The organism is Novosphingobium sp. FG137 (assembly GCF_057809735.1).
Map to the genome: position 1 here is coordinate 171,805 of NZ_JBMDKN010000003.1, position 55,669 is coordinate 227,473.

The 55,669-nt window shown below is 65.7% G+C and carries 55 protein-coding genes and 1 pseudogene (2 of these 56 running past the window's edge); 28 read left to right on the top strand and 28 right to left on the bottom strand.

The features are described from left to right. Positions 1-1,334, top strand: partial view of a TonB-dependent receptor gene (locus ACODS2_RS10360; protein WP_488998737.1) — the 3' portion only. Its footprint begins 1,069 nt before the window's first position; the window shows 1,334 of its 2,403 coding nt (coding positions 1,070-2,403); its start codon lies beyond the left edge, outside the window; it ends in the stop codon at positions 1,332-1,334. Here ACODS2_RS10360 and ACODS2_RS10365 read toward each other — a convergent pair. Then, positions 1,318-1,746 (bottom strand): winged helix-turn-helix domain-containing protein, encoded by a 429-nt coding sequence (locus ACODS2_RS10365; protein ID WP_488998738.1) that lies wholly within the window; start codon positions 1,744-1,746, stop codon positions 1,318-1,320. The genes ACODS2_RS10360 and ACODS2_RS10365 overlap by 17 nt on opposite strands. 181 nt (positions 1,747-1,927) lie before the next feature. Here ACODS2_RS10365 and ACODS2_RS10370 point away from each other — a divergent pair, with 181 nt between their 5' ends. Then, on the top strand, positions 1,928-2,758 hold the full coding sequence (locus ACODS2_RS10370; protein ID WP_488998739.1) for a 23S rRNA (adenine(2030)-N(6))-methyltransferase RlmJ: 831 nt from the start codon (positions 1,928-1,930) through the stop codon (positions 2,756-2,758). Between the two features lie 266 nt (positions 2,759-3,024). Here ACODS2_RS10370 and ACODS2_RS10375 read toward each other — a convergent pair whose 3' ends face one another. The 7 genes and pseudogenes from ACODS2_RS10375 to ACODS2_RS10405 form a co-directional block, all read right to left on the bottom strand. Next, complete coding sequence (locus ACODS2_RS10375) at positions 3,025-4,119, bottom strand: sensor histidine kinase (protein ID WP_488998740.1); 1,095 nt, start codon at positions 4,117-4,119, stop codon at positions 3,025-3,027. After that, entirely contained in the window at positions 4,116-4,550 is a 435-nt protein-coding gene (locus ACODS2_RS10380; protein ID WP_488998741.1) for a response regulator, read from the bottom strand. Before ACODS2_RS10380 ends, ACODS2_RS10375 begins: the two co-directional genes overlap by 4 nt. 17 nt (positions 4,551-4,567) lie before the next feature. After that, positions 4,568-5,590, bottom strand: coding sequence for a sensor histidine kinase (locus ACODS2_RS10385; protein ID WP_488998742.1), 1,023 nt, complete (start codon positions 5,588-5,590; stop codon positions 4,568-4,570). Between the two features lie 306 nt (positions 5,591-5,896). Beyond that, positions 5,897-6,025: pseudogene (locus ACODS2_RS10390) on the bottom strand (NAD(P)/FAD-dependent oxidoreductase); the annotation flags it as partial. A gap of 268 nt (positions 6,026-6,293) precedes the next feature. Then, positions 6,294-6,866, bottom strand: a complete 573-nt coding sequence (locus ACODS2_RS10395) for a hemerythrin domain-containing protein (RefSeq protein WP_488998743.1) — start codon at positions 6,864-6,866, stop codon at positions 6,294-6,296. 155 nt (positions 6,867-7,021) lie between these two features. Beyond that, positions 7,022-7,156 (bottom strand): hypothetical protein, encoded by a 135-nt coding sequence (locus ACODS2_RS10400; RefSeq protein ID WP_488998744.1) that lies wholly within the window; start codon positions 7,154-7,156, stop codon positions 7,022-7,024. Positions 7,157-7,210: 54 nt separating this feature from the next. Next, positions 7,211-7,522, bottom strand: coding sequence for a sugar nucleotide-binding protein (locus ACODS2_RS10405; RefSeq protein WP_488998745.1), 312 nt, complete (start codon positions 7,520-7,522; stop codon positions 7,211-7,213). A gap of 750 nt (positions 7,523-8,272) precedes the next feature. Between ACODS2_RS10405 and ACODS2_RS10410 the strand changes: the two genes are divergently transcribed. Further along, positions 8,273-8,677 carry a hypothetical protein gene (locus tag ACODS2_RS10410; protein ID WP_488998746.1) on the top strand — a complete coding sequence of 135 codons (405 nt, stop codon included), beginning with the start codon at positions 8,273-8,275 and terminating at the stop codon, positions 8,675-8,677. Between the two features lie 26 nt (positions 8,678-8,703). Here ACODS2_RS10410 and ACODS2_RS10415 read toward each other — a convergent pair whose 3' ends face one another. The 3 genes from ACODS2_RS10415 to ACODS2_RS10425 all read right to left on the bottom strand — a co-directional run bounded on the left by ACODS2_RS10415 (position 8,704) and on the right by ACODS2_RS10425 (position 11,714). After that, positions 8,704-9,918 carry an argininosuccinate synthase gene (locus ACODS2_RS10415; protein WP_488998747.1) on the bottom strand — a complete coding sequence of 405 codons (1,215 nt, stop codon included), beginning with the start codon at positions 9,916-9,918 and terminating at the stop codon, positions 8,704-8,706. Positions 9,919-10,006: 88 nt separating this feature from the next. Next, positions 10,007-11,245 carry a class I SAM-dependent methyltransferase gene (locus ACODS2_RS10420; protein ID WP_488999030.1) on the bottom strand — a complete coding sequence of 413 codons (1,239 nt, stop codon included), beginning with the start codon at positions 11,243-11,245 and terminating at the stop codon, positions 10,007-10,009. A gap of 97 nt (positions 11,246-11,342) precedes the next feature. Beyond that, positions 11,343-11,714, bottom strand: a complete 372-nt coding sequence (locus tag ACODS2_RS10425; RefSeq protein WP_488998748.1) for a glycine zipper 2TM domain-containing protein — start codon at positions 11,712-11,714, stop codon at positions 11,343-11,345. 210 nt (positions 11,715-11,924) lie between these two features. Between ACODS2_RS10425 and ACODS2_RS10430 the strand changes: the two genes are divergently transcribed. Beyond that, positions 11,925-13,250: a hypothetical protein gene (locus ACODS2_RS10430; protein WP_488998749.1), complete on the top strand. Its 1,326-nt coding sequence runs from the start codon at positions 11,925-11,927 to the stop codon at positions 13,248-13,250. A 140-nt stretch (positions 13,251-13,390) separates the two neighbouring features. On the opposite strand, the gene rlmN is transcribed toward ACODS2_RS10430, so the two are convergent. The 5 genes from rlmN to ACODS2_RS10455 are packed head-to-tail and all read right to left on the bottom strand — an operon-like array spanning position 13,391 to position 16,198. Next, positions 13,391-14,668 carry a dual-specificity RNA methyltransferase RlmN gene (gene rlmN, locus ACODS2_RS10435; RefSeq protein ID WP_488998750.1) on the bottom strand — a complete coding sequence of 426 codons (1,278 nt, stop codon included), beginning with the start codon at positions 14,666-14,668 and terminating at the stop codon, positions 13,391-13,393. A gap of 33 nt (positions 14,669-14,701) precedes the next feature. Further along, entirely contained in the window at positions 14,702-15,187 is a 486-nt protein-coding gene (locus tag ACODS2_RS10440) for an invasion associated locus B family protein (protein WP_488998751.1), read from the bottom strand. Beyond that, complete coding sequence (locus tag ACODS2_RS10445; RefSeq protein ID WP_488998752.1) at positions 15,184-15,387, bottom strand: hypothetical protein; 204 nt, start codon at positions 15,385-15,387, stop codon at positions 15,184-15,186. The genes ACODS2_RS10440 and ACODS2_RS10445 overlap by 4 nt, the downstream gene beginning before the upstream one ends. After that, entirely contained in the window at positions 15,387-15,569 is a 183-nt protein-coding gene (locus ACODS2_RS10450; RefSeq protein ID WP_298167976.1) for a DUF4169 family protein, read from the bottom strand. Before ACODS2_RS10450 ends, ACODS2_RS10445 begins: the two co-directional genes overlap by 1 nt. Beyond that, on the bottom strand, positions 15,569-16,198 hold the full coding sequence (locus ACODS2_RS10455) for a histidine phosphatase family protein (RefSeq protein ID WP_488998753.1): 630 nt from the start codon (positions 16,196-16,198) through the stop codon (positions 15,569-15,571). The genes ACODS2_RS10450 and ACODS2_RS10455 overlap by 1 nt, the downstream gene beginning before the upstream one ends. A 232-nt stretch (positions 16,199-16,430) precedes the next feature. Between ACODS2_RS10455 and ACODS2_RS10460 the strand changes: the two genes are divergently transcribed. Beyond that, a complete protein-coding gene (locus tag ACODS2_RS10460) occupies positions 16,431-16,904 on the top strand; it encodes a TspO/MBR family protein (RefSeq protein WP_298167982.1) in 474 nt (157 codons plus the stop codon). A 33-nt stretch (positions 16,905-16,937) separates the two neighbouring features. Here ACODS2_RS10460 and ACODS2_RS10465 read toward each other — a convergent pair whose 3' ends face one another. Next, positions 16,938-17,423 (bottom strand): GreA/GreB family elongation factor, encoded by a 486-nt coding sequence (locus ACODS2_RS10465; protein WP_488998754.1) that lies wholly within the window; start codon positions 17,421-17,423, stop codon positions 16,938-16,940. A gap of 95 nt (positions 17,424-17,518) precedes the next feature. Here ACODS2_RS10465 and ACODS2_RS10470 point away from each other — a divergent pair, with 95 nt between their 5' ends. Continuing rightward, on the top strand, positions 17,519-17,722 hold the full coding sequence (locus ACODS2_RS10470) for a hypothetical protein (protein ID WP_298167988.1): 204 nt from the start codon (positions 17,519-17,521) through the stop codon (positions 17,720-17,722). Between the two features lie 52 nt (positions 17,723-17,774). Here the strand turns inward: ACODS2_RS10470 and ACODS2_RS10475 are convergent, their stop codons facing one another. Then, positions 17,775-19,793 carry a lytic transglycosylase domain-containing protein gene (locus tag ACODS2_RS10475; protein ID WP_488998755.1) on the bottom strand — a complete coding sequence of 673 codons (2,019 nt, stop codon included), beginning with the start codon at positions 19,791-19,793 and terminating at the stop codon, positions 17,775-17,777. Positions 19,794-19,894: 101 nt separating this feature from the next. On the opposite strand from ACODS2_RS10475, the gene dapA reads away from it, so the two are divergent. Beyond that, positions 19,895-20,776, top strand: coding sequence for a 4-hydroxy-tetrahydrodipicolinate synthase (dapA, locus tag ACODS2_RS10480; protein ID WP_488998756.1), 882 nt, complete (start codon positions 19,895-19,897; stop codon positions 20,774-20,776). A gap of 149 nt (positions 20,777-20,925) precedes the next feature. Here dapA and ACODS2_RS10485 read toward each other — a convergent pair whose 3' ends face one another. Then, a complete protein-coding gene (locus ACODS2_RS10485; RefSeq protein ID WP_488998757.1) occupies positions 20,926-22,257 on the bottom strand; it encodes an aldehyde dehydrogenase family protein in 1,332 nt (443 codons plus the stop codon). 205 nt (positions 22,258-22,462) lie between these two features. Next, on the bottom strand, positions 22,463-22,591 hold the full coding sequence (locus ACODS2_RS10490) for a hypothetical protein (protein WP_488998758.1): 129 nt from the start codon (positions 22,589-22,591) through the stop codon (positions 22,463-22,465). On the opposite strand from ACODS2_RS10490, the gene ACODS2_RS10495 reads away from it, so the two are divergent. Then, a complete protein-coding gene (locus tag ACODS2_RS10495) occupies positions 22,590-22,859 on the top strand; it encodes a glycine zipper 2TM domain-containing protein (protein ID WP_488998759.1) in 270 nt (89 codons plus the stop codon). The genes ACODS2_RS10490 and ACODS2_RS10495 overlap by 2 nt on opposite strands. 95 nt (positions 22,860-22,954) lie before the next feature. Here ACODS2_RS10495 and ACODS2_RS10500 read toward each other — a convergent pair whose 3' ends face one another. Next, complete coding sequence (locus tag ACODS2_RS10500) at positions 22,955-23,737, bottom strand: 3-hydroxybutyrate dehydrogenase (RefSeq protein ID WP_298168006.1); 783 nt, start codon at positions 23,735-23,737, stop codon at positions 22,955-22,957. Between the two features lie 25 nt (positions 23,738-23,762). Continuing rightward, a complete protein-coding gene (locus ACODS2_RS10505) occupies positions 23,763-24,890 on the bottom strand; it encodes a patatin-like phospholipase family protein (RefSeq protein ID WP_488998760.1) in 1,128 nt (375 codons plus the stop codon). Between the two features lie 150 nt (positions 24,891-25,040). Between ACODS2_RS10505 and smpB the strand changes: the two genes are divergently transcribed. Genes smpB through ACODS2_RS10520 form a run of 3 tightly spaced genes read left to right on the top strand, consistent with a single transcriptional unit; the run spans position 25,041 to position 28,593 of the window. Further along, entirely contained in the window at positions 25,041-25,523 is a 483-nt protein-coding gene (gene smpB / locus ACODS2_RS10510; RefSeq protein ID WP_067909775.1) for an SsrA-binding protein SmpB, read from the top strand. A 32-nt stretch (positions 25,524-25,555) separates the two neighbouring features. Then, positions 25,556-26,113, top strand: a complete 558-nt coding sequence (locus ACODS2_RS10515; RefSeq protein ID WP_298168027.1) for a DUF2062 domain-containing protein — start codon at positions 25,556-25,558, stop codon at positions 26,111-26,113. Next, positions 26,110-28,593, top strand: coding sequence for a hybrid sensor histidine kinase/response regulator (locus ACODS2_RS10520; RefSeq protein ID WP_488998761.1), 2,484 nt, complete (start codon positions 26,110-26,112; stop codon positions 28,591-28,593). Before ACODS2_RS10515 ends, ACODS2_RS10520 begins: the two co-directional genes overlap by 4 nt. Positions 28,594-28,599: 6 nt before the next feature. Here the strand turns inward: ACODS2_RS10520 and ACODS2_RS10525 are convergent, their stop codons facing one another. Further along, positions 28,600-29,598 (bottom strand): MBL fold metallo-hydrolase, encoded by a 999-nt coding sequence (locus tag ACODS2_RS10525; protein WP_488998762.1) that lies wholly within the window; start codon positions 29,596-29,598, stop codon positions 28,600-28,602. Between the two features lie 393 nt (positions 29,599-29,991). On the opposite strand from ACODS2_RS10525, the gene recA reads away from it, so the two are divergent. The 4 genes from recA to alaS all read left to right on the top strand — a co-directional run bounded on the left by recA (position 29,992) and on the right by alaS (position 35,596). Further along, on the top strand, positions 29,992-31,062 hold the full coding sequence (gene recA, locus ACODS2_RS10530; RefSeq protein ID WP_421838957.1) for a recombinase RecA: 1,071 nt from the start codon (positions 29,992-29,994) through the stop codon (positions 31,060-31,062). Positions 31,063-31,353: 291 nt separating this feature from the next. Then, positions 31,354-31,980 carry a glutathione S-transferase family protein gene (locus tag ACODS2_RS10535; RefSeq protein ID WP_488998763.1) on the top strand — a complete coding sequence of 209 codons (627 nt, stop codon included), beginning with the start codon at positions 31,354-31,356 and terminating at the stop codon, positions 31,978-31,980. A 57-nt stretch (positions 31,981-32,037) separates the two neighbouring features. Continuing rightward, the gene (locus ACODS2_RS10540) at positions 32,038-32,862 is read left to right on the top strand and encodes a class I SAM-dependent methyltransferase (protein ID WP_488998764.1); all 825 of its coding nucleotides are present in this window, start codon (positions 32,038-32,040) and stop codon (positions 32,860-32,862) included. An 82-nt stretch (positions 32,863-32,944) separates the two neighbouring features. Continuing rightward, positions 32,945-35,596, top strand: coding sequence for an alanine--tRNA ligase (gene alaS, locus ACODS2_RS10545; RefSeq protein ID WP_488998765.1), 2,652 nt, complete (start codon positions 32,945-32,947; stop codon positions 35,594-35,596). Here alaS and ACODS2_RS10550 read toward each other — a convergent pair. Then, a complete protein-coding gene (locus ACODS2_RS10550) occupies positions 35,593-37,359 on the bottom strand; it encodes a cation:proton antiporter domain-containing protein (protein ID WP_488998766.1) in 1,767 nt (588 codons plus the stop codon). The two genes, alaS and ACODS2_RS10550, sit on opposite strands and share 4 nt — an antisense overlap. 112 nt (positions 37,360-37,471) lie before the next feature. Here ACODS2_RS10550 and ACODS2_RS10555 point away from each other — a divergent pair, with 112 nt between their 5' ends. From ACODS2_RS10555 to trxB, 3 genes are all read left to right on the top strand, one after another. Beyond that, positions 37,472-39,505 (top strand): S9 family peptidase, encoded by a 2,034-nt coding sequence (locus ACODS2_RS10555; protein ID WP_488998767.1) that lies wholly within the window; start codon positions 37,472-37,474, stop codon positions 39,503-39,505. 10 nt (positions 39,506-39,515) lie between these two features. Further along, positions 39,516-40,457 (top strand): glutaminase, encoded by a 942-nt coding sequence (locus tag ACODS2_RS10560; RefSeq protein WP_488999031.1) that lies wholly within the window; start codon positions 39,516-39,518, stop codon positions 40,455-40,457. A gap of 76 nt (positions 40,458-40,533) precedes the next feature. Beyond that, a complete protein-coding gene (gene trxB, locus ACODS2_RS10565; RefSeq protein WP_488998768.1) occupies positions 40,534-41,505 on the top strand; it encodes a thioredoxin-disulfide reductase in 972 nt (323 codons plus the stop codon). 29 nt (positions 41,506-41,534) lie between these two features. Here trxB and ACODS2_RS10570 read toward each other — a convergent pair whose 3' ends face one another. The 4 genes from ACODS2_RS10570 to ACODS2_RS10585 form a co-directional block, all read right to left on the bottom strand. After that, entirely contained in the window at positions 41,535-42,311 is a 777-nt protein-coding gene (locus ACODS2_RS10570; RefSeq protein ID WP_488998769.1) for a hydrolase 1, exosortase A system-associated, read from the bottom strand. Further along, positions 42,311-42,928, bottom strand: a complete 618-nt coding sequence (locus ACODS2_RS10575; RefSeq protein ID WP_488998770.1) for an alpha/beta hydrolase family protein — start codon at positions 42,926-42,928, stop codon at positions 42,311-42,313. Before ACODS2_RS10575 ends, ACODS2_RS10570 begins: the two co-directional genes overlap by 1 nt. Before the next feature lie 64 nt (positions 42,929-42,992). Then, the gene (locus tag ACODS2_RS10580) at positions 42,993-43,256 is read right to left on the bottom strand and encodes a phosphopantetheine-binding protein (protein ID WP_488999032.1); all 264 of its coding nucleotides are present in this window, start codon (positions 43,254-43,256) and stop codon (positions 42,993-42,995) included. 42 nt (positions 43,257-43,298) lie between these two features. After that, positions 43,299-44,354 carry a GNAT family N-acetyltransferase gene (locus ACODS2_RS10585; protein ID WP_488998771.1) on the bottom strand — a complete coding sequence of 352 codons (1,056 nt, stop codon included), beginning with the start codon at positions 44,352-44,354 and terminating at the stop codon, positions 43,299-43,301. Positions 44,355-44,401: 47 nt separating this feature from the next. Between ACODS2_RS10585 and ACODS2_RS10590 the strand changes: the two genes are divergently transcribed. The 10 genes from ACODS2_RS10590 to ACODS2_RS10635 form a co-directional block, all read left to right on the top strand. Continuing rightward, positions 44,402-45,937 (top strand): acyl-CoA ligase (AMP-forming), exosortase A system-associated, encoded by a 1,536-nt coding sequence (locus tag ACODS2_RS10590; RefSeq protein ID WP_488998772.1) that lies wholly within the window; start codon positions 44,402-44,404, stop codon positions 45,935-45,937. A 3-nt stretch (positions 45,938-45,940) separates the two neighbouring features. Continuing rightward, positions 45,941-47,176 (top strand): pyridoxal-dependent decarboxylase, exosortase A system-associated, encoded by a 1,236-nt coding sequence (locus ACODS2_RS10595; protein ID WP_488998773.1) that lies wholly within the window; start codon positions 45,941-45,943, stop codon positions 47,174-47,176. 244 nt (positions 47,177-47,420) lie between these two features. After that, complete coding sequence (locus ACODS2_RS10600) at positions 47,421-48,038, top strand: XrtA/PEP-CTERM system exopolysaccharide export protein (protein WP_488998774.1); 618 nt, start codon at positions 47,421-47,423, stop codon at positions 48,036-48,038. Positions 48,039-48,051: 13 nt separating this feature from the next. Further along, positions 48,052-49,569: an XrtA system polysaccharide chain length determinant gene (locus ACODS2_RS10605; RefSeq protein WP_298165525.1), complete on the top strand. Its 1,518-nt coding sequence runs from the start codon at positions 48,052-48,054 to the stop codon at positions 49,567-49,569. A 17-nt stretch (positions 49,570-49,586) separates the two neighbouring features. Next, positions 49,587-50,579, top strand: coding sequence for a P-loop NTPase family protein (locus ACODS2_RS10610; RefSeq protein ID WP_488998775.1), 993 nt, complete (start codon positions 49,587-49,589; stop codon positions 50,577-50,579). A gap of 2 nt (positions 50,580-50,581) precedes the next feature. Further along, complete coding sequence (locus ACODS2_RS10615) at positions 50,582-52,336, top strand: preprotein translocase subunit YajC (protein ID WP_488998776.1); 1,755 nt, start codon at positions 50,582-50,584, stop codon at positions 52,334-52,336. Between the two features lie 18 nt (positions 52,337-52,354). Beyond that, a complete protein-coding gene (locus tag ACODS2_RS10620) occupies positions 52,355-53,545 on the top strand; it encodes an AAA family ATPase (RefSeq protein WP_488998777.1) in 1,191 nt (396 codons plus the stop codon). A 15-nt stretch (positions 53,546-53,560) separates the two neighbouring features. After that, positions 53,561-54,466 carry an XrtA system polysaccharide deacetylase gene (locus tag ACODS2_RS10625; protein WP_488998778.1) on the top strand — a complete coding sequence of 302 codons (906 nt, stop codon included), beginning with the start codon at positions 53,561-53,563 and terminating at the stop codon, positions 54,464-54,466. Further along, entirely contained in the window at positions 54,463-55,524 is a 1,062-nt protein-coding gene (locus ACODS2_RS10630) for a FemAB family XrtA/PEP-CTERM system-associated protein (RefSeq protein ID WP_488998779.1), read from the top strand. The genes ACODS2_RS10625 and ACODS2_RS10630 overlap by 4 nt, the downstream gene beginning before the upstream one ends. Next, positions 55,521-55,669 carry the beginning of a TIGR03087 family PEP-CTERM/XrtA system glycosyltransferase gene (locus ACODS2_RS10635; protein WP_488998780.1) on the top strand. Its footprint extends 1,078 nt past the window's final position, so 149 of the gene's 1,227 nt are visible here — the first part of the coding sequence; its start codon is at positions 55,521-55,523; its stop codon lies off the right edge, out of view. Before ACODS2_RS10630 ends, ACODS2_RS10635 begins: the two co-directional genes overlap by 4 nt.

Sequence of the window (55,669 nt, forward strand, 5' to 3'; positions counted from 1 at the left end):
ATCGCGACTACACCGGCCTGCCCATCCAGCTCATCCAGCGCATCCCCTCGCGGCAGGATCAGCTGAGCCAGGAACTGCGCCTCGCCTCCAACGGCGACCATGCCCTCAGCTATGTCGCGGGGCTCTACTATTTCCGCCAGGTGCTGAGCGGCCATCCCGACAGCGTCTATGGCCCCTATGCCGCGCCGTGGCTGATCGGCCGGACGACCGGCGCAAATGCCACGCCCGTCCCCGCCAACCTCCTCGATGGCTACGGCCAGTCCGGCGACACGCGCTTCGCCGTCGATAGCTACGCCGCCTTTGCCGAGGTGAACTGGCGCATCCTCCCCCGTCTCACCCTCACCGGCGGCCTGCGCTACACGCAGGAGAACAAGCAGGGCGACTACAGCACCACCGTCTTCGGCGGCCTCGCCACGGCCAGCGCCGCGCTCACCAACGCCAAGCTCGGCGTCCTCAGGCCCCAGAGCTATTCCGCCAGCGATTCCGACGGCAGCCTCTCCGGCCGTGCCAACATCGCGTGGAAGCCGCTCGAAGCCGTGCTGCTTTACGCCAGCTTCGCGCGCGGCTTCAAATCGGGCGGCATCAACATGTCGGGCCTCCCGCTCGACGCCGCCAACCAGCCCGCGCTTGCCACCGCCGTCGTCCGGCCCGAGCGCAACACGACCTGGGAAGCCGGCATCAAGGCCGAGATCTGGAACCGCCGCCTCACCCTCAACCTTGCCGCCTACCACACCACGGTCCGCGATTTTCAGGCAACCATCGTCGATTCCAGCCAGACCGTCGCCCTGCGCGGCTACCTTTCCAATATCCCCGAAGTGCGCGTGAAAGGGGTCGAGGCCGATGCCGCGCTGAGGATCGGCGCGCTCACCCTCACCGGCGCGCTGGCCTATGGCGAGGGGACCTACACCAGCTATCCCGCCGGCCCGTGCCCGCTCGAAGTGCAGACAGCTGCCACCGCCGCCTGCAATCTCACCGGCCAGCGGCTCGCGGGCCTGCCGCGCTGGTCCGAAACCCTCAGCGCAGACTATGCCGTGCCCGCAGGCACCGGCGCGCTCGTGCTCCATGCCGATAGCAACTGGCGCACCGGCTATTTCGGCGATCCCACCCTCTCACGCTACACCTGGATCGAAGGCTACAACCTCACCAACGCGAGCATCGGCTACCGGCGCGAGGATGCGGACGGCAAGGGCTGGGAAATCGCCGTGTTCGCGCGCAATCTGCTGGGGGCGAACTATATCCAGAACCTCACCATTCAGGCCGGCAACTCCGGGCTGATCCTCGGCACGCCGAGCGATCCGCGCACCGTCGGCGTCACGCTCAGGCTGCGGCGCTAGGTCCGTCCGCCGGGGCCTCGTCCCCCTCCCGCTTGTCACGATGCCGCTGCGGGCGGGGGGAGGGCAGCAGCAACTGGTCGACCAGCGCGGCCAACCGCTGCGTGCTCACCTGCTCCACCTCGTTCTGCAACGCGCGATACTGCGCAAGGATCGCCTCGCCCAGCGGCGTAAGCTGCGCCCCGGCCTTCTGGTTTCCGGGCGTCGTGGCGACCAGCGGACCCTGCCAGCACCGGTTCATCGCATCGACGAGCAGCCAGGTCCGCCGATAGCTCATCCCCATCGCCCGCCCCGCTGCCGAGATCGAATGATGCTGCGCGATCGCCTCCAGCAGATCGGCCTTGCCCGGCCCCATGGCAACTTCATCGCCGCACAGGATCTGGAGCTTGAGCTTGAGGGGAAGCGGCGATGCCATCCCGCCATACTAGCCCGTGCCGCCTGCCAGTCCACAAGGAATGAACCCCCGCGCAGAAGGGCTTTGAAGGTTTCCGCCCGGTTCGATACGAGCACCTCTTTGGTTGCTTCCATCGCCGCGCACCCGGCCATCGCGGGCAGGCCGGCCGCATCAAGGCAGAGCGTCAGGATTTTCAGTTGCCATGAACTATCGCCATTCCTTCCATGCCGGCAACAGCGCCGATGTCGTGAAGCACAGCCTGCTGATCGCCCTCGTGCGCGCCTTGCAGCAAAAAGAGAGCGCGCTAACCCTGATCGATACCCACGCCGGCTGCGGGCTCTATGATCTGCAAGGCGAGGAAGCCGGGCGCACCGGCGAAGCCGCGCAAGGCGTGCTGCGGGCCTTCGCCGATCCCAGCCCCTTGCTCATAGACTACCGCGCCGCCGTGGAAGCCGTGAATTCCGGGGCCGAGCCGCACCTCTATCCCGGCTCGCCCCTAATTCTGGCGCAGCTGCTCCGCCCGCAGGATTCCCTGATCCTCAACGAAAAGCACCCCGAAGACGCCCACACCCTGCGCGTCGCGATGCGCGGCACCCCCGCCGCCGTGCATGAACGCGACGCCTACGAGTTCTGGCTGGCGATGCTGCCGCCCCGCACCCCGCGCGGCGTGGTCATGGTCGATCCGCCCTACGAGCAGACCGACGAACGCGCCCGCATCACCGCCACCCTCGCCGCCGCACACCGCAAATGGGCGCATGGCGTAACCGTGATCTGGTATCCCCTGAAAGACCGCGCCGCGCATCAACGCTGGAAGGAGCAGCTGCGCAGGCTCGGCATCCCGAAACTGCTGTGGGTGGAGCACTGGCTCTACGATAGCGACCAACCCGGCATCTACAACGGCGCGGGCTTGTTCATTATCAACCCGCCCTACGCCTTCACGCAAACCCTGCCGCCCCTCCTGCAAGCCCTGCGCACCGCCCTCGCGCCCGAGGGCCACAAGGGCGAGATCGCCGCCGATTGGCTAAGCGGTTGAACCAACCCCGGCGACCCGCTTAACGCTCGTCTTTGGGAGCAACGCGAAGCAATCCAAAGCGCCAAAAGAAAAAGCCTCCAGCGGGCAAGGGCCACCGCCCTTGCATCCCGGGAATATCTGCGTCCTCTGCCGCCGGCTTGCTCAAAGCCTCGGTCGGCCAAGCGATCAGCCGCTGATCGGTGGGGTAAAGCGAGCCCGCAGTTTCATGCCGCGAAGTTGAACAATCGTGCGCGGCTGGCGACTTGCGAGGCCGACAACATGCGACTCTATCTGATCGCATCAGCCCGAGCGAAGAAAATTGTCACCCGCATTCCTTGTCCTGGGGTAGACTCGACGTTCAGCGTCGCATTCGCATTCTGACGAAGTGACTGGACGATCATCGCGCTGAGCTTGCCGGGCTTTGGCCATATCATATCAGCGGGCAACCCTATGCCATCGTCAGCGACAATGACGCGACAACCCTCTTCATCAACGAGGCTATGCAGCGCGATGGTTCCTCCCGCTCGGCCAGTAAATGCGTGCTTGAGTGCATTGGTCAAAAGCTCGTTTACGACAAGCCCGGCCGGCATCGCGACGTTGATCGAAACCGGCCACGTATCCACCTGGAGATCAAGATGGGTGCCCTCTACTGCATGCGCACGCATTACAGCCGATGCAATTTCGCTCAGATAGATGCCAAGATCGATCGTGGAACGATCCCGGGTATCAGAGAGCGAGCGATAGAGCAGCCCTAGAGCTTCGATGCGACCTGCCAAACGGTCGAAGCGGGCGGTCGCTGAATCGTCCGGGATTTTACGTGATTCCAGCCGGATCAGCGCTGTGATCATCTGTAGATTGTTGGTCACGCGGTGCTGCAATTCGCGAAGCAGCGTGTCCTTTTCACGAACGGCTGCCTCGAGTTCACTTTCATCAATATCGGAGCGGCGGCCAGCCTCCGCGAGCGCGACGAGGCGGAACACCGGCTCCCCACCATCATCCTGGATAAGGTTTGACCAGGCATCCACGGCGATCGGCTCGCCTCGCATTTCCAGCGCGAATGTTCCAACGAAGTCTTCGCCAGCGGCAATGGCTTCACTGAGCCGAGCGCCGCCGTCGATGGCTATGGTGGTGGCCGGGAAGACACCCCAATCCTTGCCGAAGACCTCTGGAGCGGCTCTTCCCGTCAGCCGCTCGAACTCGATATTGGCGTAGACGATGCGTTCGTCGGGTTTCAACTCCGCCACAGCGATCGCGATCGGAATGTGGTCGAGGAACTGCTTGAACCGGTCACTTTCCAAGGCATTGGCGAGGTCAGTGGTGCCGAGCAACTGCTCAACGCCGGCGGGATGGTCGCCCGGATTTTCTGGATCGGAGATGTTCATGTGCGACCCATAGCAATCAAATGCGCCATGGCTGTAACAATCTGTTCCGGCGCAAAGGGCTTCGAGATGATCTGGCTGCCTGCAACACTCTGCGTGCTCCACTCCTGCGTGCTGGCACCGCTGACGTACAAGACGGGGATCTGCCGCATTGCAGCCCTGGCTTCGCGAGCAACTTGCCAACCATTGGGGCCAACGCCGAGATCGATATCAGTAACAAGACCGCTCAGTGACGAACCCGCTGCGGCAAGCTTCTTCACCGCATCCGCGCCGTTGCTTGCAGTCCATACCTCATAGCCCGCTTCAGACAGTGCTGTCTCGACGAGGTATTGCGTAAAGATTTCGTCCTCTACATATAGTATTAGAGGTTTAAATTCACCTACCATGAATAAATCCTTGCGGAAATCAAGAGATCGCGCATAAGCGTAAGGCATGATGAAATGGTGCTGTGCTATGAGTGAGATATCGAAACTGTTGTGCCAGGATCAGCATCTTTTATCTCCACTGTCGCTCCGAGTTGTTTGGCGAGAGCATCGACGATACCCGTCCCTAGCCCAGGTTTTACTTCTGTTTCATCGCCGGGCATACCTACGCCGTTGTCGCCGACCCTGAGGGTCCAGGCCTCGCCCTCCGCTGCATAGTCGACGGTAATGGCGCCGATTTGATCACGGTCTGGAAACGCGTGTTTCAAGGCATTGATCACGAGTTCGGTGACGATAAGACCGAGACTGATGGAAACGTCCGAACTGCTAACGCTATCGTCGACCCTTGCTGTCAGCGAGAGCCGTGCCGGATCATGGATCATCGACGCGCCAAGGCTGCGACAAAGATCGGTCAGGTACGGGCGAAGCGCGACGTCCTTGTGTTCATTTTCCGCAAGCTGACGTTGCAGCGTCGCGATCGACATTACCCGGTGATGTGCGTCCTGAAGGTGGAAGCGCGTCTCCTCCGACTGAACCGTGCGCGCGCTGTGCATCAGGACACTGGCGATTATCTGCAAGCTGTTCGCGACCCTGTGATTGAGCTCCTGCAGGAGAACCCCTTTATCGCGAACGAGATCGTCCCTCATCCGTTCGGCAAGGCGCGCACCGGTTACATCGACAACTGATACAAGGAGGCGCGTCGTGTCGTCCCCAAAATACTCAAGCTTGCTCGCACAGATCACAAGTCGGAGCGGAGGCTGGCCATCCCGGATCAAATCTACTTCGTAGCTGTCGACTGCGGCGTTGCCATTGACTGTCGCGATCAGGAGGCCGCGAAGCTGGGGAATATCCCACTCTCCACGGCCCAGCTCATTAAGCTTGGACCCCTCAAGCCCAAGAGGTCCGACATTGAATGCACTACAGAAAGAAGCGCTTACTCCGATTATAGCCAGGTCTCCGTCGAGGAGAAGAAGTGGGGCATGGGATGCCGCAACGAGGGCCATAGCCAAGCTGGCGGCGACTTGTGGGTGTACTGGTGTAATGATTTTCACGCCCGATGCCTGAGGGAACAGGAGGTTCTCGGGACGGCAACAACGCGCAGCAGCACCGTTCCCCACACCGACGATGCAGGCTTTTCAGCGCATCATTTTGATAACAAGCCAACAGCCTATCTGTTCCTGACTCGACCGACTCTCCGGGCAGATAAATCCGCTCCGAAGTTTGAATCATGCCAACGTGTACAAACGTTTATCCGGTATTGCCGCTGCCGAAGTGCCATTCCCGGCTTCGGAAAAGGGCCGGTCCATGGAGCGACGGCCGACAGGATCAGGTCAGACGGGGACTGACTGAAATGCCAGTCAATGGCGCAGCGGGGCCATGGCGGCCAGGTCGTTGCGGATCGTCGTTGCGCCGACACCGCCTTCGCCCATGACATGGCTGATCTGGTCAAGGCCCAGCACAACATCGCCCGCCGCGTAAAGCCCCGGACAGATGCTGGCGAAAACCACGTCGCCCTGCTCCAGCGTAAGCGCGATGCGGCCTGCTGAAAGCCTGATGCGCTCGTACCCCGAAGCGATGGCTATTCGGCCTCCACCGAGTTGCGCGCGCTGCCGTGCGCCAATGTTGCCTGCGTCCACCAGAATGCACCGCTAACAAAACCGTGCAAGATGGATCGCGGCGGTGAGCCCGGCCGGGCCACCGCCGACAATCAGACAATCGAAAGAGTCAGGCCGGATGCCCGCGCGTGTCGAGCTGTCACTTGCCTAAAGCGGCCATCAGTTCGGCTTTTCGCGCTTCGAGCTGCGCACCAAGCGCCTTGAGGTCGAGGTCGCTGCTGCGTGCCTCGGGAAACATTTCCGTTTCCTCCTCCTCGACGTGATGGTCGATGTATTCGCCCAGCACGGTGATCTTGGCATCGAACAGGCGATCCTCAACAGACATGCCGAGGATTTCGGCGATCAATTGCTTGGCGCTGGCGTGTTCGACTTCGGCTTCATCCAGCAGGTCGTCGTCGTCGATGGCCTCGCGCGCGGCGGGATAGAAGATTTCCTCCTCAATCTGCGCATGAACGGTAAGGGCCTCGCAGATCTGCAGGGCAAGCGCCTGCTTTTCGGCATCCTCCTCAAGCGACTCGTACTGTTTGAACCAGATCTTCACCTGCTTGTGATCGTCCTTGAGCAGCTTGATCGCATCGACGGGGCGAGCTGCCGCCCGCTGCGTCTTGCGCACCGTCTTCGATGCCGGACGCTTCTTCGTTGATGCTGATGTTGCTTGGGTGGCTGCCATGTTATGATCTCCTGATCGAGCTATGCCTTCATCGACCTGCATGAAGTTAACCCGCGGATGCCCACGCAGTTCCCGCCAGGCTGCGGAATAATGCTCCCGGCCGCCTTCGTGCAGTGCGCGCTGCTCCGCGCCGCTTCAAAGGATCAGCTGGATACCGGGGACCAGGGTCGAGCTGAGGTTCGGCGTGGAGAGCTCTATCAGCCCGCCGCCTTGAGCACGCTCGCAAACTGCTCGATGGAAGCCGCGAGGCTGGGCATGATGACGCCGCGTTCGCTGGTGAGCGGCGCATACCGGGGGCGTTTTGCCGTCCAACCCATTTCCGCCGCCGGCACGAACCGGATCCGCCTCGCGGGCAGGCCCACGGCATCCGCGAGATTGACGGCAAACTAAGCCCATGATGCCGTCCCGTGGCTGGCAAGGTGCCAAAGCCCGGTTTCGTCATCAATCACCAGATCGAGCGTCGTGCGAACCAGATCGGGGACAAAAGCGGGCGAGGTGAAGCAGTCCGATGCGGCACAGAAGGACCGGCCCTGACGCAAGCTTTGGACGAGGTGCGATGCAAAGTTCTGCTCGTCATAGGGCGAGAAGAAAGATGCTGTCCGGATGACCAGTGCCCGATCGTTTTGACTAAGCTGCGCGTCCATTCGTGCCTTGCTGTGGCCATAGACGCTGAGTGGGGCAGTGGGATCGCTTTCCACGTATGCCCCCTCCATAAATAACAGACGCGTCTGTTATTTATAAAGTGCTGTCCTACAGCCTTCGCTCTGCGGCATGTTTCCTGAATGCCTCGCGAATCCTCCACAATCCGCCACTTCGGTTCCCGCGCGGGCAGGGGTGTGCGGGCGGTGAGGGGGGTGACAGTTTTCGCTCAGGACTGTGTCAACCGTGTCAACTTCGTCCCCCTGCGGGACGCAGAGCCGGGCTTGGGACGGGAAGCAAAAACCGGATGCCCAAACCAAATGGGGGCCGGCATTGCTGCCGGCCCCCACTGTCGCCGCTGCTGGCACTCTGGCTTTCCAGCGCCTGAGCTCACCGCGTCCTTCCGCCGTTCCCTGCCCTTCGGTTCCCATCCTTTCGAACGGCCCGTTCTTTCGAACGATGCACCTCCGGTCCGCTTCGCCGTCCGGTCCCGCCTGCAAGCAGGCGCTTCCTTGTCCGCTCCGCCTTCAGTCCTGCGGCGTCCGCAGTTCCTGACCACATGGGCCTGGCAGTCGCTGGTGCCCGTACCGCATTCTGCGCGTTGCCGCGCGTCCTGCTGCTGCGAGCGTGTTTCCCTGCGCTTTCTTCGGGCGCCGCTCCCTCCGGTCCGGCCTTGCGGCCTCGCCTTCGGACGGTGCCTCCCTCAGGAAGGCAAGGGCCCTTCCGCGCGTCCTGGCGTGCTGCCCCTCGCTCCGCTCCCGCCGGCGCTTGCCCCCGGTCTTGCGACCATCGGCCTTGCCGCATCAGCCTTGCTTCGGGACGCCATTCCGGCCTCCGGAGCCGGTCTTTCCGGTCTGCGCTCCGCCCTTTCCGATGCGCGCCTCAGCACGCCGAAACTGGTTTCATCACAGACTTTCCGGTCCAGCCCGATCGGAAAATTTCTGCCTTTCAATCAGTGCCTTGCGGCGCTTTTTTCAGGCTTCGTTTCCCTCTCGACAAGGCAGATGCTGCGCCTGAGAGATGAGTCGCACAAGCAGCAAAATGCAAAGTTATCCACAGGCAGCCCAATGGCTGGTGGACAACTTCGCAAGCTGCGGAAACCGCTTTGTTTTCGTTTTGTGACGATTCGTACTGATCCCCATCCGCTCACCCTGAGCTTGTCGAAGGGTGCTGGCGCGGCGGTCGCGCCAGATGCTTCGACAAGCTCAGCATGAGCGGTAATGGGTTACGGCATTGGTGCTTATTGCCCCCGCTGCGCCAGCAATCTCAGCCGGAGCGCATTGAGCTTGATAAAGCCCGCGGCGTCCTTCTGGTCGTAGGCACCGGCATCGTCCTCGAACGTCACGTGGCGTTCGGAATAGAGGCTGTCCGCCGACTTGCGGCCGACGACGGAGGCGTTGCCCTTGTAGAGCTTGAGGCGGACGGTGCCGTTCACCCGTGCCTGGCTGTGGTCGATCGCGGCCTGCAGCATCTCGCGCTCCGGGCTGAACCAGAAGCCGTTGTAGATGAGCTCGGCGTACTTCGGCATCAGCTCATCCTTGAGGTGCGCGGCACCCCGGTCGAGCGTGATGCTTTCGATGCCGCGATGCGCGCGGGCATAGATTTCGCCGCCCGGCGTCTCGTACATCCCGCGGCTCTTCATGCCGACGAAGCGGTTCTCGACCAGATCGAGCCGGCCGATGCCGTGCTTGCGGCCCAGATCATTGAGCGCGGCAAGCAGCGTGGCGGGCGACATCGCCTCACCGTTCAGCGCGGTGCCGTCGCCGCGTTCGAAGTCGATGGTGATGTATTCCGGCACGTCCGGAGCGTCTTCGGGATTGACGGTGCGGCTGTAGACGTAGTCCGGCGTCTCCTGCCACGGATCTTCCAGCACTTTGCCTTCGGACGAAGTGTGAAGGAGGTTCGCATCGGTCGAGAACGGGCTTTCGCCGCGCTTGTCCTTCGGCACGGGGATCTGGTGTTCCTCGGCCCAGGCGATCAGCGCGGTGCGGCTGGTGAGATCCCACTCGCGCCACGGGGCGATGACCTTGATCCCCGGTTCCAGCGCATAGGCGGACAGCTCGAAGCGCACCTGATCGTTGCCCTTGCCGGTGGCGCCATGCGCTACGGCGTCCGCACCGGTTTCGCGCGCGATTTCGATCAGCCGCTTGGAAATGAGCGGGCGCGCGATCGAGGTGCCGAGGAGGTAATCGCCTTCGTAGCGGGCATTGGCGCGCATCATCGGGAAGACGAAATCGCGCACGAATTCCTCGCGCAGGTCGTCGATGTAGATGTGTTCGGGCTTCACGCCCATCAGCTCGGCCTTGGCGCGGGCGGGGGCGAGTTCTTCCCCCTGGCCCAGATCGGCGGTGAAGGTCACCACCTCGCAGCCATAGGTCACCTGCAGCCACTTGAGAATGACGCTGGTATCGAGACCGCCGGAGTAGGCAAGGACGACGCGCTTGATATCGGACATGGCAGCGAGGTTCCCATAGGACTGGTGCAAGGAATGGCGCGGCGGCTAGCAGGGCCGCGCGCGCCATGCAACCTGTCGGCAGGCGGCCTCAGCCTTTGCGCGCGGCGCGGTAGCCCAGTTCGGTCTCGTGGATGTAGTCGCGCGTGAGCGGCAAGGCATCACGGTTGCGCACGATCTGGAGCTGAAAGTTGACCAGATCGGCATGTTCGAAGCCGGTTGCGGCGCCCGCGAGATAGAACTGCCACATGCGGAAGAAACGCCCGTCGTAGATGCGCGTGATCGTCTCCTCCTGCTCGGCGCAGCGCTTGTACCATTCGCGCAAGGTGAGGGCATAGTGGCGGCGCAGTATCTCGCAATCGGTGAGCATGAGCTTGCATGGCTCGATTGCCTTCACCGTCTCGCTCAGCGAGGGGATGTAGCCGCCGGGGAAGATATACTTGCGGGTGAAGTCGTCGGTGATGTTGGGCGGTCCGGCCCGGCCGATGGTGTGGAGCAGCATCACGCCGTCGACCGCGAGCAGATCGTGGCACTTGCGGAAGAAGGTCTCGTAGTTGGGCACGCCGACATGTTCGAACATGCCGACCGAGACGATCCGGTCGAACGGCCCCTGCTGGTCGCGGTAATCGGTGAGGCTGAAGGTGACCTTGTCGGCGACACCTTCGCGCTCGGCCCAGGCCTTGGCGTAGCCGATCTGCTCCACGCTGAGCGAGATGCCGTGGATTGATGCGCCCGAGATCTTGTGCAGGTGCAGCGCGAGGCCCCCCCAGCCGCAGCCGATATCGAGCACGCGCATGCCGGGCTTGAGGTCCAGCTTGGCCGCGATGTGGTCCATCTTGGCGATCTGGGCTTGTTCGAGCGTGGTGACGCCTTCGTCCCAATAGGCGCAGGAGTACTGGCGCGCGGGATCGAGGAACAAGTCGTAGAGCCGGTCGTCGAGATCGTAGTGATGCGCGACGTTGCGCTTCGAGGAGCGACGCTGGTTGATCTGGTCGAGCCGGCCGGTGATCGCCACGCGGGCCTTGTCGAACAGGTTCAGGTTGTCGAGATCGCCGCCCTTTTCCCAAGGATTGTTGCGGCGGATGAAGCCGACGAAATCCAGGATATCGCCATTCTCGATCGTGACCCGCCCGTCCATGAAGCATTCGGCCATGCCAAGGCTGGGATTGCGCGCGATGGCGCCGGGCACGCGCGCGTCATGGAGCTTCAGGCCGAGATCGGGCCAGCCCTGGGCCGCCGTGCCATAGTGGCGCTGGCGGCCCGAGGCCTCGGTCAAGGTCAGCGTTCCGTGCTTCACCAGACGGCGCAGCGCGGCATCAAGCAAAATCATGGACATCGGGCGACCTCATAGAGCGGTTAACCAGTAACTCGGCCTATGGCCCGCCGTGGCTCCATGGGCAAGCCATGCAGCGCATAAGAGCGATGCATTAGCGGCAGCGCGAACCGCTCCGTTCGATCTCGCGGCCGAGCAGGGCACCGCCCGCAGCGCCCAGCAGCGTGCCGAGGGTGCGATCGCCGCGCGTATCGATCGTGCGACCGACGAGAGCACCGCCGACAGCGCCGATGACGAGGCCGGTCGTGCCATTGCTGCGCTTGCAATAGTAGCGTCCGTCGCGGCCGCGCCAGACGCGGTCGCGGCTGGTGAGGGGGCGCGGCTCGGCGTAGCGGCCATACCGATCGTACTCGGCGCTGTGAGCGCGGCGGCCATGGGCCGGTGCCCACGACGGCGGATCAGCCAGCGCGGGGGCTGCGCCCAGGGTCGTTGCGGCGAGGGCTGCGGCGATGATGAACCTGTTCATGAATGAGCATCCTTCTGATGTTTCGTGGCGTGACGGATCATGTGTCTGAAGCTTGTGCGCATCATGCCCAACCGAAGATGAACGCCGCTCCAAAGGCGATGAGGTGAGGGCAGGGCGCGACGAGGCGCTGGTCTGGATCAAACAACTTTCCTACACGAACCATATGGGTTATTTTCTAGTCGTCTTCCCTGCCTGTCTGGAGAAAGAACCATGCCCAATCCGCCCGTGACCTTTCCTGCGATGTTCACCCCCGCCAATGCCGTCGCCTTCGCCAATGCCGATGGGACGGCACAGACCGTCAGCGCCGATGCGCCGCTGCCAGTCGCACTTTCTGGCAGTGTGGGGACCCAAGCCGTTAGCGCGGTCAGTCTCCCGCTGCCGACCGGCGCTGCGACGGCTGCAAACCAGTCTGCAACGAACGCTGCGCTCGGCACGCTTTCTGCGCAGCTGCCGGCCACGCTGGGTCAGAAGACCATGACGCAAAGCCTGCCGGTGACTCTGGCCAGCGATATGTCCGCTCTAGGCGTGACGGTGGGGAACTTTCCCGCGACCCAGACGGTGACGGCAACCAGCCTGCCACTGCCGGCCGGTGCAGCGACGGCTGCCAACCAGACTTCGGGCAACACTTCGCTCGCTGCGATCTCCGGGCAGCTTCCCGCAAGCCTTTCCGTGGGGCTGGCCAGCGATCTTGCCAATATCGAGCCCGGCGCGGCAGCGATCACCGGCACCACGATGCCTGCTGGCGGCACGGGCATTACCGGCTGGCTTTCGGCAATCTACCGTTCGTGCAGCGAGGGTGCGACGTTGGCAGGTAGCGTGACGTCAGCCGCTGTGGTGGTCTCGACCAGCAACAACCTTTATATGGGCGGCTCTTTCCAGGTGACCAACGCCGGCACGACTTGCACGATCACATACGAGCAATCGAATGATGGCACCAACTGGGTCACGCTGCCGGTCGTCTCTGCGGCGGCTGCCAACGCGGCACCTGCTACTACATCGACAACTGCCGGGGTCTATGTCTACGTCTCCTCGGCTGCTTTCGTCCGCGCGCGCGTATCCACCTACACGAGCGGGACTGTTGCGGTCGTGCTTAGCCAGAAGCAGCAGGTCGCCCCGTCGAGCGGCGTTTCACTCGCGGCTGGCACTTCGGGCATTGGCAGCGTTTCGGTGACCGGCACGACGACGATCACCGGCAGCGTCAATCTCGGGAACGGGTTTACCGACAGTACCGCCGCGCTGGCCGCTTCGGCCACGTTCACTGGGACGGGCCGTGCCAACAGTGCGGGCCAGTTCGCCTTCTTCAATGCGACCGCGTTTGCCGATCAGGCCGGTACGCTGTTCATCGACCAGTCGCTCGATACCGGTACGAGCTATCAGGCGATCGCGAGCCAGGCCGTGGCAGCAGGCAGCGGCGCAAACATCTCGGTGCGGATGTGCGGCGCGGTTGGCACAGCGACGATGTACCGCGTCCGCTATGTCAACGGTGCGGGCGCGCAGACGACCTTCCGGCTTTCGAGCAGCTTCTCGGCAAGCTGAGGAGTCTCTGTCTGTTTCAGCCTGGTTGAAACAGAGGCGGCACCGGCCCGCTTCGCCGCCCGGCCACCCACGAGAGTACCCTGAATGGGTGGCCGGGTGGGGGAGTGGGCCGGTGCCGCCTTCCGCGTCAGCGGAACAGATCAGCCGAGCGCGGCCTGCTTTTCTTCGAGAAGCCGGTCGACCTCGGCGCGGGACTTGCGTTCGGCCGCGGTCTTGAGCTGCCCGCAAGCAGCATCGATATCGCGGCCGCGCGGGGTGCGCACGGGGGCGGAAATACCGGCGTTGAAGACGATCTCGGCAAAGCGCTTGATGCGCTCCGGCGTCGAACATTCATATGGCGCGCCGGGCCAGGGATTGAACGGGATTAGGTTGACCTTGGCGGGCAGGCCATACTGACGCAGCAGACGGACAAGCTCGTGCGCGTCGCTGTCGCGGTCGTTCTTGTCCTTCAGCATTACATATTCGAAGGTGATCCGCCGGGCATTGGATGCGCCGGGATAGTCGGCGCAGGCCTGCAGCAGTTCCTCGATCCCGTACTTGCGGTTGATCGGCACGATCTCGTCGCGCACGTCCTTCGTCACCGCATGGAGCGAGACCGCGAGGTTTACGCCGATTTCCTCACCCGCGCGGGCCATCATCGGTACGACACCGCTGGTCGAAAGCGTGATGCGGCGCTTGGAAAGGGCAAGGCCGTCGCCGTCCATCACCACCTTGAGTGCATCGCGGACGTGGTCGAAGTTGTAGAGCGGTTCGCCCATGCCCATCATGACGATGTTGGTGAGCAGGCGGCCGTCCGGCGTATAGTCGGTGCCCTCATCATCCTCGGCATCATCGAAATCGGGCGCGGCCATCGAACCGCGCGGCCATTCGCCCAGCACATCGCGCGCGAGCATGACCTGGCCGACGATCTCCCCCGGCGTGAGATTGCGCACGAGCCGCATGGTGCCGGTGTGGCAGAAGCGGCAGTTGAGCGTGCAGCCGACCTGGCTCGAGACGCAGAGCGTGCCGCGCGTGGCATCGGGGATGAACACCATCTCGAAATCGTGATTGTCTGCCGTGCGCAGCAGCCACTTGCGCGTGCCGTCGTTCGAGACTTGCGCCTCAACCACTTCGGGCCGGCCGATCACGAAGCGTTCGGCGAGCCACGGGCGCATGGTCTTGGCGATATCGGTCATCGCGTCGAAGCCGGTCACGCCGCGGTGATAGAGCCAGTGGAACACCTGCTTGGCGCGCAGCTTGGCGGCCTTGGCATCGAGCCCGGCATCGAGGAACAGCGCGGCGATCTGCGTGCGGCTCAGGCCGATCAGGTCCACGCGCCCGTCGGCGCGGGGCGTAACCTCGCGGGGGACAGGTACGGGATCGAAATGTCCCGGGATCGGCATGGGCGAGATTTGGGGCTCAATCTGCATCGCGCGCATATAGGGGCAAGCGCGCGCCCGTGCAAATTGGGGTTAGTTCTGGGCGCAGCCGAGCAAGGCGGCGTCCATGGCGGAGGCCGCACCGGCCAGGGTGAAGGTGTCCGTAAACGTGCGGCCGGTGTCGCTGCGCGCTGTCACGCTCATGCTTGAGGCGGAGCGCATGGCAGCAACGATGGCGGCATCCATGCGCTGGTCGGCGGCCCATGCATCCGCCGCGCCCGCGACGAGCGCGAAGCGCTGGCCGCCGACCGAGAGCGTGACCGTGGCGCCGGGGCCGATCTTGCGCGAGAGACGAACGTGAACTTCGCCGCGCGCGCCGCGACGGGGCCAATTGCCGACCGTGAAATAGGGCTGCATCTCGTTCACGCGGCCCTCGACCTTGTCGGCCATGGCGATCGCATAGCAGCGCGGCACGCCGGCATCGGAGAAGGCGCCCCAGCTGTTCCAGATGCCGAGGCTGTCGCGCGCCATGGCGGGGGCCGCGACGAGCAGCGCGGTGGCAACAAGGGCGCGCTTCATGGATCGACCAGATCGAGATAGGCGACGACATCGTTGTCGGTCGCGATGAAGAGATCGGCCTGGATCTCGTCCGGTTGCTGCGCGGCGAGGGCGAGGGCTTCGGCCAGCGTGCCATAGAGCAGCGTCTGCGCCGCGCCGCCTTCGGGGCCGTCGCTCAGGTGGTAGAGCCGGACGCTGGTGCTTTCGCTGGTCGAGCGCATCAATCGTGGCCTTCGCGCTTGGCGCCGTCCAGCAGGCGGGCGGCGCGTGTCGCTTCGGCGCGGGTCGCCTCACGCTCGGCGCGGGTGCGGCCGTGGGCGGCGCGGTTGGTGGCGGCTTCGGCCTCCTTGCTGCGGCGCGCGGCGGCCTTGCGGGCGAGGCGGAGGTTCACGATCTCGCCCATCAGGCGTGCTCGCTGCCCCGCTCGGAGCCGAACAGCACGGTTTCGCACCCGTTTTGGAGCAGCGCGATCGAGCCTTGCACGAGCGAGGGGGCGATGGGCGCGCCAAGATCGGGGTGGACCGGATAGCCCGCCATCATCCCGCGCAGCACGCGGCTGGATATGCCGTGCATGACGACGATGTGATCGCCCGGCTCATCGCCCACTTCCGCAAGCCAGTTGGCGAGGCGGGCGGCGATCATCGGATAATCCTCGCCATCGGGGGCGGGGCGCAGCAGGTGATCGGCGATGACGATGGGGCCGATCTCGGCCTCGACGTCATCATAGAGCCGGCCGCACCACGAACCCATGTCGATCTCCTTGAGATCGTCGGTGCGGCGGGCGGCGAACCAATCGAGGCCCAGCACATCGGCGATCATCGCCATGGTCTGCAGGGCGCGGCCGGTTTCCGAGACGTGGAGCGTGACTTTGGGCGAGGTGCCGAGCACGCCGCGCAGCGCGACGCCCATGGCCAGCGCCTGTTCGACACCGAGCCGGGAGAGCGGGGTGTGGATGTGGTTCGCCTGAAGGCGGCGCGCGGCGTTGTAGACCGTCTCGCCGTGGCGCATGATGAAGAAACGGGGGCTGGACATGGCGGCGGTGATAGCGGCTGATGCGGAGGATGGCGAGGGGGGGCGGCGGGCGAAGGCATCGCCAACGGTGCCCCGATCACGCTGCGCCTGTGCGTGCGTGCCCGCTCGCGCCGCAGAAGCGCGGGCCGAAGGGGAAAGCGCGTCCGGATCAGGATGCTGGCGGGAAAGGCCTGTCCCATTGCGGGCAAACCTGCCATGTTGAGGCATCCTCTGACAAGATCGGCGCACTCCCTTGATATCGACACCCGTTCTCGTGGCCGCTGGCGGCGCGATTGCTCTTGGCGCCGTGGGCGGGCTGATGACGCCGATCGGCCCCTGGTATGCAAACCTCAGGAAGCCGCGGTTGCAGCCGCCGAACTGGCTGTTCGGCCCGGCGTGGACGGTGATCCTGGGGCTCGCGGCGTGGTCTGCGGCAACCGCCTGGAGCGCTGCGGCTGATGATGCGGCGCGCACCAGCGTGGTGATCCTGTTTGGCGTGAATGCGCTGTGCCACCTCTTGTGGAGCCCGCTGTTCTTCAAGCTGCGGCGGCCGGACTGGGCGCTGATCGAGGTCGTGTTCCTGTGGGCCTCGCTGGTGGCGCTGGTTGTGGGGCTCTGGCCGATCTCGCCCTTCGCGGCGAAGCTGATCCTGCCCTATCTGGCGTGGGTGAGCTTTGCGGCTTGGCTGAACTGGGCAATTGTGCGGCTGAACGCGCCGTTTCGTTAAGGGTTGCCCCTCCGTCAGCCCTGCGGGAGGAATTTAGGCGGCGGGATAGCTGATCGCGATCACTTCCCATTCCTTCTCGCCGCCGGGGAGCATGACCTTGCGCAGGTCTCCCACCTTGGCGCCGCGCAAGGCGCGGGCGATGGGGGCGCTCCAGCCGATGCGGCGGGCGGTGGCGTCCTGCTCGTCATCGCCGACAAGCGTAAGGGTCATGCGGATGTCGTCCTCATCCGCGAGTTCGACGGTCGCGCCGAACAGGACGCGGGTCTGGTCTGGCTGGCGGGCGGGATCGATCACGCGTGCGGCCTTCATCCGCTTGGCGAGGAAGTTCAATTCGCGGTCGATCTCGCGCATGCGCTTGCGGCCATAGAGGTAATCGCCGTTTTCCGAGCGATCGCCGTTGCCCGCAGCCCAGCTGACAACCTCGACGATGGCGGGTCGCTCGGTGCCGAGCAAATGGTCGTAGCGCGCGCGCAGCGCGGCCATGCCGGCGGGGGTGATCGGATTGCCATCTACTTGCATTGATTGCGCTCTAGCCGGGGATGGCCCTGCATGGAAGGTTGCCCCCTCGCGGGCGCGCGCCTAGGGCGGGGCAGACTGCTTCTGACGAGGATATCATGGCAAAGACGATCGCGCTGACACTGACCGAAGACGAACTCGAGATCCTCGTGGATGCTCTCGAGGCGGACCTTGAAGGCTACGGCGAGGCTGTTGAAGAAGCCCGCGCCGACAACAACAAGGAAGACGTGGAGACGTTCAAGCTGGCGGCGCTGAACATCCAGAAGCTGTTGGCGCGGCTGCAGGACATGCTGCCGGAGTGACGGGCTAGACCGGAAAGCCCACCCCCGACCCCTCCCGCATGCGGGAGGGGAATCAACCCGGCGTCGGCTTGCCGAGGAAGTGGCTGAGCGGATTGGCGCCGGTGTAGCTGGCCTTGTCCGGGTACATCGCTTCGTAGACCACGGCGTTTTCCATCACGCGCTGGACGTAGTTGCGCGTTTCGGAAAGCGGGATGCGCTCGATCCAGTCGATCCAGCCGATACCCCCAGCACTCTGCCCGATTCTGGGATCACCATTGGCGCGCAGCCACTTGTTCACATTGCCCGCGCCCGCGTTGTAGGCCGCGACGGCGAGTGGATAGCTGCCGTTGTAGTAATCCAGCAGGCGCTGGAAATAGGCGCCGCCGACTTGCAGGTTGAAACCCGCATCATCGATCAGCGCTGAACTGGAATAGGACAGGCCCAGCTTCCCGGCCTGTTCGTTGGCCGTGGCGGGCATGAGCTGCATGAGGCCGCGCGCGCCGGCGTGGCTGACGGCGTTCTGTGCAAACTGGCTTTCCTGCCGGGCGATGGCGTGGATCATCGTCCAGGCGTGTTCGTAGCCCTGCGGGACGGGGATCACCGGAAAGGCGACGTGCTGGAAATCGAGGTAGCCGCGCGCCGCTGCGGCCTGCCCGACGATCACGCCAAGATCGCGGCGGCCCAGCTCGCGTGCGAGATCGGCGACGAGAACGTGCTGGCCCTTGCTCTGCTGCTGGTTGCTGATCTCGCGGAAGAAGCGGACGGTGGTGCGCCAATCCGCATCGCGCGCGGCTTCGCGCACCGCCTGCGTGAGCAGCGCCGCGTTGAAGCGGGCGCGCTCATCCGGCGTGGGCTGGACATCGGCTTCGGCGGCAAAGCGCGGAACCGGGCGGCCGAGCCGTTCGAGCGCGAGGAGGCCGTAGAACTGGTCCCCATAGGCGGCGGCCATTTCAAAGTAGCGCTGCGCCTCGCTCGCCTGCCCGGCCTGCGCGGCGGCAAGGCCGGCCCAGTAGAAGCCCTTGGAGCGCGTGCCCGGCGTGCGCGCCGCCGAACCGTAGCGCCAGAACAGCGGCGCGGCATCCTTGCCATTGCTGAGCTGGCGCAGCGCCTGCTGGCCGCCGAGCCACATCAGCGAGGTATAGTCGTCGCGCAGATCGTAGGGCATCTGGCTGACGTCTTCGCCTTGCGCAAAAGCATCGTCGATCCCGGCGGCGATGCGCCAGGCCGTCCGCGCATCGCCCACCGCAGCTGCGCCGCGTGCATTGGCGAGGAGTTCGTCCACCCACTTGTCGCGGCTGAGCGGCGGGCGGGCGAGCAGGGGCCGATTGGCGATCAGCGCCTGCGCGGCGGCGCCATTGCCCTGCCGTCGCAGCTGGCGGGCGCGGGAATAGAGGAAGCCGGGGTCCGAATTGAGCACATCCGTGCCCGTGCCATCGGCGGCGGCATAAGGATCAAGCCCGATGAGCGTGGCGAGGCGAGCGGCAAAAAGCCCGCGCCGGGCGGGGCTGACCCGCGCGGTCTGGCGCGCGGCGGGCGAGGGGTTTCCCGCCCAGAGCAGCGCGTCCATCCGCGCGTCCTCGTCCTCTGGCAAAAAGGTTCCGCCCCAACCAGCGAGGATGGCCACTTCCGCTGCGTCGCTCATCGCGCCGCCGCGCCAGGCTGCGCGGGCCATGGCATCGGCTTCGGGGCGGCCGAGCGCCTTCAGGGCAAGGGCATATTGCGCGCGGGCTGGATTGGTGAGGGGGGGCACGCGATCAAAGAAGGCGACCACGGTGCTGGCATCGGCCGATTGGCGATCGAGTGCGGCTTCGGCGGCGCGGCGCAGCTTCTCTTCCTCGGGAAAGCCGCGATAGCTGAGGATGAAGCCCGAATAGTCACTGAACGCGAAGCGATCGGAGCTGGTCAGCATCTGCCAGCGGCTGATCGCCTGCGCCATCGGGCCTTGCCCTTGGGCGATGAGCTTGGCGCGCGCGGCGTCCCACGCGGTGGCGCCGGTATCCACATCGCTGGCATGGCAGGCTGCCGAAGCGGCAAGCGCGGGGAGCAATGCACCGCCCAGCAGCAGCTTTCGCAGCGTGACACTCATCTCCATGCTGGACATTCCGGCTTTCGTCTTCCTATCAGGCGCGTGCAACGGTGGTGAATTGACGCGCCGCGCAGACGCCTTGTGGCGCAGATCGAAGGGTAAAGTCCATGTTTTCCGGCTCCATTCCGGCTTTGGTGACACCTTTTCGCGGCGGGGTGTTCGACGAGAAAGCGTTTCGCCAGCTGGTCGATTGGCAGATCGAGAACGGCTCTTCCGCGCTGGTTCCCTGCGGCACGACGGGCGAAGCCTCGACGCTTTCGAATGCCGAGCACCACCGTGTGATCGAGGTCTGCGTGGAGCAGGCGGCGGGCCGGGTTCCTATCATTGCCGGGTGCGGTAGCAACGACACGATGAACGCACACTTGCACATGACGTTCTCGCGCAAGAGCGGTGCCAAGGCCGCGCTTTGCGTCGCGCCCTACTACAACCGGCCGAGCCAGGCGGGGCTGCTGGCGCATTTCGGCTATCTGGCCGAGCACAGCGATCTCCCGATCATCCTCTACAACGTGCCGGGCCGAACGGTGACCGATATCCTGCCCGAAACGGTGTGCGAATTGGCGCGCCGCTATCCGGACAAGATCGTGGGGATCAAGGACGCGAGCGGCGACCTTTCGCGCGTGACCGATCACCGCATGGGCATAGGCAAGCATTTCTGCCAGCTTTCCGGTGATGACGAACTGGCGCTGCCCGCCAATGCGGCGGGTGCGGTGGGCTGCATTTCAGTGACGGCGAACGTTGCCCCGCGCCTCTGCGCCGATTTCCAGGCGGCCTGCGCGGCGGGCGATTTCGAGAAGGCGCGCGAGATCAATGACTTGCTCTATCCGCTGCACTACGCGATGTTCGAAGATGCCTCGCCGGGGCCGGTGAAGTATGCGCTGAGCCGGGTGCATGATTACATGACCGAGGATCTGCGTTTGCCGCTGGTGCCATGCAGCGACAAGGCCCGCGCCGAGGTGGACGCGGCCTTGAAGCATGCGGGGTTGATCTGACCAGCGCTGGCGCGCGCGGAAGTACAGTCTACCCAAACCACCCCGCTCATGCTGAGCCTGTCGAAGCATCATGCGCGACCGTGGTGCGAGCATCCTTCGACAAGCTCAGGGTGAGCGAGGATTGGTAAGGGAGGTGTCGTTCTACCCAATCACATATGCCGGTAGATCGCGCGTTCGTGTGAGAAGGCCTTGAAGCCGAAGTAGCCGTGATAGCTGCCGGTGCCGCTGGCGTTGACGCCGCCGAAGGGCAGGTGGTTTTCAAGGTAGTGCGAGAACACGCCGTTGATCGTCATGCCGCCCGATGAGGTGCGACTGATGACCTTCTCGATGTTCGCCTCGTCGTCCGAGTAGACATAGAGCGCAAGCGGCTTGTCGCGCGCGGCGATATAATCGATGGCCTGATCGATCGTCTCGTAATTCATCACCGGCAGGACGGGCGCGAAGATTTCTTCCTGCAGGATCTTCATCTGCGGGGTGACGCCGGTCAGCAGGGTGGGGTGAATGGTGAGGTCGCTCTCGTCCATCGTGCCGCCGACGGCGACAGTCGCGCCCTGCGCCACCGCATCATCGAACAGCGCTTTCACGCGGTTGAAGTTCGCCTGATTGACGATCTGGGCGATGCTTGCCTTCTTGATCGCGCCGGTTTCGTCATAGAGGTTCTTGGCGACATTGGTCTTGAAGCCTTCGACCAGCTGGGCCTGCTGCTCTTCCCGCACGAAGACGTAGTCCGGGCTGATGCAGGCCTGTCCGCCGTTGAACTGCTTGGCATTGGCGAGTTGCGCCGCGACCTTGTCGATATCCGCGCCGGTATCGAGGATCACGGGCGACTTGCCGCCGAGTTCGAGCGTGACGCTGGCGAGGTGCCTGGCGGCGGCGGCCATGACGATCTTGCCGACGCGGGTGCTGCCGGTGAAGAAGATATGGTTGAACGGCAGTTCGAGCAGCGCGGTGGCGATGCTGACATCGCCTTCGACGAGCGCGACTTCGCTTTCATCGAACGCCTCGGCGATGATCTTGGCGGCTACTTTTGCGGTGGCGGGGCAGAGGTCGGTGAGCTTGACCACGGCGGAGTTGCCCGCGGCAATCGCAGCAGCAAGTGGCCCGAGCGCGAGGCCGAGCGGGAAGTTCCACGGGCCGAGGATCAGGCAGACCCCGCGTGCTTCATAGCGGATCTGCGCGCGGTCAGCGGGATTGAGCGAGGGGGTGACTTCAGTGGGGGCCATCCACGCATCGAGATTGTCGATGTTGCGCTGGATATTGGCGGTGACGTTGAGCACTTCCGTCACGCGGATCTCGCCCTCAGGCTTGCGCGTATCTTCGAGCACGGCGGCGACGATGGCATCGGCATTGGCCTCTACCGCGGCCTTGAGGCCAGCGAGCTTGGCCTTGCGCACGTCGGCGCTGGAGGCCTTCACGTTCCACTGGTTCGCCTGCTGGAGTTCGAAGATGCGGTGGAGATCGGCTGCGGTCGGGTTGGTCATGGGTTGGTTTTGCCTGCGCTTGCTGTGGCCTTAGCGGCCGGGTTTAAGGTCCCGGATGCTGTAACCCGGCCGCGCGGTCAATGTAAGGTGACCTAACGGATCGCTCTGTGCAACTTTGTGGGGAGACGGGGTGACGAGGTGGCAGGGCGCCGATCCTGGGCTCTGCCCATGGATGTCGCCGTAAAGGTTTGAAACAACCTTAGGTTCATCTGGCCGGGTGCATCTGGGGATCGTCGCGGTCCACCCTGTAGCGCTGCTGCGGATTTCCAAGGTGCCGCATCACCACAAAGGGTATCACCATGAAAAGATCTATCTTGTCGGCAGCCATCTGCATGACTGTTCTGGGCGCCGGCCTATCGACCGAAGCGCAAGCGCGCCACCATCGTAATCATCATCGCCAGTATTCACAGAATCGCGATCCGCGTACCGACCACGGCAACTGCCTGCGTTTCAACAAGACCACCGGCACGGTCGCCGGCGCGGTTGGCGGCGGCTTGCTGGGCAAAGTCATCTTTGGCGGTACCGCTGGTACGCTGGGCGGCGCGGCAGTCGGCGGCTTGGCCGGGCACGAACTAGCCAACAATCGCCGCAAACGCTGCTGATCGGGCTTGATCCCAAAACAGGTCGACTGCGCCGGTTTGTCCTCGGACAGACCGGCGCAGTCGTGACTATAGCAGGTAACCGCCCGCTCCATCGCCTAGCTCATCGACCACCCATGGCTCGCCACCAGCGACTGGCCCGTCAGCGCGTTGCTCGGGAACGCCGCGAAGAACAGCGCGAGTTCGGCGATGTCTTCCACGGTGGTGAACTCGCCGTCGACGGTCTGGCCGAGCATGACTTTCTTGACGACTTCGTCCTCGCTGATGCCCAGTTCCTTGGCCTGTTCGGGGATCTGCTTGTCCACCAAGGGCGTCCGCACGAAGCCGGGGCAGATCACGTTGGTGCGCACGCCTTTGGGGCCGCCTTCCTTGGCGATGGTGCGGCACAGGCCGAGGAGGCCGTGCTTGGCGGTGACGTAGGCGCTCTTGAGCGGGCTCGCTTCCTTCGAATGGACCGAGCCCATGAACAGGATCGCGCCCGAACCCTGCTTGTACATATGCGGGATCACCGCCTTGCTGGTGAGGAACGCGCCGTCGAGGTGGATGGCGAGCATCTTCTTCCAATCGGCAAAGGCGAAGGATTCGATGGGGTTGACGATCTGGATGCCCGCGTTGGAGACGAGAACATCGACCGTGCCCCATGCGGCGACCACAGCGGCGACGCCGGCGTTGACCTGTTCCTCGCTGGTCACGTCCATCGCGACGGCCATGGCGGCGCCAGCATGTTCGGCATTGATCGCATCGGCGGCGGCCTGCGCGGCCTCCAGCTTCAGATCGGCGATGGCGACTTTGGCCCCGGCGGCGGCGTAGCGCTTGGCGATGGCGAGGCCAATGCCGCTGGCGGCGCCCGTCACGATGGCGATCTTGTTTTCAAGGTTCATGAAGGTTGGCTCCGGTTTGGCAGGTTCAAGTGAGATCGAGGGTAACGATCCCGCGTTCGGGTAAGTTCCGGTTCTTCCAGCGCGGACTGGCGAACGAGCGGCTGGCATCGCGGCGGCCGGCATTCCAGTGGTCGGTCACCGTCGCGCGTGAGAATTCATAGTCCTTGCCCTGCGATTCGTAGTCCTCGGTGCGGTTGATGAGGTGCAGGATCGTCACCGGATCATCGCAGGCCTGGCTGAGCAGCGCGGCCAGATCAGGGTCGCCCTGGAGTTCATCCGGTAAGCGCGCGGCGAGGCGCGAGGCTGCGGCGGCCATCGCCTCAAGCCGGACCTGCAGATCGGTGCCGAGCCGGGTGCGGCTGGAAAAGCGGATGTCCTTCTCGCGCTGGACTGCCTCTCCCAGCGAGCGCGGCATCATGCCCCGCGCGCTGAACAGATCGACCTGGAAGACGAGCAGCGGTGCGCCGCTGCCGCGGGTATCGAGCACATATTGCAGCGGGGTGTTGGAAACGATGCCGCCGTCCCAATAAGGCTCGCCATCGATCATCACGGCGGGAAAGCCCGGCGGCAGCGCGCCGCTCGCCATGATATGCTCCGGTCCGATCAGTCGCTCGCGGTTGTCGAAATAGGTGAAGTTGCCCGAAAGCACGTTCACCGCGCCCACGCTGAAGCGCATCGGGCCAGTGTTGAGCAGATCGAAATCAACGAGCTCGAGCAAGGTTTTGCGCAAGGGGGCGGTATCATAAAGGCTGGTGGCCTCTGGCGAGCCGGGCAGGGCGAGCCACGGCGGCGTCGTGCGCGGCTCGAAGAAGCCGGGAATGCCGGTCATCGCGATCACGCCGGCTGCGGCTTCGTTGAACAGGCGGCGGCCCCAGCCATCGGCAAAGGGCGAGGGGAAGGGCACGCGCGAGGAGGCGCGGTCCCAGAACGTGCGCAGGGCCTCCAGCCGGCGTTCGGGCGGATTACCGGCGATGAGCGCGGCATTGACCGCGCCGATGGAGATTCCCGCAACCCACGCCGGTTCGTGGCCGGCTGCTGCCAGCGCCTCGAATACGCCGGCCTGGTACGCACCTAGCGCGCCGCCGCCCTGGAGCACGAGCACGTTCGCTTCGCTTGTGGTCGCTGTTGGAGGAGGGGTCTTCTTGCCGGCCATGCCGCTTGATCCTTGCCGCGCCAAGATTGCGCGCATGTTGCGTCTTTCCTGCCCCCAAATCTGTTGTGCACCGCAGCGAGCGCTTGGCAAGGGCTGATCGGCGCACGCTCCCTTTTCTTTCAGCCATGAGGGGCCTACATGGCCATGACCATGGTCCGTCCCACTCCGCCCGCCTTCGACAAGAAGAAGATCGTCGCCGAAAACCGCCGCGCGCGCTTCGAGTACTTCATCGAGGACGTCTACGAGGCGGGCATCGCGCTGACTGGCACCGAGGTGAAATCGCTACGCTTCGGCGAAGGCTCGATCGCGGAGAGCTATGCCGAGGTGAAGGACGGCGAGGTCTGGCTGGTCAACTCCAACGTGCCCGAATTCAGCCACGGCAACCGCTACAACCACGAGCCCAAGCGGCCGCGCAAGCTGCTGCTGAAAGAGCGCGAGATCGCCCGCTTTACCGGCGCGGTGGAGCGCAAGGGCATGACGCTGGTGCCGCTTTCGGTCTATTTCAACGGGAGAGGCCGCGCCAAGGTCGAACTCGCGCTCGCCAAGGGCAAGAACAACGCGGACAAGCGCGCAACGATCAAGGACCGCGACTGGCAGCGTGACAAGGCGCGCATCATGCGCGAACATGGCTGATGGCGCCTTCGCATGGGGATGATCGCGGCAGGATGAAGGGCGGGTTTTCCGGCTTTGCGCGGCGATTGATCCCGACGCGCGAAACGCTCGTGCAAAGCCGCTTCGTCCGCCCGCTGGCGGCCCGGCCCGAACTGTGGCGCTACAACCGCCGTTCGGTGCCGCGCGGGATTGCGGTGGGGCTATTCGTCGGCATTTTCGCGATGATACCGGGCGTGCAGATTGTCGGCGCAGCGCTGATGTGCGTGCCGTTTCGTGGCAATGTACCGCTCGCGGCCGGGGCGACGTTGCTCTCGAACCCGGCAACGACGCCGATGATCCTGCTTGGCGCGTTGTGGCTGGGCAGCTTTCTGGGCCTCGATGCCGATCTGGCGACCTTTCAGTCGCTGATCGATCGGGGCGCAGGCCTGGGTGAGTGGGCCGCGTGGCTGGTTTCCTCCGCCGCACCGGCGCTTTTGCTGGGGCTCCTGTCCATCGCGGTGGTTTCTGCCGTGATCGGCTACGGCGCATCGATCGTGATCTGGCGCTGGTGGACCGCGCGGCGGCGGCGCATGCGGCTGAATCGCGGGCTTGCCGGAGCCCCCCGGGCATGAGCGTGACGACCCTGACCGCAGACTCCGCCAGTTCCGGCCCATCGCGCTGGCGCGAGCGAGTGACGGTGGCGTTCGCGGTCCTGGCCAGCGCGCTTCTGCTGTGGCTGGCATCGGGGCAGGCGGTGGCGGCGCTGGCCTACGCGCTCGGTGTGGGCTGCCTTGCGATCGCGCTGAGCTTTGCGACCCGCCCGCGCGAAGCGGCGGAGGTGAGCGACTTTGCGCCGCCCGATTGGTCCGTAACCCACGCTGCGATCGAGCGCGGCGAGGAAGCGACCGCGATCATCGACCGCGCCGGACGGCTGACCTGCGCCAACGCGCGCTTTGCCGAATGCTTCGGCATCGGCGCGGCGCCGCCGCGGCTCGGGCTGGAAGGCGCGCAGAACGAAGCGCTGGAAAACGCCGCGCGTGCCGCTTGGCGCGACGGCCGGTCCATGCTGGAACCGGTCACCGCCAGCGGGCGCGAATGGCGGCTGGAGATCGAGCGGGCGGGACGCGGGCAGGACTTCCTGATCTGGCGTTTTGCTCCCGTGGTGCGCCGCGATCCGCTGCAGGATGTGATCGGCCACGTGCGCGGCAAGGTGGGCAAGGCGCTCGCGCGCGAGGGCATTCAGATCGCCGCCGTGGCGCCGGACGGGCAGATTCACGCAGCCAACGCCCTCTTCGCGCTGCGCGCGACGGGCGAGGCCGAGGCGGATGTCGCGGGCACCGATTTCGTCGGCTATTTCAGCGCTGACGAGCAGGAACGCATCTTCTATGCGCGCGAAGGCAATCGCGGCGCTTCGGTGCGCATGCTTCACGTGCCGATCGCCGACCCCGAGGCCGTGGCCGCGAGCGCGATGGCGGCCGATCCGGCGCAGACAGCTTCGCTGTTCCTCCTCATCGACAACCAGGGCGGTGTGGGCGACACTCGCACCGGCATCCCGCAGATCGAGGCACTGCTCGCGCGGCTGCCGCTTGGCCTTGCGATGACTGACCGCGACGGGCGGTTCCTGTTTGCCAACAAGGCCTTCCTGCGCGCGGCCGGGCATGACGAGAGCGGCCCGCCGCCCTATCCCTCGGACCTCGTGATCCGCGAGGACAAGGGAGCACTGGCCGATGCGGTGCGCCGCTTTGCGCAAGGGTCCGGCGGTGCGGGCGATGTTGCGGTGCGGCTGCGCAGTGCGCCGGAGGATCCGGTATCGCTCAGCCTTGCCGGGGTGCGCGGGCTGGGTGAGGGCGCGGTGATCCTCAGCCTCAAGGATTCATCCGAAGAGACCCGCCTCAAACGCGAGATCGCGCAGGCGACCAAGATGCAGGCGGTGGGCCAGCTGGCGGGCGGCGTCGCGCATGATTTCAACAACGTGCTGACCGCGATCATCGGCTACTGCGATCTCATGCTGATGCGCCATACGCCGGGCGACAGCGACTATGACGATATCCAGCAGATCCGCGCCAATTCCAACCGCGCGGCAAGCCTCACGCGCCAATTGCTAGCCTTCTCGCGCCAGCAGACGCTGCGCCCCGAGGTGCTGCAACTGCCGGATGTGGTCGCGGAAGTCTCCACGCTGCTCAAGCGTCTGTTGGGCGAAAAGATACTTCTCGAGGTCACGCACGATCGGGGCCTCGGCCTCGTCCGCGCGGACCCGGTGCAGCTTGAGCAGGTGCTCCTCAACCTCGCGGTCAATGCGCGAGATGCCATGACCGGCAACGGCGCGCCAGGCGGCATTCCGGCAACCAAGGGCGGCGGTGTGCTGCGGCTCAAGACGAAGAAGGTGACCGCCGCCGACGTGCGCGCGATGAAGAGCGAAATCCTCCCCATCGGCGACTATACCGCGCTGATCGTGGAGGACACCGGTCACGGTATTCCTCCCGCGCAGATCGGCAAGATCTTCGAGCCGTTCTTCACCACCAAGGAGAAGGGCAAGGGCACCGGGCTCGGCCTTTCGACAGTCTACGGTATCGTCAAGCAATCGGGCGGCTTCATCTTTGCCGATAGCGAAGTGGGCAGGGGGACGCGCTTCTCGATCTATCTGCCTGTCCACGTGCCCGATGCGGCAGATGTGGCCGAAGCGGCGGCAGCCGCCACGGCGGCCAGGCTGCCGGCACCGCGCAAGCAATGGTCGGGCGGCGGGCGCGTGCTGCTGGTCGAGGACGAGGACACCGTGCGCGCCGTGGCCGAACGCGCGCTGGTGCGGCAGGGTTATGAAGTGACGACAGCCAGCGACGGCGAGGACGGCCTCGAAGCGCTGGGCCGCATGATCGCGGCGGGCGAGGAATTCGATCTCGTTCTCTCGGACGTGGTGATGCCGAGCATGGACGGCCCCGCCATGGCGCGCGAAATTCGGGCGTTGCGGCCCGAACTGCCGGTGTTGTTCATGTCGGGCTATGCCGAGGAGCAACTGCGGCGCGAGATCGACATTCCCAACATGTATTTCCTCGCTAAGCCGTTCAGCGTGGCGCAGATCTGCACGGCGGTGGAAGATGTGTTGAAGGCGCGCTGAGGCGGATCAGGGCGCCGCGTCGAACGTCGGGATCGGCTGGTCCTTCCACGCTTTCGCCACCACCGCGAGATTGTTGGCGTGGGCATCGCGATAGGGCCACCACAGGCTGACATCGCCGCGCTTGATTGCATCGCCGACGAAGCTGACGAGCGGCTGCTTCTGGAAATCGGCGTCATGCGAATGCTCGACCAGTGTGCGGATATAGGCGCGCGTCGCATCGATCAGGCCGAGGCCATAGCCGCCCGCGGCGATCACCGCCGGATTGCCGTGGTTGGGCAGGATCTTCGTGAAGCCCCAGCCGCGCATTGCGCCCAGCGCCTTGTATTGCTGCGGGATCGATTGTGGTTCGGCGATGAAGGTGGCGGTGTCTTCCAGCGTATCACCGGCAAGGAGCAGCTTATCGTCCGGCAGTTCGATCACGAGACCATCGGCGGAGTGGATCGCGACGGGGTGGAGTTCGGCCCGCACACTGCCGATCACCAGCGTCACCACGCTGCCTGGCGCGATCCCGATGTTGGGCAGGATCAGCGGGCGGATCGCCGGGGGGCCTTCCTCGGTGCCGGACTCGATCGCGGCGCGCTTTTCGGTCAGTTTCACCCGGGTCGCTTCGGTCGCGAAGCGCATGCTGTCGGCATAGACTGTGTTGCCGCCGATGTGATCGAGGTGCCAGTGGCTGGTGGCGAGGATAAAGCGGCGCACCCCGGCCTTGGTCAGCCAATCGCGCACCCACCTCGCTGAAGCGGGATCGGTGAAGGTATCGTAGACCAGCGCGGTGTCGCCATCATGGACCGCGTAAGTCGCGACACCGACGAAGATCGCGCCGAGATCGGGCCACTGGCGTGGGCCGGGCGGGACCGAGGCTTCGTCCGGCCGCCCCTGGTAGAACGCGGTCAGGTGATCGTTGATCGGAATGGCGCGGACGGCATGGGCGGCGTCCTCAGCAGCAGCTGGAGCGGCGAGCGCATGGCTGGATGCGGCAAGTGCGAAGGATAGCAAGCACTTCATTGAATCTTCCCCCGCCAGGCGGCTCCACCGCCAGTTGTGCAATGCAGCAGAACTTAATGCCGGTCTGCGGCCTGTCAATCGGGTGGCCGGCCTGGCAAGTAGGAGCCGCCTGCACGCGCCAGCTAATGCTTTCGCGCGGTACCGAACGGGATCGGGTCCGTCCGAATCGGCGATCCCCAATAAATTTTTGCACCGTTTCTGCAGGATCTGCCCTAGAGTCGGGTTGGAACTGCGCTCAAAAGTGGAAATTCCTTAGGAATATCCGCAATGTGCGGGCAGTTACCGCCAATCTTGCGCGGAATTTCGTTCCCCCCTTGTTCCATTAGAACAAACTGGGTACAAGGCTGGTGTTGACGGTTCATGTCAGCCATCTCTAGCAAGGGGAAGCAAGCCATGGCGGCGCAGTTGAAGCTTATCCAGGAAGGCAAAGACAAGGACATGGATCGTCAGAAAGCGCTCGATGCAGCGCTCGCACAGATCGACAAGGCATTCGGCAAGGGCTCGGCCATGCGGCTGGGCTCGAAACAGACCATGCAGGTCGAGGCGATCTCGACCGGTTCGCTCGGGCTCGACATCGCACTCGGCGTTGGCGGGCTGCCGCGTGGCCGCGTGATCGAGGTCTATGGGCCGGAAAGCTCGGGCAAGACGACGCTGGCGCTCCACGTGATCGCTGAGGCACAGAAGGGCGGCGGCACTGCGGCTTTCGTCGATGCCGAGCACGCGCTTGATCCGGTCTACGCCAGGAAGCTGGGCGTCAACATCGACGAACTGATCGTCTCGCAGCCCGATACGGGCGAACAGGCGCTGGAGATCGTCGATACGCTGGTGCGTTCGAACGCGATCGATGTGCTGGTGGTCGATTCGGTCGCCGCGCTGGTGCCCCGCGCCGAAATCGAAGGCGAGATGGGTGACAGCCACGTCGGCCTCCAGGCGCGCCTCATGTCGCAGAGCCTGCGCAAGTTGACCGGCTCGATCAGCCGCTCGCGCTGCATGGTGATCTTCATCAACCAGCTGCGCATGAAGATCGGCGTGATGTACGGCAATCCGGAGACGACGACGGGCGGCAACGCGCTCAAGTTCTACGCCTCGGTCCGCCTCGACATCCGCCGCACCGGCCAGATCAAGGACCGCGACGATATCGTCGGCAATGCCACTCGCGTGAAGGTCGTCAAGAACAAGGTCGCCCCGCCGTTCAAGCAGGTCGAGTTCGACATCATGTACGGCGAGGGCATTTCGAAGATTGGCGAGATTCTCGATCTCGGCGTCAAGGCCGGGATCGTCGAGAAGTCGGGCGCATGGTTCAGCTACGATTCGATCCGCATCGGGCAGGGCCGCGAGAACGCCAAGACGTATCTGCGCGAACACAAGGAGCTTTGCGACAAGTTGGAAGCCGCGATCCGCGGCCAGACCGACAAGGTCGCCGAAGGGCTGATGGTGGGTCCGGACGCGGACGACGACATCTGATCCTTCAGGCGGCGGGGGGCACCCCCATTCCCCCGCACCCCGCCGCCAGTCCAAAGACCGGCGCGTTCCCGGGAAGGAACGCGCCGGTTTTTGTTTGGGTGAGGGAAGGCCTTGCCACGGATGCCAAGCGCGGCGTCCTTCCAGCCCAAGCGCGGCTTCCTTCCAGCCCAAGCGCGCCTTGCTTCAAGCCAGGTCAGCCTTACGCTCACCAGACACTTTCGCGCCTCGGCGAAAACACCTAGCGTCGGCGCAACCACCGGCACCGGCCGGAACCCTCGGAAAGGAAGCCTTATGTCGATCATCCTCCACCACCTCAACAACAGCCGTTCGCAGCGCATTCTCTGGATGCTGGAGGAACTGGGTGTTCCCTATGAACTCAAGGTCTATCAGCGTGATGCGGAGACCAATCTTGCTCCTGCGGAATTGAAGGCCGTGCACCCGCTCGGCAAGTCGCCGCTGCTTGAGGTCGATGGCCGGGTGATCGAGGAATCAGGCGCAATCGTGCAGTACCTGTGCGACACCTACGGCGAAGGCAAATGGCAGCCCACGCCCGGTACTGACGACGCGCTGCGGCATAACGAACTGATGCACTTCGCCGAGGGCTCGGCCATGACGCCGATCCTCCTCAACCTCTATGTTTCGCGGCTCGGCGAAGCAGGGGCGCCGCTGCGGCCGCGCATCGACGAGCAGCTTGCGGCACATTTCGGCTACCTTGAGCAGATCCTGCGGCCCTCCGGCCATTTCATCGGTGATGACTGGACCGGTGCGGACGTGATGCTCAGCTTCCCCGCCGAAGTCGTTGTCATGCAGGGCATGGGTGAGGCCTATCCGAAGCTTGCTGCCTTCGTCGCGGCGATCCATGCGCGCCCGGCCTGGCAGGCGGCGCGCGCCAAGGGCGGCCCCTATTTCGCGACCTGACCCGGATTGCCGCTTTAACGCTTGCCGGGTGGCGCACCGGCGCATAGCCTGCATGGCATGACGGGTGCGCAAGAGTGGCAGGGCCGGGTCGGCCAGAATTGGGCGGCGGAGTGGGAGCGGACCGACCGCAGCTTTGCCGCGCTCACGCCCTATCTTCTGGCGGCCATTGCGGCCGAACCCGGCAAGCGGGTGATCGATGTGGGCTGCGGCGCGGGCGAGCTTTCGATCGCGGTTGCAACAGCGCGCGCCGATGCGCAGGTTACCGGGGTAGACATCTCCAGTGAACTGATCGAGGCCGCGCGGCAACGCGCTGCGGGGCTGGCCAACCTCGTATTCACCGTGGCGGACGCTTCGGTCTGGCTGGCGGACGGTGCGGCACCCGAACTCTATATCTCGCGCCACGGGGTGATGTTCTTCACCGATCCGCCCGCGGCCTTCGCCCATATGTCGGCCAGGGCCGCGCCGGGTGCGCGCATGGTGTTTTCCTGCTTCCGCCCTGCCGCAGAGAACCCCTGGGCGCTGGAGATCGCGCGGTTGCTGCCGCCTGCAAAGCCTGCGCCTGCGGTCGATTTTCCGCCCGGTCCCTTTGCCTTTGCCGATCCCGATCACGCGCGGCGCTGCCTCAAGGGCTGGCGCGACATCCGGTTCGAGCCGCTTGATTTTGCTTATGTCGCGGGATCGGGCACCAACCCGGTCGCGGACGCGCTCTCGTTCTTCAGCCGGATCGGCCCCGCTGCGGCCGCGATCCGCACCTTGCCCGATCAGCAGCGCGCGGCCTTCGAACGGGCGCTGCTGGAGCTTGTCCAGTCGCGCCATGTCGGCGGGCGGGTGTGTTTTCCGGCGGCGGCCTGGCTGGTTACGGCGACAGCCGACAACCAGTGAAGGCCTGCGACATGGGGACAAGCGCACGGCATTAGCTGAAACGTGCTTGTTCCGCGCCGAGCGCTCGCCTAATCGGCTTGTCATGACTTCGACGAACGAAATCCGCCGGTCCTTCCTCGACTACTTCGGCTCCGCCGGGCACGAGATCGTGCCTTCCGCACCGCTCGTACCGTATAACGATCCGACGCTGATGTTTACCAATGCGGGCATGGTCCCGTTCAAGAACGTCTTCACCGGGCTCGAGACGCGAGCGACCAAGCGGGCGACGTCTTCGCAGAAGTGCGTGCGCGCCGGCGGCAAGCACAACGATCTCGACAATGTGGGCTACACCGCACGGCACCACACGTTCTTCGAGATGCTGGGCAATTTCTCGTTCGGCGACTACTTCAAGGATCAGGCGATCACCCACGCCTGGACCCTGCTGACGCGCGAGTGGGGCCTGCCCAAGGACAAGCTGCTCGTCACGGTCTACCACACCGATGACGAAGCGTTCGACCTGTGGAAGAAGATCGCGGGGCTTTCGGACGACCGCATCATCCGCATCCCGACGTCGGATAATTTCTGGTCGATGGGCGATACGGGGCCGTGCGGGCCGTGCTCGGAAATCTTCTACGATCACGGCGATCACATCTTCGGCGGCCCTCCGGGTTCGCCGGATGAGGACGGCGACCGCTTCATCGAGATCTGGAATCTCGTGTTCATGCAGTTCGAGCAGGCCGCCGATGGCACCCGCTCGAACCTGCCGAGCCCGAGCATCGACACCGGCATGGGCATCGAGCGCATTGCCGCGGTGATGCAGGGCGAGCACGACAACTACGACACCGACACGTTCCGCGCGCTCATCGCGGCTTCGGAAAGCCTGACGGGCACCAAGGCCGAGGGCGCCAGCCGCGCGAGCCACCGCGTGATTGCGGACCACCTCCGTTCATCGAGCTTCCTGCTGGCAGACGGGGTGCTGCCGAGCAACGAGGGCCGCGGCTATGTGCTGCGCCGGATCATGCGCCGCGCCATGCGCCATGCGCATCTGCTGGGTGCGAAGGAACCGCTCATGCACCGTCTGGTGGGTTCGCTGGTGACCGAGATGGGCCAGGCGTTCCCCGAGCTTGGCCGTGCGCAGCCGCTGGTGGAAGAGACGCTGCTGCGCGAGGAAGTGCAGTTCCGCCGCACGCTGGCGAACGGGCTCAAGCTGCTCGACGAGGAAGCAGGCGATCTGGGCGAGGGCGACAGCCTGCCCGGCGCGACCGCGTTCAAGCTCTATGACACCTTCGGCTTCCCCTATGACCTGACCGAAGACGCGCTGCGCGCGCGCGGGGTGAGCGTGGACCGCGCCGGGTTCGAGGCGGCCATGGCGCAGCAGAAGGCGGCGGCCCGCGCGGCCTGGAAGGGCAGCGGGCAGACCGCCGACAGCGAAGTGTGGTTCGACATTGCCGAGCGTGAAGGCGCGACCGAGTTCACCGGCTATACCGCCAACATCGGCGAAGGTGTGGTCGTTGCTCTGGTGAAGGACGGCAAGGAAGTTGCCGAGGCGGAGGCGGGCGAAACCATCACCGTCATCACCAACCAGACGCCGTTCTATGCCGAAAGCGGCGGCCAGATGGGTGATGCCGGCACGATCAGCACCAATGAAGGCCTGCGCATTGCAGTGAACGATACGTCCAAGCCGCTGGGGCGCCTGCATGCGCATCAGGGCATGGTCGAGGCTGGTTCGATCAAGGTGGGCGATGCGGTGCAGCTTGCCATCGACGCGATGCGGCGTGATGCGACCCGCGCAAACCATTCGGCCACGCACCTGCTTCACGAGGCGCTGCGCCGCCGGCTTGGCGCCCATGTGACACAGAAGGGCTCGATGGTTTCGGCCGAGCGGTTGCGCTTTGACTTCTCGCATCCGGCGGCGCTGACGGCGGAGGATATCGCGGCCGTCGAAGATGAAGTGAACGCGGAAATCCTTGCCAACGCGCCGGTGACGACTCGGCTGATGAGCCCGGAAGACGCGATTGCGGCGGGCGCGATGGCGCTGTTTGGCGAGAAGTATGGCGATGAAGTGCGCGTGCTCAGCATGGGCACGGGTGCGCAGCCTTATTCGGTCGAACTCTGCGGCGGCACCCATGTGCGCGCGCTGGGTGATATTGGCCTGCTGCGCGTGGTGAGCGAAAGCGCGGTTTCTTCGGGCGTGCGGCGTATCGAGGCGCTGACGGGCGCAGGCGCGCGCAGCTATCTGGTCGGCCGCGAGGAAGCACTGCGGCGCACGGCGGGCCTGCTGCGGTCCTCGCCCGATGAAGTCGAGGCGCGCGTGGCGGCGCTGGTCGATGAGCGGCGCAAGCTGGAACGCGAATTGGCCGAGGCCAGGAAGGCGCTGGCGCTGGCCGGCGCTTCGGGCGGCGGCACGGCGGCTGCCCCGGCGGACGAGCAGGTCGGCGGCGTCACGTTCTCGGGCCAGGTGCTCGAGGGCATGGAGCCCAAGGAACTGCGCGGCCTTCTCGATCAGGCGAAGACGCGCATGGGCTCGGGCGTGGCGGTGATCGTCGCGGTTAACGATGGCAAGGCCAGCATCGCTGCGGCGGTGACCGAGGACCTTGTCGGCAAGGTCAGCGCGGTGGATCTCGTGCGCGCCGGTGTCGAGGCACTCGGCGGCAAGGGCGGCGGCGGGCGGCCCGACATGGCGCAGGGCGGCGGCCCGGATGGTGCCAAGGCCGCCGAGGCGATTGCTGCGGCGAAGGCTGTCATCGCGGGCTAACGGTCCCGCAGCCCGGCTGCCTTGAGGCGCGGCTTATGGTCGAGCCCGCCATCGCGCATGATCGTTTCGCGCAGTTCGTCGCGCATCTCGTGGATCGAGGCGATCACGGGACCCATCGCAACACCCATGTCGACGAGCACGGCCTCGGAAAGCTGCAGCGAGCTTTCGAGCGTTTCGGGGACGGCATCGCTGGCACCGGCGCGATAGAGTTCGGCGGCGTGATCGGCATCGCGGGCGCGCACGATGATCGGAAGGTCGGGGTGCGCGGCGCGGAGACGGCGGACGGTGCGGCTGACGAGAACCGGCTCGTCCATGGTGACGATAACCGCGCGCGCGGACTCGAGGTGGAGCTTTTCGAGTAGCGCGGCGTTGGCGACATTGCCGTAGATCACCGGTTCGCCTGCGCCGCGGGCCTGGGTGACCAGCGCGGGATCGGCATCCAGCGCGAGCCAGGGGACATCGTGTCGGGCCAGCATCGCGCCGACGAGGCGCCCGACACGGCCATAACCGAAGACGAGCGCCTGGCCGGTCGCGTCACTGGGGGCTGCAGCGGCGGGGGCATCGCCCGGGCGGTCCACCGCGCTGGCGATGCGGCGGCCCAGCATGGCCAGCAGCGGCGTGAGGGTCAGGCCGAGTGCGGTGACGATCTGCCAGAACTGGGCATTCTCGTGACTGACCAGCCCTGCGGCTGCGGCGGCGGTCAGCACGATCAGGGTGGTTTCGGACGGGGAAGCGAGGAGCAGGGCGACTTCGGCGGCGACACCCCGGCTCGCGCCGCCAACGCGCAACAGCAGCGCGGTAACGATCGCCTTGGCCGCGAGCACCGCCGCGACGCCGAGCGCGATCTGGCCGAGTTGGCGCCAGATCTCGCCCACGTCGATGCTCATGCCCACGGTGATCAGGAACACGCCGAGCGCGAGGCCCTTGAACGGGGCGGTGAGCGCCTCGACTTCACGCGAGTAGTCGGTTTCGGCGATGAGCAGACCGGCGAGCAGCGCGCCCATGATCGGCGAAAGGCCCGCGCCGGCCGTGGCGAGCGCAGCGGCGATCACCACGAGAAGGCTGAAGGCAAGGAAGAGCTCAGGGCTTTTGGTGCGTGCGGCGCTGGCGAACAGGCGGGGCAAGAGGAAGCGGCCGAGGGTGAGCATCACCGCGATGATGATGGCCCCGCGCCAGAGCGTGGCAAAGAGTGCGGCGCCGCTCTCGCCGCCCGGCCCGAACGCGCCGAGGACGAAGATGATCGGGACGAGGGCGATATCCTCGAGCAGCAGCATGGCGAGCGCGCGGCGTCCGACCGGGCCCTGCGTGCCGGCAATGGGCAGGACGAGTGCGGTGGAGGAGAGCGCGAGCGCGATGCCGAGCCCGGCGGCGGCGGAGATATCGTGGCGCATCCCGATGAGTACCAGCGTGAGGAGCGCGGCGCAGAGCAGAAGCTTTGTTGCGCCGAGGCCGAAGACTTGCGCACGCATGGCCCATAGGCGGCCGAACGAGAGTTCGAGTCCGATTTCGAACAGCAGCAGGATCACGCCCAGTTCGGCAAAGGGGGCAATCGCTTCGGGCCGGGTGATCGTGACGTAATAGAGCGCGGGGAACTGGCCGACGAGGCGACCCAGCCCGAACGGGCCGACGAGCACGCCAACAAGGATGAAGCCGATCACCGGCGTGATGCGCGCACGAGCGAATGCGGGGATGACGATCCCTGCCGCGCCGAGCACGACGAGCACATCGCTCATCGAGGTATTGAATTCGAGATTTCCTGCCATCGCAACATCCTAGCCGGGCTGGCCGCAATGTCATCGGAATAAGGTGTTGATTGCCTGCCCCGCGATGGTGTGGTTAGTCTTGACGCTTGTCCGGTTTTTTGGGGGAAAATCAATGGCGGCGACGGCGTGGCGCAAGGGTCTTGGCTGGGGAATGGCGGCTTGTGCGCTGGCGGGGGCGTTGCCGGCGATGGCGGAGGGAGGTGCGGCTACTGCCCGCCACCCGGTTACGATTGACGATATTCTGGCGCTGCGTTCGCTCTCCGGGCTTGATTGCGCGCACGATGGCAAGCAAGCGGTCTATGTTGTGGGCGAGGCCGATCTCAAGGCCGACAAGCGCCGCAGCGCGCTGTGGCTGGCCGATCTGGCTGGCGGCGCACCGCTGCAACTGACGAGCGGCGAGGACAGCGCGAGCGCGCCTTCGTTCAGCCCGGACGGCAAGTCCATCGCGTTCCTGTCCAAGCGCGGAAAGGACAAGCTGGCGCAGATCTGGCTGCTCGACCGGCGGGGAGGCGAGGCGACCAAGCTGACCGACGTGAAGGGCGAAATCGCCGGATTCCGCTGGTCACCCGATTCGAAAACACTGCTGCTGGCGATCAGTGATCCCGCGGCCGAGCCGCCGAAGGACGATCCGGAGCGGCCGCTCCCGGTGGTGGTCGATGATGTGAAGATCAAGCAGGATGGCGTCGGCTTCATTACGGCGGAGACGCACACGCACCTTGCGCTGTTCGATGTGGCGGCGCGGACCGAGACGCGGCTGACCGCTTCGGATTCGTTCGACGCGGGGACGGCCGAGTGGTCACCCGATGGCAAGTTCATCGCCTATATCGCTGATCACACGACGGATTTGTCCGGCCTTGGGGCGCAATGGCTGACGGTAATCGAAGCGCGGGCCGGTGCAGCGCCGAAGGTGGTGGCGAAGTTGAACGGTGCGCCGGGGCAGACGCTGCTGTGGTCGGCCGATGGCACGAAGATCACCCATCTGGTGGGGCCGGGCGGCAAGGTGGACCAGTATGGCCAGCCGCATCTGGCGGAAACCGTGGTCGCCAGCGGGTCGACGCGGATTTTGCCTGCGACGGCCGGGATATTCGTGAGCGCGCCGGTAGACCTTGGTGGCGGGCAGATCGGCGCTGTGCTCGCCGAGGACCGGCATGAAGTACCTGCGGTGGTCGATGCCAAGGGAGCGCTGCGGCGGCTGAATGACGGAACGCTTTCCGTGCTGGCGCAGTGCGGTTCGGCTGTGCCCGGGGCGGCGCGGGCCGTGGTGGCGAGCGGGGACGGCAAGCCGGCCGAACTCTATGTGCTTGATGCCAAAGGCGGGCTCAAGGTGCTGACATCGCACAACAAGGCGGTGGCGGACCGGGTCGCCTGGGGCAAGGTGGAGGACTATGCGGCGACGGCCAAGGACGGCAACGAAGTCCACGGGCTGATGCTGCGCCCGGCGGGCGTGGCTTCCGGGGCCAAGGTGCCGACCCTGCTGTGGATCCATGGCGGGCCGAATGCGCAGGATATCCACGCGGTCGACGGTTACACCATGATCGCCGACCTGCTGGCCGCGCAGGGCTATGCGGTGCTGATGCCCAACTATCGCGGCTCTTCGGGCCGGGGCGATGCCTATTCGGCGGCGATTGCGGCAGATTGGGGCCAGAAGGATGTGGCCGATCTCCACGCCTCGCTCGATTGGGCAGTGGCGCAGGGCTTTGCCGATCCGGCGCGGCTGGGCGCGGGCGGCTGGAGCTACGGCGGCATCCTGACCGACTTCCTGATCGTGCGCGACAACCGGCTCAAGGCGGCGTTCAGTGGGGCGGGCGAGGGCAATATCTTCGCGCTGTTCGGGGTGGATCAGTATGTCCAGCAGTACACGCAGGAACTGGGCACGCCGTGGAAGGAGCCCGAATTGTGGACGCGCCTGTCCGAACCGCTTTTTCATGCCGACCGGATCAAGACGCCGACGCTGTTCATGGGCGGGATTGCCGATGACAACGTGCCGCTGATCGGTGGTCAGCAGCTCTATCAGGCGCTCAAGATCACTGGCGTGCCGACCCGGCTGGTAGGCTATCCGGACGAAAACCACGGGATCGCGCGGCCCAGCTTCCAGCGCGACCGGCTGGAGCGGATCGTCGACTGGTTCAAGCAGCATCTGAAGTAGGGCGGCTAAGCTGTTGACTGACATTGGTGCGATTGTCGCCGAGATCACGGCTGAGATGCGCGGCGCGACCGAGCGTGGGCGGGTGGCGGACTATATTCCGCCGCTGGCCTGCGTTTCGCGCGACCGGTTCGGAATCGCCGTGGTCATGGCCGATGGCTCGCTTCATCTGGGCGGCAACGCCGAGGAGCCGTTCTCGATCCAGTCGGTCTCCAAGGTCTTTTCGCTCACCCTGGCGCTGGGCATGATCGGCGATGCGCTATGGAGCCGCGTGGGGCGCGAGCCATCCGGCAGCGCGTTCAACTCGATCGTGCAACTGGAAACCGAGCAAGGCATTCCGCGCAACCCGTTCATCAATGCAGGCGCGATCGTGGTGGCCGATGTGCTGCTGGCTGGCGGCACGCCGGCAGAGGCGATTGCAGGCGTGCTGCGCTTTGTCCGCACGCTGGCTGGCGACGAGACGATCACCATCGACGCCAAGGTCGCCGCGGCGGAACTGGCGACGGGCTATCGCAACATGGCGCTGGCCAACTACATGCGCGTGTTCGCCAATCTGCAGCACCCGGTGGAGCAGGCGCTCGGTGTATATTTCCACCAGTGCGCGCTGGCGATGAGCTGTCGCCAACTGGCGATGGCGGGCCGCTTTCTGGCGCATGACGGGCGCGATCCGGCGACGGGGCGCTGCATCGTGACGCCCCAGCGCGCGCGGCGGATCAACGCGCTGATGATGCTGTGCGGGCATTATGACAATTCGGGCGAATTTGCCTTCCGTGTCGGCCTGCCGGGCAAATCCGGCGTGGGCGGGGGCATTCTCGCGGTGGTGCCGGGCACGGCGAGCATCGCGGTGTGGTCCCCCGGTCTCAATGCCAAGGGGAACTCGCAGCTTGGCGCACTGGCGCTCGAGCGGCTGGCGGCGAGGACGGGCTGGTCGGTGTTTGAGGCCAGCCACAGCTAATTCGGGGAATAGCCCCAAAGCGGGACTCGTATTCCGCGCGGGTGCGTCTTATTTCCCGCTCCCACTGGAGGATTTCATGGCTACCACGCACAAAACCCGCATGCTGATCATCGGTTCCGGCCCGGCCGGGCTTTCCGCCGCCATCTATGGTGCGCGCGCAGGGATGGAGCCGATCGTGGTGCAGGGCCTGCAGCCCGGCGGGCAGCTGACGATCACGACCGACGTCGAGAACTATCCCGGCTTTCGTGATGTGATCCAGGGCCCATGGCTGATGCAGGAAATGCAGGCGCAGGCCGAGCATGTCGGCACGCGGATGCTGTGGGACACGATCACCGAAGTGAGCCTCGAAGGCCCGCCGTTCCGCGCGCACGGGGACAGCGGCGATGTCTATGAAGGCGAGGTGCTGGTGATCGCGACGGGCGCGCAGGCGCGCTGGCTGGGCGTGGAAGGCGAGCAGGAGTTCGGCGGCAAGGGCGTTTCGGCCTGCGCGACGTGCGACGGGTTCTTCTATCGCGGCAAGAAGGTGGTGGTGATCGGCGGCGGCAACACCGCGGTCGAGGAAGCGCTGTACCTCACCAACCATTCGCCCGAAGTGACGCTGATCCACCGCCGTGACAGCTTGCGCGCCGAGAAGATCCTGCAGGACCGGCTGATGAGCAATCCGCGCATCAAGGTGCTGTGGAACAAGGCCGTTACGCGCTTTACCGGCGCTGCGGGCGGCGTGCTCCAAGCGGTGGAACTGGTTGATACGGTGACGGGGGAGGCCTCTTCCTTGGCGACCGATGGCGCCTTTGTGGCGATCGGCCATGCGCCGGCGACCGAGCTGTTCAAGGGCAAGCTGGAGCTCGACGAGAGCGGCTATATCGTGGTGCAGCCCGGCACGCCCAAGACGGCCATTCCGGGTGTGTTTGCCTGCGGTGACGTCATGGACCACACCTATCGGCAGGCGGTGACGGCGGCGGGCACGGGGTGCATGGCGGCGCTCGATGCCGAGCGGTTTCTGGCCGAGCATGCCTTTGCCGCAGCGCAGGCGGTGGCGGCGGAGTAGCCCTGCAATGACGATGGGTTAGACGGGTTCTAGCGCAGCGCTTCCATTAGCCTTTCAAAAAGCCATCCCTGCGCCTCCTCACCGGCGAAGCTGTGGCCGCTGCTGCTGTGGCGCTGGATGCGCGGATCGCCCGCGGGCCACTCGGCTTCGAACATCTGCGCGGTGCGGTCGCCGGTGGCGAGGAGGATCGTCACGGGTCCGCCGAATCGCGCCAGGCTCCCGGCCATGGTTTCAACCAACGAGGATTTGACCGGAGCTGAAGCTGCTTGGCGAAGGCCCCGCGCGAGCTTGGCAAGGTTTACCCCGCCGGTAAGCAGGCGCAGGACTTCGCGCGGATTGGAAAGCTTGGCGAGATAGCGCTGGCGCAAGGCTGCGGGCGGGGCAGTGTCTGCCTCATCCGTTTCCAGCGTCCACGGATTGGCGAGGACGAGGCCGTCGAGCCCGATATCAGCCGCGTGGAGCATCAGCGCGGCGGCGGCGTCGCAGTTGCCGAAGGCGATCACGCGGCGCAACGTGGGCACGGCGGCGCGGAAGGCGCCGAGGGCGGCGGCGATGTCTTCGTGGGTGTGCTGGAAGCCAGGGTCGGTGCCGCCGCTTTCGCCGACGCCGCGGCGATCGTAGCGGAAAACGGGCACGCCAGCGGCGGCGAGGCGGGCGGCGATCCGGGCCTGTCCGCCCCAGCTGCCGGAGCGGATCTCGCGCCCGCCGGTGACGAGCAGCACGCCGGTGGTGCCAGTCGCTGCCTCGATATCGAGCGTGCCGACGAGGGTGGCGGAGCCGCAGGCGAAGGTCAGGTGGCGGCGCATCAGGCACTTGCCTCGGCGGCAATCAGGCGGGCGAGGGCGGCGGACTGGGCCGGGTCTTCGCCCGGTTCGTTGCGCAGCCAGAGGGGGCTGCCGCCGAGGTCGGACTGGCGGATCACGCGCTGGCCTTCGTCTTGCGGCACGGCGGCATCGAGTCCGGCAACGAGCGCGGCAGAGAGGCGGTAACCCACGAGTTCAAGGCCGTGGTTGCGGCCTTGTTCGAGCAGGTCGGCGCTGTTTTCCTCAGCGCCCGCTTCCTTGGCGGACAGCACGCGCGCGCGCAGGAGCTGGCGCAGGATCGCGCCGCCCTTCTGCGGTTCGAGCACCCAGCCGGGGAGGCTGGTCGGAAACACCAGCGCGCCGCCGCGCAGCGCGAGGACATGGGTGGCGGCAAAGTGCCGGGCCGCAGCGGCCATCGCATCGCGCCAGCTGCCGAGGCTTTGTGCCGAGAAGGCCTGCGCGCTTTCGTTGCAGCCGGGGAGATCGGGGAGCATCGAATCGATGCCGAGGCCGTCCAACTGGCGCTGCGTTTCGATCAGCATGCGCCGGGTGCGGTTCATCTCCTCGAACAGCGGGGGCACGATCAACAGGCGGACCGGGCGCGCGCGGTCGAAGACCACCGCATATTCATCGGCAATGCCGGAGGGACCAGGGCAAGGCCAGGTTGCCGGCATGGGCTTTTGCTCAGGCCTCGCCGCGTTTGCGGGTGATGAAGGTGAGGAGATCACCGTAAGTGCCGAGCATGTCGCCATCGACCTCGTCATCGTCGATCACGATGTCGAAGCGGTCCTCGATTTCGGTGAGGAGCCCGGCGACGGCCATGGAATCGAGTTCGGGAAGCGCGCCGAAGAGGCCGCTGTCCGCCGTCATTGCCGCAGCGCGCGCGGCGCCAAGGCCGAGCACATCGTTCAGCAGGCTGCGCAAGTCGGTGTCGGTCTGATCGGTCAACGTCACGGGTAAGGCCTTGTGATGAAAGGAATGGCGCGCGCTTTAGCCAGCGGCCTGCGGCGAAACAAGCGCAGGATTTGGGGGCGGACGCAGCATCCGGCGTTTGACGGCACGGGCGGCGAGGCGAGCGAGCGCGGGCCAGTGGCCCACGGCGGCTGGGCGATAGAAGCGGAGCGCGAAGCGTGGGCGCTGCGCTTCCATCCAGTCGCGTTTGTAGGGATCATTTCCGGTGCCGAAATCGACGGTGTGGACGTGGTCTTCATCGATCACATGGCGGAACAGTGCGGCGGTGAGCAGCGTGCCGGGGGAGTGAGCGCGGTAGGCTTCATTGTGCGCTAGCTTGTGGATCCACGCTGTGCCGCCCTCGACCGTCCAGAACTGGGCGGCGACCGCTTCGCCATCTATTTCTGCAATCCCCATGCGCAGCGCGCCTGCGGCGCTTTCGGCCTGCGCGAAGGTGCGCAGGAAGGCGGGATTGCCTTCTTCGGGCTTCCAGCTCTTGGCGTAGATCGCTTCGTAGGCAGCCCAGTCGGCCGCGCTGAAGACGGTCTCGATGCGCAGCGAGACTTTGCCGCGCGCGGTCTTGCGGCGGACAGTTTCGCGCAGTTGGCCGGGGCGGGCCGCCCAGTATGCGGCAAAGCTGCGGCCCTTTAGCTCAAGGATATGATTGGTATCGCACGCTTCGGCGACGCCGATCCAGCCGGCGGCGCGGAAGGCCCTGGCAAGCGCTGTGGCTTCGGCCTCGGGCATCGGCGCGAGTTGCACCGCGCCGATGGGGGCGAGGCTGCGGGCCAGCGCTTCGAAGAGTTCGGGCGCGCGGGCGGAATCGTTGGTGAGCGGGCGGACGAAGAAGCTGTACCATGTGCCCAGTGGCGCAGCGCCGCCGGGGCTTGTCCGAAACGGGAGGACGGCCAGCGTATCGCCATCGCGGGCAATGGCGAGCTTGCAGGCGGTGCCGGGAAGGCAATGCTCGGCAAGGAGCACGAGCCAGTCCAGCCGGTCGAACGGCGCGCTTGCAGGCGTGCGGCCAAGCAGCGCGGCGAGCGCCGGGTCGGCTTGCGCTTCCCGCAAATCAGCGTGATAGACCTTAACACCCAAGTCTTCGTTCCTGCCCCAGATCCTGCCATCTTGCCCGAGAGAGCCGCTTGCCTGCAGCGCCCGATCCGACCGTATACCCGCTTGATCACCTCGCGCTGAGGGGGCAGCCTGACGCGCCCGCGCTGGTCTTCAAGACGCATACGCTTAGCTATGAGGCGTTAAATCGGCGTTTAGGACAACTCGCCGCATGGCTTGTGGCGGAAGTGCCGGAGCGGGGGGCACGCGTGGCAACCTGGCTACCCAAGAGCGAGCTTGCCTGCCTGATGCCCTTGGCTGCGGTGCGGGCGGGGCTGGTGCATGTGCCGGTGAACCCGCTGCTCAAGCGCGGGCAGGTGGCGCATATTCTGGCCGACAGCGGCGCGCGGCTGCTGATTTCGAATGCGGGGCGGCTCGCGACGCTGGAGCCAAGCGATCTTGCCGAAGCGGAGGCGCTGGAGGAAGGCGCGGCATGGGCAGCGGCAGAAGGATTCGCACCACTGGCACCATCTGAGGCCGCCCCGAATGATCTGGCCGCGATCCTCTATACCAGCGGCTCGACCGGGCGGCCCAAGGGCGTGATGCTGAGTCACGCCAACTTGTGGCTCGGTGCGGTGAGCGTGGCGCATTACCTGGGCGTGGGTGGGGACGACCGCGTGCTGGCAGTGCTCCCGCTGGCGTTCGATTACGGGCAGAACCAGCTGCTTTCGACCTGGTATGCGGGCGGCGCGGTGGTGCCGCTCGATTATCTGATGCCGCGGGATGTGATGAAGGCGGTGGAGCGCCATGACGTCACCACGATTGCCGCGGTGCCGCCCTTGTGGCTGCAATTGACGGAGCTTGATTGGCCCGAGGCGGTGGCGGCGAAGCTCAGGCGGCTGACCAACAGCGGGGGCGCGCTGACCGAGCCGTTGGTGCGGGCGCTGCGTTCGCGGTTTCCGCAAGGCCGCCTGTTTCCCATGTACGGGCTGACCGAGGCGTTTCGCTCGACCTATCTCGATCCGGCGCTGGTTGATGCGCATCCCACTTCGATCGGCGGGGCGATCCCGTTCGCCGAAGTGATGGTCTTGGCCGATGACGGGTGTGAGGCCGGGCCGGACGAGGAGGGTGAACTGGTCCATGCCGGGCCGCTGGTGGCGCAAGGCTATTGGCGCGATGCGGAGCGGACGGCGGAGCGGTTCAGGCCGGCGCCGGGGTTCTCGCGGATGGGCGGGCTGGCGGTGTGGTCCGGCGACCGGGTGCGACGCGACGCGGCGGGGTTGCTGCACTTTGCCGGGCGGCGCGATGCGATGATCAAGACCAGCGGCAATCGGGTGAGCCCGCAGGAAGTGGAAGATGCCGCGATTGCGACCGGGCTGGTGGCGGAAGCTGTGGCACTTGGGATTCCCGATCCGGCGCTTGGGCAGGCGATCCACCTTGTGGCGCGGGCCAAGGGTGATGTCGCTCAGGCTGAGGCGGCGCTGCTTGCCGCGCTCGCGCGCGAACTTCCCGGCTTCATGGTGCCGCGCGTGATCCACTGGCGCGAGGAAATGCCGCTCAGCCCAAATGGCAAGCTCGACCGGACCGGTCTTTACCAGGAATTATCGGCCGACGTGCCAAAGGCCTGAAGCATGAAGCCGCTTGGCCCCATTCCTCCCGGATTTGCCGCGATCGATGGCGAGCTTGCCATCGGCGGGCGCAAGGCGTCCGAACTGGTGGCCGAGGCGGGATCGCCGCTGTTCGTCTATGATGCGGCGCTGATCACGGCGCGGGTTGCAGCCTTGCGTGCGGCGCTTCCGGACCGGCTGGGGCTGCACTATGCGATGAAGGCCAATCCCTATGCGCCGGTGCTGCGGCATATGGCGGGACTGGTCGATGGTTTCGACATTGCTTCGGGCGGCGAACTGCTCATGGCCGAGGCGGCGGGCGTGCCGACGGAGCGGATCAGCTTTGCGGGGCCGGGCAAGCGCGATGCGGACGTCGCGGCGGCGATTGCGCGCGGGGTGACGCTTAACCTCGAATCCGCGCGCGAGGCGGAGCGGGCGCTGGCGATCGGCGAGCGGCTGGGGCGTGCGCCAAGGCTGGCGATCCGGGTCAATCCGGACTTCGATCTCAAGGGATCGGGTATGAAGATGGGCGGCGGGGCCAAGCCCTTTGGTGTCGATGCGGCCTTGGTGCCCGCGCTGGTGCGGCGGATCATGTCTTCTGGTGCCGAGTGGCGGGGCCTGCACATCTATGCCGGGAGCCAGACGCTCGATGCTGCCGCGATTGCCGAAATGCAGGCGGCAACGCTCGCACTGGCCGCGCGGCTGGCAGAGGAAAGCGGGGCGGTTCTGCCGGCGTGCAACCTTGGCGGCGGGTTTGGCATTCCCTACTTCCCGGGCGATGCCCCGCTTGATCTGAGTGCAGTCGGCGATACGCTCGGCGCGCAGTTCGCCTCCGTGCCGGACGTGTTGGCAGATACCGCGTTCTGTATCGAGCTGGGGCGCTATCTCGTTGGCGAGGCTGGCGTTTATCTGACCCGTATCATCGATCGCAAGGAAAGCCACGGCGAGGTCTTCCTCGTCACGGATGGCGGGTTGCATCACCAGTTGGCGGCGAGCGGCAATTTCGGGACAGTGGTGCGGCGCAACTACCCGAGCGCGATTGCCACCCGGTTCGGCGCGCCGGTGGAGGAAGAGGCCAGCATCGTGGGCTGCCTGTGCACTCCGCTTGACCGCTTGGCGGACAAGGGCGGCTTTCCGCGCGCCGAAGAGGGCGATCTTGTCGCGGTGTTTTGCGCCGGTGCCTATGGCGCGAGCGCAAGCCCGATGCATTTCCTCGGGCACGGCCCGGCGGCTGAACTGCTTGTTAACGCAAGGCCCTGATTCGTAGGTATTAACCTTTAGCCGGGGCGCCGTCCCGTTACGGGACTTTGGCGGAAATGCGCTTGTGCGGGTGCGGTCAGGCGCATCAGTACTAACGGTATCTTCACCCTTTTTGGCGATAGCTCGGAAGTCATGGGAGGTCCCTGTGGTCCCGCTGCGGGACGAGCAGGACAGCCAGCCCAGTGCGCGCAAAGGACGGTCAATGCCCAAGAATACGCGTATTACCTGCTTGCTGGCCCGGTCGATGACCGTTGCGGCCACGCTGAGCCTGTTGCTCGGCGGCTGTGCAGGTGGGGGCGGCGGTGCGCAATTGCCGCCCGCGTCGTTCGTGGCGTTGCAGGAAGGCCCGGGCGAGGAATACGTAATTGGCCCGCTTGATGATCTGACCATCTTCGTGTGGCGCAATCCCGAACTGGGCGCTTCGGTGCAGGTGCGGCCGGACGGGCGCATCACTACGCCGCTGATCACCGACATGCCGGCCGTGGGCAAGACCCCGTCGATGCTGGCCGAGGACATCAAGCTCCAGCTTTCGCAGTACATCCAGGAGCCGATCGTCTCGGTCATCGTCAACAAGTTCTCCGGCACGTTCAGCCAGCAGGTGCGCATCGTCGGCGCGACCAGCAAGCCGGCCTCGATCCCCTATCGCGCCAACATGACGCTGCTCGACGCGATGATCGCGGTGGGCGGCCTTTCAGAATACGCCGCGGGCAACAAGGCGCGGCTGGTGCGCTTCGACAAGCAGACCGGCACGCAGAAGGAATACGGCGTGAAGATTGGCGATCTGCTGCGCAAGGGCGATACGCGCGCCAACGTGATGCTCATGCCGGGGGATGTGATCATCATTCCCGAAAGCACGTTCTGAGGATGCTGGCCGCATGACGAGCATCTACGAAGAAGTGCGCATCGCGCTTTACGGCATCTGGCACCGGCGCTGGCTGGCGCTGGGCGTCGCGTGGCTGGTCTGCCTGCTCGGCTGGCTGGTCGTGGCGACAGTGCCCAATACCTACGAATCGAAGGCGCGCATCTTCGTCCAGATCGACGATGTGCTTTCGGACCAGATCGGCATCGGCGGCGACCGCAAGCGCGATATCGAGCGGGTGCGCCAGACGCTGACCAGCTCGGTCAATCTCTCCAAGGTCGTACGCGCCACGCGGCTGGGCGACAAGGTGACGTCCGACAAGCAGATGGAAGCCGCGGTCGCAGGGCTGGGCAAGAACATCAAGGTGGTGAGCCAGCAGGACAACCTGTTCGAGATCACCGCCTATTCGGGCAGCAAGGCCTATTCCGATGTCCAGAACGCCAAGCTGGCGCAGGACATCGTGCAGAAGATGATCGACATCTTCCGCGAGGAGAACCTTGCCGGCGGGCGCGGCGAGATGAGCGACACGCTGGCTTTCATGGACCAGCAGCTGGCCGACCGGCAGAAGGATCTTGAGGCAGCAGAACAGAAGCGCCAGGCCTTCGAGGCGAAGAACGCCGAGATGATGCCGGGCAATGGCTCGCTTTCCAGCAAGATCGAGGGCGCCCGCGCCGAGTTGCGCGGGGTCGAGTCCGATCTGCTCGCAGCGCAAAGCGCACTCGCTTCGATCCGCGGGCAGCTTTCGGGCACGCCGCCGACGATCGTGATGCCCGGCGCAAGCGGCGGCGCGCGCGGCTCGCTGGCACAGGCCCAGGCCGACCTCAGCTCCATGCGCGCGCGCGGGCTGACCGACAGCCACCCCGACGTGATCGCCCTGAAAGCGCAGGTCGCCGCGCTTCAGCGTGCGGCGGCAGGTGACAGCGGCCCCGGAGGTATGCCCAACCCGGCCTACTCCTCGCTCCAGTCGATCAAGGCGGATCGCGAGGCGAGCATCGTCGCGCTGCAATCGCGCCGTGGCTCGCTCACGCAGGAACTCGCCCAGCTGACGGGCCGCCAGTTCAGTGAACCCGGCCTTGCCGCCGAGGCCGCCCGCATCAACCGCGACTACGACGTGCTCAAGGAGCAGTACGACAAACTGCTGCGCGACCGCGAGCAGTTGCGCCTGCGCGGGCAGGTCGAGACCGAACGCAACGCGGTGAAGTTCGAAGTGATCGATCCACCAACGACGCCGCGCAAGCCTTCGGCGCCGGACCGGCCGATGCTGCTGTTCCTCGTGCTTGTCGTGGGTGTCGCAGCGGGCGGCGGCAGCGCCTTTGCCTTGGGCCAGCTGCGCTCGACCTATGCAACGACGGGGCAGCTTGAGCGCGCGACGGGCATGCAGGTGGTCGGCTCGGTCACGCTGACACTCACCCGCCGTGCGCGGGCCCAATACTGGCGTCAGCTCAAGTGGTTTGCCGGCGGCGTCGCCAGTCTCGCCTTCGTGCTGGTCGTGCTGCTGGCGGTCGAATTCATGAAACGCGGCATGGTCGCCTGAGGGAATCCGAGAAGATCATGACCGAACAGAGCAAGATCCCGCTTCCCAAGGACACCTCCGAGGCCCGCTCGCTGATCGAGCGCGCGGCGGGGACCTTCGACTTGCGCGCCTTCCAGGCACCGGTAGCGCCGAAACTGCCCGAACCGCGCGAGCGGCCCCCGATCACCGCCGAAGCGGCAGAGCCTGCGCAGCCGGTGCAACGCGGTGCCGCGCCGACGCATTCGGCTGCGCCGCCGCCTGCTTTCGATGGCATCCCGGCGCGGCAGGCCTTTCGCGGCACGTTCCATCCGGTCGACCGCAAGCATCTGCGCGAACAGTGCCTGATCGAGCCAGAGGGGCCGGTTACCGGTCTGCTTGAGGAATTCCGCATCGTGAAGCGCCAGCTCCTGATGACGGCGGCGGATTCGCGCGCCGGCAGAGGCGCGCGGCATGGCGAGCGCATCCTGGTGTGCTCGTCGCATCCGGGTGAGGGCAAGACCTTCTGCGCGGTCAATCTCGCGCTCTCGATGGCGGCGGAGAAGGACACCGAAGTGCTCCTCGTCGATGCCGATTTCGCCAAGCCCAGCGTGCTTTCCGCGCTGGGCCTGCCGGGCGGGCGCGGGCTGATGGACGCGCTGGCCGATCCCGCCATTGCGGTCGAGGACTGCATCATCGGCACCGACATTGCCGGACTCTTCGTGCTGCCCGCAGGCAATTCGACCGGGCATGACACCGAACACCTGGCCTCCGCCTATACCGCGCAGGTCCTCGACCGGCTGACCTCCCAGTCGCCCAACCGTATCGTCATCTTCGACAGCCCGCCGGTGCTTGCGGCATCGCCCGCGTCAGAGCTTGCCCACCATGTCGGCCAGGCGCTGATGGTGGTGCGCGCCGATCAGACCGGCGAGGCCGCGCTGCGCGATGCTGTGGGCATCCTTGCGGGCTGCGAGGACATCAAGCTGCTGCTCAACTGCACCCGCTTCTCACCCACCGGACGCCGCTTCGGCTCCTACTACGGGTACAAGGAATGACCATGGCGCGTACCTCGACCCATGCGTTCGTGGCCAGTGCGCTGGCAATGTTGCTGCTCTCCGGCGCGGCACATGCGCAGTCGCTGCCCTACGGCGATCCCGGCGACAGCGAGGGGATCTCGAACGGGGACGGCGCGTCCTCGGGCGGCGATTCGGCCCGCGGTGGCGATTCCCGGCGCGGCGGACGCAGCATGGGCAGCGCGGGCGGTTCCGCCCGGGTGAAATTCCAGCCTTACATCGAGCTCAGCCAGAGCGTGCTTGCCCGCCTTGAGCCGGTGCACGATGTGCTGACTTATTCGAGCGTTGCGGTGGGCGTCGACATGTCGCTCGCGGGGCGGCGGACCGAAGGCGCGGTCTCGGTGCGCTATGAGCGGCGCTTTGCCGAGAGCGGCAACATCGTCAGCAACGATACGATTTCGGGTCTTGCCCGCGTGCGCCACGATCTCATCCCGCGCGAACTGACGATCGAGGCGGGCGGCCTTGCCACGCGCACCCAGTTCGATGCGAGCGGCGCTTCGCGTCTCGGCTCGGTGGAAACGGGTGACCGGGTCGCGCAGGTCTATTCGCTCTATGCGGGCCCTGCGGTTTCGACCCATGTCGGTGAAGTCGCGCTCAAGGGTTCCTATCTCGTCGGCTATACCAAGGTGAACACGCCGCGCCTCCCGGTGACAGGGCTGCCCCCCGGCCAGCCGCAGCCGCAGGGCGACATCTTCAATCACTCGGTTGCGCAGTCGGCGCAGGTTTCCGCCGGGGTGGCGCCGGGCACGGTGCTGCCGATCGGCCTCACCGCGAGCGCCGGCTACAACCAGGAAGACATCGCCAACCTCGACCAGCGCGTGCGCGAACTGCGCGCGGGCGTCCAGGCGACGCTGCCGATCAATTCGGAACTGGCGCTGATCGGTGATGTGGGCTGGCAGGACGTGAAGGTTTCCTCGCGCGATGCGGTGCGCGGGCCGGGCGGCGTGCCGGTTGTCGGCAGCGACGGCCGCTATGTGACCGACAAGTCCAAGCCCCGCCAGATCGCCTATGACGTGACCGGGCTGACCTGGGATGTCGGCGTGATGTGGCGCCCCAGCCGTCGCACATCGCTGAGCGCTTTCGTCGGCCGCCGCTATGACAGCATGACCTATTACGGTTCGCTCTCCTACACGCCCAACGCGCGCAATGCGCTGCAGATCGACGTGTTCGATGCGGTGAGCGGTTTCGGATCGACCGTGGGCAACGCCGTGCGCGGCCTGCCGACGGACTTCACGGCGGATCGCAATCCGTTCAGCGGCGATATCTCGGGCTGCGCGGCGGGTGCGCAGAGCGGCGGCTGTGTCAACGGCGCGCTGGGTTCGATCGCATCGGCGGCGTTCCGCAACCGGGGCGTATCGGCATCCTACAGCCATCAGCTCGGCAAGCTGCGCATGGGGCTGGGCGCGGGCTATCTGCGCCGCAAGTTCATCGGCGCGAACGGCACGGTCCTCGCCTCCGCCAATGGCCGCACGGATCAGACCTTCTACGTGAACGGGCAGATTTCCGGGCCGATCGACCGACTCACCTCCTTCACCGTCGCGGTCTACGACAGCTGGTACAAGTCCGGTGTTTCGGATCTGGCCGATGTGAATTCCATCGGCGTCAACGCAGGCCTCACCCACCAGTTCACGCAGCGGCTGGTTGGCAATGCCGGGGTCGGGCTCGATGCGCTCAACCGCAAGGCTTTCCCTGACGATGTGATCGCCACCGGTCAGGTCGGCCTGCGCTACAACTTCTGATAAAGGGCGTCCCCCAAGATGTACGATACGTTCTACCAGCTGACCGGACGGCCGTTCCAGCTTACCCCCGATCCGGAGTTCTATTTCGAGAGCGGAACGCACCGCAAGGCATTGTCCTACCTTGGTTATGGCCTTGCACAAGGTGAAGGCTTCATCGTCATTACCGGTGCCGTGGGGGCGGGCAAATCGACGCTGGCCGCGCACCTCCTTGCCACGATCGACCGCCAGCGGCTGACCGCGGCGCAGATCGTGACGAGCCGGCTCGATGGCGGCGAGATGGTCCACATGGCCGCGCGCGCGTTCGGGATCGCGGTGGTTGGGCACGACAAGGCGAGCGCGCTCGGGCTGATCGAGGCGTTCCTTCACGACGAAGCGCGCGCCGGGCGCCGCTGCCTGCTGGTGGTGGACGAGACGCAGAACCTTTCGATCGAGGCGCTGGAAGAGCTGCGCATGCTCTCCAACTTCCAGCTGGGCGCGCATCCGCTGCTGCAGATCCTGCTGCTGGGCCAGCCTGAATTCCGCGATCTGCTGCAGAGCTCGCCGCGGCTGGAGCAGCTGCGCCAGCGCGTGATCGCGACGCACCACCTTGAGGCGATGGAGCCCCGCGAAGTCGGCCCCTATGTGATGCACCGCCTGGCCTGCGTGGGTTGGAGCGGCAACCCGGCGTTCGAAGAACGCGTGTTCGCCGATCTTGCCCGTACCACCGGCTGCTTGCCGCGCCGGATCAATCAGGTGGTCGGCCGCCTGCTGCTGATGGGCGCGGTCGAGCAGAAGTCGCAGATCGACAGCGCCATGCTGGCCGAAGTGATTGCCGATCTGGAGCGCGATGGCACGCTGGCCGATCCGGCAGCACCCGCGCCTGCGCCCGCTCCGCTGATCGCGCCGGAAGCGCCTGCGGCATCGGTCGCCGCCATTCCCGCTGCCGCGATTGCCGGTCTTGCAGGCCTGCAGCAAGCCATTTCGGGGCATGCCGAGCAGATCACCGAACTCCAGAAGGCCGTGCTTGAGCTGGCTGATATGCCGGCCCAGCCGATGGTGGTAACCGCCACGGACGCGCGGTTCGAGACGCTCGAAGCCATGCTCGGCGCGTTGCAGCAGCGGATCGTGGCGCTCGAAGCACGCGGCGCGGAGCAGGAACAGGCGATCCGCCATGTGCTGACAATGCTGATCGAGTGGCTCGAAAGCGAAACGCCGCGGCGCGCGGCCTGAAGGAGCGATGGCGCCATGTCCCGCCCCGATCTTGGTCATCCGCAGCCCTCGGGTGCCGTGCTCAACGGCATGTCGGTCGATGTCGAGGACTGGTTCCAGGTCGGCGCGTTCGAACATGTGATCGGTCGCGGCGAATGGGACGGGCTGGACCGGCGCGTCGAGGCGAACTGCGACCGCGTGCTCGCGCTGTTTGACGAGGCCGGGGTCAAGGCGACGTTCTTCACGCTCGGCTGGGTGGCGGAAAAGCACCCCGCGATGATGCGCCGGATCTTCGCGCAAGGCCATGAGATCGCCAGCCACGGCTGGGATCACAAGCGCGTGTTTGCCATGGGCGAGGCGGCATTTGCCGAGGATATCGCGCGGGCGCGCGCCGTGCTGGAAGACACCAGCGGCAGCGCGGTGACCGGCTACCGCGCGCCGAGCTTTTCGATCGATGCGCGCACGCCCTGGGCACATGAAGTGCTTGCGCGCCACGGCTATGCCTATTCCTCCAGCGTCGCGCCGATTGTCCACGATCACTATGGCTGGCGCGAGGCACCGCGCTTTGCGTTCCGCCCGGTGGCAGGCTCGCCGCTGGTCGAAGTGCCGGTGACGACGGTGGAACTGGCCGGGCGGCGCATGGCGGCGGGCGGCGGCGGGTTCTTCCGCTTGCTGCCCTATGCTGTCTCGCACTGGGCGGTAGACAGGGTCAATCGGCATGATGGGCGCCCGGCGGCGTTCTACTTCCATCCGTGGGAAGTCGATCCCGATCAGCCGCGCCGCACCGATGCGCCGCTGCGCTCGCGCTTTCGGCATTACACCAATCTTTCGGTCATGGCGCCCAAGCTCCGGAAGCTGCTCGGCGCGTTCCAGTGGGGGCGCATGGATGCGGTGGTTGCCGCCGAGGCCGCGCGGCTTGATGCCGAGCAGGTTGCGGCATGAACGCACCCTTCCGGCTGTCGCTGACCCGGGTCCGCCTTGCCGATCCCGGAGATCGCGGCGCCATTGCGCGCTTCGTGGCAGAGGCGGACGGCGCGACGCCGTTCCATCGGCCTGAATGGCTGGAGGCGGTGACGCGTGCCGCGGGGCATCCGGCGCACATGCTGCTCGCCGAACGCGAAGGGGCGATCGCGGCGCTGCTGCCGCTCCATGCCGTGCATTCGCCGCTGTTTGGCCGGGCACTGGTCTCGACCGGATTTGCTGTCGGCGGCGGTCTGCTGGGCGATGCGGACGCTGCGCCTGATCTCTTTGCAGCGGCCACCGAACTCGCCCGGCGGCTGACTTGCCCGACCGTCGAACTACGCGGCGGCACGATGCCGGAGGATTCCGCCTGGCACATCAAGCGCGACAGCCACGCCGGTTTCGCCGCGCCGCTTGCTGTGGATGACGAGGCGCAGCTCACATGGATCCCGCGCAAGCAGCGCGCCGAAGTGCGCAAGGGGCTGGGACACGCGATGGAGATTCGCGTCGGCCGCGATAGGCAGGACCGCGACTGGCACTACGCCGTCTATGCCGAATCCGTGCGCAATCTGGGCACGCCGGTGTTTCCGCGCGCCCTGTTCGAGGCGGTGATGGATGCGTTCGGCGAGGATGCCGACATTCTGACCGTGCTGCATGAGGGCCGCGCGGTGGCTTCGGTGCTCAGCCTCTATCATCGCGGCGCGGTGATGCCCTACTGGGGCGGCGGGGTGCATGCAGCGCGAGCGCTTCGGGCGAATGACGTCATGTATTACGCGCTGATGTGCAATGCGCGGCGGAAGGGCTGTGATCGCTTCGATTTCGGGCGCTCCAAGACCGATACCGGCGCCTATCACTTCAAGCGCAACTGGGGCTTTGCGCCGCAGCCGCTGAGCTATGCCGTGTGGAGCGCCGATGGCGCACCGCCGCGCGATGTCAATCCGCTGAGCCCGCGCTACAAGGCGAAGATCGCGCTGTGGCAGAAGCTGCCGCTGGGCATCGCCAACCGGATCGGGCCGTTCATCGCGCAGGGGCTGGCATGAGCGAGGTCCTGTTCCTCGCGCACCGCGTGCCCTTTCCGCCCGACCGGGGGGACAAGATCCGCTCCAACCACCTGCTGCGCCGGATCGCGGAGATCGCGCCGGTGCATGTGGGCGCGCTGGCCGATGATGCGGCGGACCTCGCGCA

Excerpts from the sequence above, each read along its gene's own strand:
- ACODS2_RS10425 (WP_488998748.1), bottom strand. The coding sequence starts at position 11,714 with ATGAACAGGTTCATCATCGCCGCAGCCCTCGCCGCAACGACCCTGGGC.
- ACODS2_RS10505 (WP_488998760.1), bottom strand. The coding sequence starts at position 24,890 with ATGGCCGGCAAGAAGACCCCTCCTCCAACAGCGACCACAAGCGAAGCG.
- ACODS2_RS10615 (WP_488998776.1), top strand. The coding sequence starts at position 50,582 with ATGGCGCGTACCTCGACCCATGCGTTCGTGGCCAGTGCGCTGGCAATG.
- ACODS2_RS10540 (WP_488998764.1), top strand. The coding sequence starts at position 32,038 with ATGACGGGTGCGCAAGAGTGGCAGGGCCGGGTCGGCCAGAATTGGGCG.
- ACODS2_RS10500 (WP_298168006.1), bottom strand. The coding sequence starts at position 23,737 with ATGAACCTTGAAAACAAGATCGCCATCGTGACGGGCGCCGCCAGCGGC.
- ACODS2_RS10490 (WP_488998758.1), bottom strand. The coding sequence starts at position 22,591 with ATGCAGATGGCTGCCGACAAGATAGATCTTTTCATGGTGATACCCTTT.
- ACODS2_RS10610 (WP_488998775.1), top strand. The coding sequence starts at position 49,587 with ATGACCGAACAGAGCAAGATCCCGCTTCCCAAGGACACCTCCGAGGCC.
- ACODS2_RS10440 (WP_488998751.1), bottom strand. The coding sequence starts at position 15,187 with ATGAAGCGCGCCCTTGTTGCCACCGCGCTGCTCGTCGCGGCCCCCGCC.
- rlmN (WP_488998750.1), bottom strand. The coding sequence starts at position 14,668 with ATGCGCGCGATGCAGATTGAGCCCCAAATCTCGCCCATGCCGATCCCG.
- smpB (WP_067909775.1), top strand. The coding sequence starts at position 25,041 with ATGGTCCGTCCCACTCCGCCCGCCTTCGACAAGAAGAAGATCGTCGCC.
- ACODS2_RS10570 (WP_488998769.1), bottom strand. The coding sequence starts at position 42,311 with ATGCGCCGCCACCTGACCTTCGCCTGCGGCTCCGCCACCCTCGTCGGC.
- ACODS2_RS10605 (WP_298165525.1), top strand. The coding sequence starts at position 48,052 with ATGACGAGCATCTACGAAGAAGTGCGCATCGCGCTTTACGGCATCTGG.
- ACODS2_RS10395 (WP_488998743.1), bottom strand. The coding sequence starts at position 6,866 with ATGCAGGTCGATGAAGGCATAGCTCGATCAGGAGATCATAACATGGCA.
- ACODS2_RS10365 (WP_488998738.1), bottom strand. The coding sequence starts at position 1,746 with ATGGCATCGCCGCTTCCCCTCAAGCTCAAGCTCCAGATCCTGTGCGGC.
- ACODS2_RS10420 (WP_488999030.1), bottom strand. The coding sequence starts at position 11,245 with ATGATTTTGCTTGATGCCGCGCTGCGCCGTCTGGTGAAGCACGGAACG.
- alaS (WP_488998765.1), top strand. The coding sequence starts at position 32,945 with ATGACTTCGACGAACGAAATCCGCCGGTCCTTCCTCGACTACTTCGGC.
- ACODS2_RS10470 (WP_298167988.1), top strand. The coding sequence starts at position 17,519 with ATGGCAAAGACGATCGCGCTGACACTGACCGAAGACGAACTCGAGATC.
- ACODS2_RS10465 (WP_488998754.1), bottom strand. The coding sequence starts at position 17,423 with ATGCAAGTAGATGGCAATCCGATCACCCCCGCCGGCATGGCCGCGCTG.
- ACODS2_RS10630 (WP_488998779.1), top strand. The coding sequence starts at position 54,463 with ATGAACGCACCCTTCCGGCTGTCGCTGACCCGGGTCCGCCTTGCCGAT.
- ACODS2_RS10415 (WP_488998747.1), bottom strand. The coding sequence starts at position 9,918 with ATGTCCGATATCAAGCGCGTCGTCCTTGCCTACTCCGGCGGTCTCGAT.
- ACODS2_RS10375 (WP_488998740.1), bottom strand. The coding sequence starts at position 4,119 with ATGAACATCTCCGATCCAGAAAATCCGGGCGACCATCCCGCCGGCGTT.
- ACODS2_RS10625 (WP_488998778.1), top strand. The coding sequence starts at position 53,561 with ATGTCCCGCCCCGATCTTGGTCATCCGCAGCCCTCGGGTGCCGTGCTC.
- ACODS2_RS10370 (WP_488998739.1), top strand. The coding sequence starts at position 1,928 with ATGAACTATCGCCATTCCTTCCATGCCGGCAACAGCGCCGATGTCGTG.
- ACODS2_RS10380 (WP_488998741.1), bottom strand. The coding sequence starts at position 4,550 with ATGCCTTACGCTTATGCGCGATCTCTTGATTTCCGCAAGGATTTATTC.
- ACODS2_RS10525 (WP_488998762.1), bottom strand. The coding sequence starts at position 29,598 with ATGAAGTGCTTGCTATCCTTCGCACTTGCCGCATCCAGCCATGCGCTC.
- ACODS2_RS10455 (WP_488998753.1), bottom strand. The coding sequence starts at position 16,198 with ATGTCCAGCCCCCGTTTCTTCATCATGCGCCACGGCGAGACGGTCTAC.
- ACODS2_RS10495 (WP_488998759.1), top strand. The coding sequence starts at position 22,590 with ATGACTGTTCTGGGCGCCGGCCTATCGACCGAAGCGCAAGCGCGCCAC.
- ACODS2_RS10520 (WP_488998761.1), top strand. The coding sequence starts at position 26,110 with ATGAGCGTGACGACCCTGACCGCAGACTCCGCCAGTTCCGGCCCATCG.
- ACODS2_RS10515 (WP_298168027.1), top strand. The coding sequence starts at position 25,556 with ATGAAGGGCGGGTTTTCCGGCTTTGCGCGGCGATTGATCCCGACGCGC.
- ACODS2_RS10550 (WP_488998766.1), bottom strand. The coding sequence starts at position 37,359 with ATGGCAGGAAATCTCGAATTCAATACCTCGATGAGCGATGTGCTCGTC.
- ACODS2_RS10555 (WP_488998767.1), top strand. The coding sequence starts at position 37,472 with ATGGCGGCGACGGCGTGGCGCAAGGGTCTTGGCTGGGGAATGGCGGCT.
- dapA (WP_488998756.1), top strand. The coding sequence starts at position 19,895 with ATGTTTTCCGGCTCCATTCCGGCTTTGGTGACACCTTTTCGCGGCGGG.
- ACODS2_RS10600 (WP_488998774.1), top strand. The coding sequence starts at position 47,421 with ATGACCGTTGCGGCCACGCTGAGCCTGTTGCTCGGCGGCTGTGCAGGT.
- ACODS2_RS10450 (WP_298167976.1), bottom strand. The coding sequence starts at position 15,569 with ATGGGCGAGATCGTGAACCTCCGCCTCGCCCGCAAGGCCGCCGCGCGC.
- ACODS2_RS10475 (WP_488998755.1), bottom strand. The coding sequence starts at position 19,793 with ATGGAGATGAGTGTCACGCTGCGAAAGCTGCTGCTGGGCGGTGCATTG.
- ACODS2_RS10595 (WP_488998773.1), top strand. The coding sequence starts at position 45,941 with ATGAAGCCGCTTGGCCCCATTCCTCCCGGATTTGCCGCGATCGATGGC.
- ACODS2_RS10445 (WP_488998752.1), bottom strand. The coding sequence starts at position 15,387 with ATGCGCTCGACCAGCGAAAGCACCAGCGTCCGGCTCTACCACCTGAGC.
- ACODS2_RS10535 (WP_488998763.1), top strand. The coding sequence starts at position 31,354 with ATGTCGATCATCCTCCACCACCTCAACAACAGCCGTTCGCAGCGCATT.
- ACODS2_RS10485 (WP_488998757.1), bottom strand. The coding sequence starts at position 22,257 with ATGACCAACCCGACCGCAGCCGATCTCCACCGCATCTTCGAACTCCAG.
- ACODS2_RS10620 (WP_488998777.1), top strand. The coding sequence starts at position 52,355 with ATGTACGATACGTTCTACCAGCTGACCGGACGGCCGTTCCAGCTTACC.
- ACODS2_RS10430 (WP_488998749.1), top strand. The coding sequence starts at position 11,925 with ATGCCCAATCCGCCCGTGACCTTTCCTGCGATGTTCACCCCCGCCAAT.
- recA (WP_421838957.1), top strand. The coding sequence starts at position 29,992 with ATGGCGGCGCAGTTGAAGCTTATCCAGGAAGGCAAAGACAAGGACATG.
- trxB (WP_488998768.1), top strand. The coding sequence starts at position 40,534 with ATGGCTACCACGCACAAAACCCGCATGCTGATCATCGGTTCCGGCCCG.